This window comes from Methylobacterium sp. B4 (genome assembly GCF_003201865.1).
GTDB lineage: Bacteria > Pseudomonadota > Alphaproteobacteria > Rhizobiales > Beijerinckiaceae > Methylobacterium.
The window spans coordinates 1-52,037 of the sequence record NZ_QJJJ01000030.1; the positions used below are offsets into that span (position 1 = coordinate 1).

At 70.4% G+C, this 52,037-nt stretch carries 49 protein-coding genes and 1 pseudogene; 27 read left to right on the top strand and 23 right to left on the bottom strand.

All coding sequences use genetic code 11. From position 1 onward, the window contains the following. The first annotated feature begins 156 nt into the window (after positions 1-156). Positions 157-1,208: pseudogene (locus BY998_RS21830) on the top strand (aliphatic amidase). A 71-nt stretch (positions 1,209-1,279) separates the two neighbouring features. On the opposite strand, the gene BY998_RS21835 reads toward BY998_RS21830, so the two are convergent. Continuing rightward, complete coding sequence (locus tag BY998_RS21835) at positions 1,280-1,846, bottom strand: L,D-transpeptidase (protein ID WP_110353847.1); 567 nt, start codon at positions 1,844-1,846, stop codon at positions 1,280-1,282. Positions 1,847-2,109: 263 nt separating this feature from the next. Here BY998_RS21835 and BY998_RS21840 point away from each other — a divergent pair, with 263 nt between their 5' ends. The 4 genes from BY998_RS21840 to BY998_RS21855 all read left to right on the top strand — a co-directional run bounded on the left by BY998_RS21840 (position 2,110) and on the right by BY998_RS21855 (position 7,907). Continuing rightward, complete coding sequence (locus tag BY998_RS21840) at positions 2,110-2,592, top strand: hypothetical protein (RefSeq protein WP_245421696.1); 483 nt, start codon at positions 2,110-2,112, stop codon at positions 2,590-2,592. A 306-nt stretch (positions 2,593-2,898) separates the two neighbouring features. After that, positions 2,899-4,221 (top strand): efflux RND transporter periplasmic adaptor subunit, encoded by a 1,323-nt coding sequence (locus BY998_RS21845; RefSeq protein ID WP_110353804.1) that lies wholly within the window; start codon positions 2,899-2,901, stop codon positions 4,219-4,221. 96 nt (positions 4,222-4,317) lie between these two features. Further along, positions 4,318-7,488 carry a multidrug efflux RND transporter permease subunit gene (locus tag BY998_RS21850; protein WP_110353805.1) on the top strand — a complete coding sequence of 1,057 codons (3,171 nt, stop codon included), beginning with the start codon at positions 4,318-4,320 and terminating at the stop codon, positions 7,486-7,488. Positions 7,489-7,583: 95 nt separating this feature from the next. Further along, the gene (locus BY998_RS21855) at positions 7,584-7,907 is read left to right on the top strand and encodes a GIY-YIG nuclease family protein (RefSeq protein WP_181425590.1); all 324 of its coding nucleotides are present in this window, start codon (positions 7,584-7,586) and stop codon (positions 7,905-7,907) included. A 64-nt stretch (positions 7,908-7,971) separates the two neighbouring features. On the opposite strand, the gene BY998_RS21860 is transcribed toward BY998_RS21855, so the two are convergent. The 4 genes from BY998_RS21860 to BY998_RS21875 all read right to left on the bottom strand — a co-directional run bounded on the left by BY998_RS21860 (position 7,972) and on the right by BY998_RS21875 (position 10,429). Beyond that, positions 7,972-8,277, bottom strand: a complete 306-nt coding sequence (locus BY998_RS21860; RefSeq protein ID WP_096487907.1) for a hypothetical protein — start codon at positions 8,275-8,277, stop codon at positions 7,972-7,974. Further along, positions 8,274-9,767 (bottom strand): Asp-tRNA(Asn)/Glu-tRNA(Gln) amidotransferase subunit GatA, encoded by a 1,494-nt coding sequence (gene gatA, locus BY998_RS21865; protein ID WP_110353806.1) that lies wholly within the window; start codon positions 9,765-9,767, stop codon positions 8,274-8,276. The genes BY998_RS21860 and gatA overlap by 4 nt, the downstream gene beginning before the upstream one ends. A gap of 87 nt (positions 9,768-9,854) precedes the next feature. Then, a complete protein-coding gene (gatC, locus tag BY998_RS21870; protein WP_110353807.1) occupies positions 9,855-10,142 on the bottom strand; it encodes an Asp-tRNA(Asn)/Glu-tRNA(Gln) amidotransferase subunit GatC in 288 nt (95 codons plus the stop codon). Between the two features lie 104 nt (positions 10,143-10,246). Continuing rightward, complete coding sequence (locus BY998_RS21875; RefSeq protein WP_110353808.1) at positions 10,247-10,429, bottom strand: hypothetical protein; 183 nt, start codon at positions 10,427-10,429, stop codon at positions 10,247-10,249. A gap of 158 nt (positions 10,430-10,587) precedes the next feature. Here BY998_RS21875 and BY998_RS21880 point away from each other — a divergent pair, with 158 nt between their 5' ends. Together BY998_RS21880 and ruvX are read left to right on the top strand one after the other, a co-directional pair. After that, positions 10,588-11,166, top strand: coding sequence for an SMI1/KNR4 family protein (locus BY998_RS21880; protein WP_110353809.1), 579 nt, complete (start codon positions 10,588-10,590; stop codon positions 11,164-11,166). Beyond that, positions 11,163-11,660 carry a Holliday junction resolvase RuvX gene (ruvX, locus tag BY998_RS21885; RefSeq protein ID WP_110353810.1) on the top strand — a complete coding sequence of 166 codons (498 nt, stop codon included), beginning with the start codon at positions 11,163-11,165 and terminating at the stop codon, positions 11,658-11,660. Before BY998_RS21880 ends, ruvX begins: the two co-directional genes overlap by 4 nt. A gap of 127 nt (positions 11,661-11,787) precedes the next feature. On the opposite strand, the gene BY998_RS21890 is transcribed toward ruvX, so the two are convergent. The 7 genes from BY998_RS21890 to BY998_RS21920 all read right to left on the bottom strand — a co-directional run bounded on the left by BY998_RS21890 (position 11,788) and on the right by BY998_RS21920 (position 18,812). Then, positions 11,788-12,468 carry a DJ-1/PfpI family protein gene (locus BY998_RS21890; RefSeq protein ID WP_110353811.1) on the bottom strand — a complete coding sequence of 227 codons (681 nt, stop codon included), beginning with the start codon at positions 12,466-12,468 and terminating at the stop codon, positions 11,788-11,790. A 61-nt stretch (positions 12,469-12,529) separates the two neighbouring features. Beyond that, positions 12,530-13,672 (bottom strand): hypothetical protein, encoded by a 1,143-nt coding sequence (locus BY998_RS21895; protein WP_110353812.1) that lies wholly within the window; start codon positions 13,670-13,672, stop codon positions 12,530-12,532. A gap of 17 nt (positions 13,673-13,689) precedes the next feature. Beyond that, positions 13,690-14,505, bottom strand: a complete 816-nt coding sequence (locus BY998_RS21900) for an SGNH/GDSL hydrolase family protein (RefSeq protein WP_110353813.1) — start codon at positions 14,503-14,505, stop codon at positions 13,690-13,692. Between the two features lie 215 nt (positions 14,506-14,720). Then, positions 14,721-15,917, bottom strand: coding sequence for a DNA-processing protein DprA (gene dprA, locus BY998_RS21905; protein ID WP_110353814.1), 1,197 nt, complete (start codon positions 15,915-15,917; stop codon positions 14,721-14,723). Positions 15,918-15,949: 32 nt separating this feature from the next. Beyond that, positions 15,950-16,558 (bottom strand): glycerol-3-phosphate 1-O-acyltransferase PlsY, encoded by a 609-nt coding sequence (plsY, locus tag BY998_RS21910; protein WP_110353815.1) that lies wholly within the window; start codon positions 16,556-16,558, stop codon positions 15,950-15,952. Then, positions 16,555-17,859, bottom strand: coding sequence for a dihydroorotase (locus BY998_RS21915; protein WP_110353816.1), 1,305 nt, complete (start codon positions 17,857-17,859; stop codon positions 16,555-16,557). The genes plsY and BY998_RS21915 overlap by 4 nt, the downstream gene beginning before the upstream one ends. A gap of 5 nt (positions 17,860-17,864) precedes the next feature. After that, the gene (locus tag BY998_RS21920; protein ID WP_110353817.1) at positions 17,865-18,812 is read right to left on the bottom strand and encodes an aspartate carbamoyltransferase catalytic subunit; all 948 of its coding nucleotides are present in this window, start codon (positions 18,810-18,812) and stop codon (positions 17,865-17,867) included. A gap of 164 nt (positions 18,813-18,976) precedes the next feature. On the opposite strand from BY998_RS21920, the gene BY998_RS21925 reads away from it, so the two are divergent. The 4 genes from BY998_RS21925 to topA all read left to right on the top strand — a co-directional run bounded on the left by BY998_RS21925 (position 18,977) and on the right by topA (position 24,196). After that, the gene (locus tag BY998_RS21925; protein ID WP_245421697.1) at positions 18,977-19,369 is read left to right on the top strand and encodes a hypothetical protein; all 393 of its coding nucleotides are present in this window, start codon (positions 18,977-18,979) and stop codon (positions 19,367-19,369) included. 162 nt (positions 19,370-19,531) lie between these two features. After that, complete coding sequence (locus BY998_RS21930) at positions 19,532-20,404, top strand: cytochrome b/b6 domain-containing protein (RefSeq protein ID WP_110353818.1); 873 nt, start codon at positions 19,532-19,534, stop codon at positions 20,402-20,404. Further along, complete coding sequence (locus tag BY998_RS21935; RefSeq protein WP_110353819.1) at positions 20,401-21,342, top strand: molybdopterin-binding protein; 942 nt, start codon at positions 20,401-20,403, stop codon at positions 21,340-21,342. Before BY998_RS21930 ends, BY998_RS21935 begins: the two co-directional genes overlap by 4 nt. Before the next feature lie 148 nt (positions 21,343-21,490). Next, positions 21,491-24,196: a type I DNA topoisomerase gene (topA, locus tag BY998_RS21940; protein ID WP_110353820.1), complete on the top strand. Its 2,706-nt coding sequence runs from the start codon at positions 21,491-21,493 to the stop codon at positions 24,194-24,196. Between the two features lie 195 nt (positions 24,197-24,391). Here the strand turns inward: topA and BY998_RS21945 are convergent, their stop codons facing one another. The 3 genes from BY998_RS21945 to BY998_RS21955 form a co-directional block, all read right to left on the bottom strand. After that, positions 24,392-25,129 carry a tRNA (guanine(46)-N(7))-methyltransferase TrmB gene (locus tag BY998_RS21945; RefSeq protein ID WP_110353821.1) on the bottom strand — a complete coding sequence of 246 codons (738 nt, stop codon included), beginning with the start codon at positions 25,127-25,129 and terminating at the stop codon, positions 24,392-24,394. A gap of 9 nt (positions 25,130-25,138) precedes the next feature. Then, complete coding sequence (metK, locus tag BY998_RS21950) at positions 25,139-26,314, bottom strand: methionine adenosyltransferase (RefSeq protein ID WP_110353822.1); 1,176 nt, start codon at positions 26,312-26,314, stop codon at positions 25,139-25,141. Between the two features lie 188 nt (positions 26,315-26,502). After that, positions 26,503-26,910: a helix-turn-helix transcriptional regulator gene (locus BY998_RS21955; RefSeq protein WP_110353823.1), complete on the bottom strand. Its 408-nt coding sequence runs from the start codon at positions 26,908-26,910 to the stop codon at positions 26,503-26,505. Positions 26,911-27,694: 784 nt separating this feature from the next. On the opposite strand from BY998_RS21955, the gene BY998_RS21960 reads away from it, so the two are divergent. The 5 genes from BY998_RS21960 to BY998_RS21980 all read left to right on the top strand — a co-directional run bounded on the left by BY998_RS21960 (position 27,695) and on the right by BY998_RS21980 (position 33,744). Beyond that, complete coding sequence (locus BY998_RS21960) at positions 27,695-28,447, top strand: DNA-binding protein (RefSeq protein ID WP_348629227.1); 753 nt, start codon at positions 27,695-27,697, stop codon at positions 28,445-28,447. 6 nt (positions 28,448-28,453) lie between these two features. Further along, on the top strand, positions 28,454-29,965 hold the full coding sequence (locus BY998_RS21965) for a M48 family metalloprotease (protein ID WP_110353824.1): 1,512 nt from the start codon (positions 28,454-28,456) through the stop codon (positions 29,963-29,965). A 121-nt stretch (positions 29,966-30,086) separates the two neighbouring features. Continuing rightward, positions 30,087-30,950, top strand: coding sequence for a rhamnosyltransferase (locus BY998_RS21970; protein WP_245421699.1), 864 nt, complete (start codon positions 30,087-30,089; stop codon positions 30,948-30,950). Continuing rightward, entirely contained in the window at positions 30,947-31,879 is a 933-nt protein-coding gene (locus tag BY998_RS21975) for a glycosyltransferase family 2 protein (protein WP_110353826.1), read from the top strand. The genes BY998_RS21970 and BY998_RS21975 overlap by 4 nt, the downstream gene beginning before the upstream one ends. A gap of 107 nt (positions 31,880-31,986) precedes the next feature. Beyond that, complete coding sequence (locus BY998_RS21980) at positions 31,987-33,744, top strand: HWE histidine kinase domain-containing protein (protein ID WP_110353827.1); 1,758 nt, start codon at positions 31,987-31,989, stop codon at positions 33,742-33,744. 164 nt (positions 33,745-33,908) lie between these two features. On the opposite strand, the gene BY998_RS21985 is transcribed toward BY998_RS21980, so the two are convergent. Further along, positions 33,909-34,940 carry a hypothetical protein gene (locus BY998_RS21985; RefSeq protein WP_110353828.1) on the bottom strand — a complete coding sequence of 344 codons (1,032 nt, stop codon included), beginning with the start codon at positions 34,938-34,940 and terminating at the stop codon, positions 33,909-33,911. Between the two features lie 368 nt (positions 34,941-35,308). Between BY998_RS21985 and BY998_RS21990 the strand changes: the two genes are divergently transcribed. The 4 genes from BY998_RS21990 to BY998_RS22005 all read left to right on the top strand — a co-directional run bounded on the left by BY998_RS21990 (position 35,309) and on the right by BY998_RS22005 (position 38,987). Next, positions 35,309-35,908, top strand: a complete 600-nt coding sequence (locus BY998_RS21990) for a superoxide dismutase (protein ID WP_110353829.1) — start codon at positions 35,309-35,311, stop codon at positions 35,906-35,908. Between the two features lie 402 nt (positions 35,909-36,310). Beyond that, positions 36,311-37,840, top strand: coding sequence for a murein biosynthesis integral membrane protein MurJ (murJ, locus tag BY998_RS21995; protein WP_110353830.1), 1,530 nt, complete (start codon positions 36,311-36,313; stop codon positions 37,838-37,840). A 30-nt stretch (positions 37,841-37,870) separates the two neighbouring features. After that, the gene (locus tag BY998_RS22000) at positions 37,871-38,545 is read left to right on the top strand and encodes a haloacid dehalogenase type II (protein WP_110353831.1); all 675 of its coding nucleotides are present in this window, start codon (positions 37,871-37,873) and stop codon (positions 38,543-38,545) included. Positions 38,546-38,642: 97 nt separating this feature from the next. Then, positions 38,643-38,987 (top strand): hypothetical protein, encoded by a 345-nt coding sequence (locus BY998_RS22005; RefSeq protein ID WP_110353832.1) that lies wholly within the window; start codon positions 38,643-38,645, stop codon positions 38,985-38,987. Positions 38,988-39,029: 42 nt separating this feature from the next. Here BY998_RS22005 and BY998_RS22010 read toward each other — a convergent pair whose 3' ends face one another. Continuing rightward, positions 39,030-40,799: a carbamoyltransferase C-terminal domain-containing protein gene (locus BY998_RS22010; protein ID WP_110353833.1), complete on the bottom strand. Its 1,770-nt coding sequence runs from the start codon at positions 40,797-40,799 to the stop codon at positions 39,030-39,032. Between the two features lie 77 nt (positions 40,800-40,876). On the opposite strand from BY998_RS22010, the gene BY998_RS22015 reads away from it, so the two are divergent. Both BY998_RS22015 and BY998_RS22020 read left to right on the top strand, forming a co-directional pair. Continuing rightward, on the top strand, positions 40,877-41,563 hold the full coding sequence (locus tag BY998_RS22015) for an HAD family hydrolase (protein WP_110353834.1): 687 nt from the start codon (positions 40,877-40,879) through the stop codon (positions 41,561-41,563). 402 nt (positions 41,564-41,965) lie between these two features. Further along, positions 41,966-42,205 (top strand): hypothetical protein, encoded by a 240-nt coding sequence (locus BY998_RS22020; RefSeq protein WP_110353835.1) that lies wholly within the window; start codon positions 41,966-41,968, stop codon positions 42,203-42,205. Positions 42,206-42,456: 251 nt separating this feature from the next. Here the strand turns inward: BY998_RS22020 and BY998_RS22025 are convergent, their stop codons facing one another. The 3 genes from BY998_RS22025 to argH form a co-directional block, all read right to left on the bottom strand. Beyond that, on the bottom strand, positions 42,457-43,149 hold the full coding sequence (locus tag BY998_RS22025; protein WP_110353836.1) for an invasion associated locus b family protein: 693 nt from the start codon (positions 43,147-43,149) through the stop codon (positions 42,457-42,459). 164 nt (positions 43,150-43,313) lie between these two features. Next, complete coding sequence (locus tag BY998_RS22030; RefSeq protein WP_110353837.1) at positions 43,314-43,637, bottom strand: hypothetical protein; 324 nt, start codon at positions 43,635-43,637, stop codon at positions 43,314-43,316. A gap of 260 nt (positions 43,638-43,897) precedes the next feature. Then, entirely contained in the window at positions 43,898-45,289 is a 1,392-nt protein-coding gene (argH, locus tag BY998_RS22035; protein WP_110353838.1) for an argininosuccinate lyase, read from the bottom strand. 42 nt (positions 45,290-45,331) lie between these two features. On the opposite strand from argH, the gene BY998_RS22040 reads away from it, so the two are divergent. From BY998_RS22040 to BY998_RS22050, 3 genes are all read left to right on the top strand, one after another. Further along, positions 45,332-45,973: a TlpA disulfide reductase family protein gene (locus BY998_RS22040; protein ID WP_110353839.1), complete on the top strand. Its 642-nt coding sequence runs from the start codon at positions 45,332-45,334 to the stop codon at positions 45,971-45,973. Between the two features lie 55 nt (positions 45,974-46,028). Then, positions 46,029-47,264 (top strand): Na+/H+ antiporter NhaA, encoded by a 1,236-nt coding sequence (gene nhaA, locus BY998_RS22045; protein WP_110353840.1) that lies wholly within the window; start codon positions 46,029-46,031, stop codon positions 47,262-47,264. 85 nt (positions 47,265-47,349) lie between these two features. Beyond that, positions 47,350-47,697, top strand: a complete 348-nt coding sequence (locus tag BY998_RS22050) for a PetM family of cytochrome b6f complex subunit 7 (protein WP_110353841.1) — start codon at positions 47,350-47,352, stop codon at positions 47,695-47,697. A gap of 56 nt (positions 47,698-47,753) precedes the next feature. Here the strand turns inward: BY998_RS22050 and BY998_RS22055 are convergent, their stop codons facing one another. Further along, a complete protein-coding gene (locus BY998_RS22055; RefSeq protein ID WP_110353842.1) occupies positions 47,754-48,158 on the bottom strand; it encodes a PRC-barrel domain-containing protein in 405 nt (134 codons plus the stop codon). Between the two features lie 114 nt (positions 48,159-48,272). On the opposite strand from BY998_RS22055, the gene mepA reads away from it, so the two are divergent. After that, positions 48,273-49,214, top strand: coding sequence for a penicillin-insensitive murein endopeptidase (gene mepA / locus BY998_RS22060; RefSeq protein ID WP_110353843.1), 942 nt, complete (start codon positions 48,273-48,275; stop codon positions 49,212-49,214). 20 nt (positions 49,215-49,234) lie between these two features. Here the strand turns inward: mepA and BY998_RS22065 are convergent, their stop codons facing one another. Next, the gene (locus BY998_RS22065) at positions 49,235-49,738 is read right to left on the bottom strand and encodes a TIGR00645 family protein (RefSeq protein ID WP_110353844.1); all 504 of its coding nucleotides are present in this window, start codon (positions 49,736-49,738) and stop codon (positions 49,235-49,237) included. A 278-nt stretch (positions 49,739-50,016) separates the two neighbouring features. Continuing rightward, positions 50,017-50,676: a peptide-methionine (S)-S-oxide reductase MsrA gene (gene msrA, locus BY998_RS22070; protein WP_110353845.1), complete on the bottom strand. Its 660-nt coding sequence runs from the start codon at positions 50,674-50,676 to the stop codon at positions 50,017-50,019. Between the two features lie 155 nt (positions 50,677-50,831). Here msrA and BY998_RS25115 point away from each other — a divergent pair, with 155 nt between their 5' ends. Beyond that, positions 50,832-51,890 (top strand): PAS domain-containing protein, encoded by a 1,059-nt coding sequence (locus tag BY998_RS25115; RefSeq protein ID WP_110353846.1) that lies wholly within the window; start codon positions 50,832-50,834, stop codon positions 51,888-51,890. Positions 51,891-52,037: the final 147 nt, after the last annotated feature.

Sequence of the window (52,037 nt, forward strand, 5' to 3'; positions counted from 1 at the left end):
GCCGCGCCAAGGACGGCTTCTACGGCGGCTTCACCCTCGTCGTGCCGCTCGGAACCCTCCTCGGCCTCGCCCCAGGCTGAGGCTGTCGGCCCCGCGAAACGGGCCGCGCGGGGAACGCGCGGCCCCTCCCCACCTCAGAACCGGAGGAACGACGCCATGATGCACGGCGACATTTCATCGAGCCACGACAGCGTCGGCGTGGCCGTGGTGAACTACAAGATGCCCCGCCTGCACACCAAGGCCGAGGTGATCGAGAACGCCAGGAAGATCGGCGACATGATCGTCGGGATGAAGGCCGGCCTGCCGGGCCTCGATCTCGTGATCTTCCCCGAATACTCGACCCACGGGATCATGTACGACGCGGGCGAGATGTACGAGACGGCCTCGACCGTTCCCGGAGCCGAGACCGAGATCTTCGCCGAGGCCTGCCGCAAGGCCAGGGTCTGGGGCGTGTTCTCGCTGACCGGCGAGCGCCACGAGGAGCATCCGCGCAAAGCCCCTACAACACGCTCATCCTGATGAACGACCAGGGCGAGATCGTGCAGAAATACCGCAAGATCATGCCCTGGACCCCGATCGAGGGCTGGTATCCGGGCGACCGCACCTACGTCTCGGACGGCCCCAAGGGCCTCAAGATCAGTCTCATCATCTGCGACGACGGCAATTATCCCGAGATCTGGCGCGACTGCGCCATGCGCGGCGCCGAGCTCATCATCCGCTGCCAGGGCTATATGTATCCGGCCAAGGAACAGCAGGTGCTGATCTCGAAGGCGATGGCGTTCGCCAACAACACCTACGTCGCGGTGGCCAACGCCGCCGGCTTCGACGGCGTCTACAGCTACTTCGGCCACTCGGCGATCATCGGCTTCGACGGCCGGACGCTCGGCGAGTGCGGCGAGGAGGAGATGGGCATCCAGTACGCCGCACTCTCGAAGTTCCTGATCCGCGACTTCCGCGCCCACGCCCAGTCGGAGAACCACCTCTTCAAGCTGCTGCATCGCGGCTACACGGGCATGATCAACTCGAAGGAGAACCGGCACGGGCTCTCCGAATGCCCCTACGACTTCTACCGCCGCTGGATCGAGGACCCCGACGCCACCCGCGACGCGGTGCGCGCCATCACCCGCCCCAGTGTCGGCACCGAGGAATGCCCGATCGAGGGCATTCCCTTCGTCGGCAAGGGCGAGGGCCCACCCGACCCGCGCTGAGCCTTTCGCCAGCCCGAGCGGAACCCGAGCCTCCAGCCTCCTCGCCCTTCGAGGGCGAGGAGGTCTTACGTTCAGTTCTTCACGATCACCTTCGTGCCGACCTTCACCCGGTCGTAGAGATCGACCACGTCCTTGTTGGTCATGCGGATGCAGCCGGAGGAGACCGCCGCGCCCATCGTCTCGGGCTCGTTCGAGCCGTGGATGCGGTAGAGCGAGGAGCCGAGATACATGGCGCGTGCCCCCAGCGGGTTGTCCTGGCCGCCGGCCATGTAGCGCGGCAGGTCGGGGCGGCGGGCGAGCATCTGCGCCGGCGGGCGCCAAGCCGGCCATTCCTTCTTACCCGTGACCGTCTTCACGCCCGACCACGAGAAGCCCTGGCGTCCGACGCCGACGCCGTAGCGGATCGCCGCGCCGCCGCCGAGCACGTAGTAGAGCCGGCGCTGGCTCGTGGAGATCACGATGGTGCCGGGCTTCTCCTTGCCGGCATAGGCCACCGTCTCGCGCGGGATGGCCTGCGTCTTGAAGACGTTGATGAAGTCGGCGAGCGGCCCGCTGTCGAGCGGATTGGCGCGGACCGGAGCCAGGGCCGCGGACGCGAGCGCGCCACCGAGGGCGAGAACTGAGACGAAGCGCGCCAGCGCCGGGCGGCGCGAGGGCGACAGGGAACGGCTCGACACGATGGGATTCCTCCATCCTCGAAGGGGCAGGCTCTACGCACAGGGCTCGAGCATCGCTCGAGCCCTGTGCGTAGGACCGATCGGGAGGGTTAGGACGACCCGTCGCGGCAGGAGGAAGGCAGGGCTGTGCGCTTCCTGCAACAGGCACGGCGAAACAATGGGGAGAAATCCGGTCGCGGTGCGGCTCGGCACATCGGCGGCGGCGAGGAACGTGCTCCGCACGGGTGCGCGCCGGCGTTCGTCTTCCCAAAACGCTCGGCGACGCTCCGCTTGTCAGAATGTCGCAGTCGATTGCGCGGGAACGCTTCGTCCACCACAATGTACGCATCGTGACACGCATGTTTGACCCAGCCCCGTCAGGCCGCACCAGGACCGGCCTCCCGGCCCGGATCGTCCTGTCCACCCTGGCCGGACTGCTGAGCCTCCTCGTCGTCATCGGCCTTCCGGCCGACGGGGCCGCGCTCGGCGGAATCCCGCAGGCCCGTGGCAGCATCGCTTTCGAGCAGCGTCCCGACACCGACCCGCTCGTCAGCGTGCGGACCGATCGCACGATGATCGACCTCGACGAGATCGCGAGCCACGGCCGCATCGCCGCCGCCGCATCTGGCCCGGATCGCGTGGAAACCGGGTCGCCCTGCCGTCCGGTCTCCGATCCGAACCCGGCGGCTGCCGACCGCACCCTCCCCGAGCGTCCGCCCAGGGCCTGAGCGATCCCTCGCCCCGGTCGCCCGGGACATCCCGTCGAATCGACCGGCGTCATCCGTCGTCGGATTGACAAAGTTCGACCCCAGGATGTCTCCCGACCGTGCCCGGTCGCAGTTCGCGACCGCCTGCCGATGCTTGGCGGCATCTTCCGTCCGAGGCCTCTCGATTCTCGATCGCCACGAGGCCCGGCGATTGCAACGGCGCGTGAGCCCCCATCGAGGGCTCCGGCCGGATCCGTGATGCGAGGCCGCTTCCCGTCGTGGAAAGTGCGCCGTTCGCGTCCAGCGTATCGTAGGAGCGACCCCATCGTGACGCCGTCCCCCCAGTCGTCCGGCCATGCGCCCGCCCGAGTCTCCTCGGGACGCGGTTGCTCCCGCTGGACGCTGCCGGCTTCCTTCCTCGTCGGTGCCGTCCTCGTCGCCGTCTCCGCCTGCAACGAGCGCAAGGCCGCCGCGCCCGTGCCGCTGCCGCCGCCGGAGGTCAGCGTCGTCACCGTCCGTCCGCAGCCCATCCCCTATGTCCGCGACCTGCCCGGCCGCGTCGCGCCGATGCGCATCGCCGAGGTGCGCTCGCGGGTCTCCGGCCTCGTGGTCAAGCGCCTGTTCGAGCAGGGCAGCTACGTCAACGAGGGCGACGTCCTCTACAAGATCGACCCGGCCCCGTATCAGGTGGATCTGGCGAGCGCCGAGGCGACCCTGGCCAACCGGGAGGCCGCGCTGGTGCTGGCCAACCAGCAGGCCGAGCGCCTCGAGACCCTGCTCGCCCGCAACACCGCGAGCCAGGCGCAGTACGACACCGCCTTCGCCGCCAAGAAGCAGGCCGAGGCCGAGGTCGCCGGCGCCAAGGCGGCCCGCGACCGGGCCCGGCTCAACCTGTCCTGGACCGACGTGCGCGCGCCGATCTCCGGCCGCATCGGCCGGGCGCTGCTCACCGAGGGCACCTTGATCGAGTCCGGTGCGACCGGCGTGCTGGCCACGATCCAGCAGCTCGACCCGATCTACGTCGACATCACCCAGTCGGTGGGCGAGCTGAACAAGCTGCGCCGCGACATCGCCTCGGGCGAACTCTCCAAGCTCGCCGCCGACACCGCCAACGTCCATCTCATCATGGATGACGGTTCGCTCTACGGTTCGGCCGGGCGCCTGCTCTTCTCCGACGTCACCGCCGACCCGAGCACGGGGCAGGTGACGCTGCGCGTGCAGTTCCCCAACCCGCACAACGAGCTGTTCCCCGGCATGTATGTCCGCGCCCGCATCAAGCAGGGCATCGACGCGGACGCCATCGCCGTGCCGCAGCAGGCGATCCAGCGCACCAGCGACGGCAAGCCCGAGGTCTGGGTGGTCAAGCCCGACGGCAAGGCCATGCTCCAGCCGGTCGAGGTCGGCCCCGTGGTCGGCGGAAACTGGCTGATCCGCGAGGGTCTGGAGGGCGGCGAGAAGGTCGTCGTCGAGGGCTTCCAGAAGATCGTGGCCGGCACGGAGGTGAAGACGATTCCCTGGAGGACCGAGTCGGCGTCCGAGGACGGCAAGCCCGTCGATACCGACAGCCACGACACCGACGGCACGGAGAACGGCAAGGACTCGGCGGCGACCGGATCGACCGCCCAGCCCGTCGCCCAGTACCAGGACTGATCGTCGGCCGAACCCCGACGACATTCTCCCGAACCGTGCCGCCGGCGGGTGCCCGATCCCGCCGGCCCGAACCCGACACGACGCTACGAGCCCCTCATGGCCCGCTTCTTCATCGACCGGCCGGTCTTCGCCTGGGTGGTCGCCCTGTTCATCATCCTCGGGGGCGCCCTCTCGCTCCCGATGCTGCCGGTCGCGCAGTACCCGGTGATCGCGCCGCCCTCGATCGCGCTCTCGACCGCCTTCCCCGGCGCCTCCGTGGAGAGCCTCTACACGGGCACGACGCGCCTCATCGAGGACGAGCTGAACGGCGCGGCCAACATCATGAGCTTCGAGTCGACCACCGACTCCTTCGGCTCGATCAACATCACGGCGACCTTCCAGCCCGGCACGGACCCGGCGCTGGCCTCGGTCGAGGTGCAGAACCGCCTCAAGCGCGTCGAGGCCCGCCTGCCCGCGGAGGTGCGCCAGAACGGCATCCTCGTGGAGGAGGCCTCCGCCGCCACCCTCAACATCATCACCCTGGTCTCGACCGACGGGAAGATGGACGAGATCGGGCTCGGCGACTTCCTGATGCGCAACGTGATCAACGAGATCCGCCGCATCCCGGGGGTCGGCCGCGCCACCCTCTACTCGACCGAGCGCTCGCTTCGCGTCTGGGTCGATCCGGACAAGCTGCGCGGCCTCTCCCTGACGCCGGGCGACGTGACCGACGCGATCCGCAACCAGAACATCCAGATCGCCTCCGGCGCCGTCGGCGCGCAGCCGAGCCCGGTCGATCACGCGGTGTTCGCGCCCATCATCGTCAAGGGCCAGCTCAGCACCGTGGACGATTTCGGCGCGATCGTGCTGCGGGCCAATCCCGACGGCTCGAACGTGCGCCTGCGCGACGTGGCCCGGATCGAACTCGGCGGCGACGCCTACCAGTTCTCGACCCGGCTCAACGGCGGCGAGGCGGCCGGCATCTCGGTGACGCTCGCCCCCGACGGCAACGCCCTGGAGACCGCCAACGCCATCCGCGCCAAGATGGAGGAGTTGTCGCAGTTCTTTCCGCCGGGCCTGAAGTGGGACATCCCCTACGACATCACGCCCGCCGTTAAGGCCTCGATCAAGAAGGTCATGATGACCCTCGTCGAGGCGGTGGCGCTGGTCTTCGTCGTGATGTTCCTGTTCCTGCAGAACATCCGCTACACCCTGATCCCCACCATCGTCGTGCCGATCGCCCTGATGGGCACCGTGATGGTGATGCTGCTGGCCGGCTTCTCGGTGAACGTGCTGACCATGTTCGGCATGGTGCTGGCCATCGGCATCCTCGTCGACGATGCCATCGTCGTGGTCGAGAACGTCGAGCGCATCATGAACGAGGAGGGTCTGCCGCCGAAGGAGGCGACCGCCAAGGCCATGGAGCAGATCACCGGCGCGATCATCGGCATCACCCTGGTGCTGGTCGCCGTGTTCATTCCGATGGCCTTCTTCCCCGGCTCGGTCGGCATCATCTACCGCCAGTTCTCGATCGCGATGGTGACCTCGATCGCCTTCTCGGCGCTGCTGGCGCTGATCCTGACGCCGGCGCTCTGCGCCACCCTGCTCAAACCCGTCGAGGCCGGCCACGGCCATGCCAAGGGCGGCTTCTTCGGCTGGTTCAACCGGATCGTCGATCGTGAGACCGCCCGCTACGGCCGCGGCACGGCGTGGTGCATCAAGAAGTCCGGCCGGATGATGGTGATCTACCTGATCCTGGTGGCGGGCACCGCCTTCGCCTTCATGCGCCTGCCCGAGGGCTTCCTGCCGATCGAGGACCAGGGCTTCTTCACCGTCGACATCCAGACCCCGCCCGGCGCCTCGTTCAACCGGACGCAGGCGGCCGTGCGCAAGGTCGAGGAGCACCTGCTGGCCCAGCCGGGCGTCGCCACGGTGACCATGCTCAACGGCTTCTCGTTCTCGGGCCAGGGGCCGAACCTGAGCCAGGCCTTCGTCACCCTGAAGCCCTGGTCCGAGCGCGACGCGGCGAACTCGGCCGCCGCCCTGGTGGCCGGCACCAACGCGGCGATGGCGGGCTACCGCGACGCCATCGTCGATGCCCAGGAGCCGCCGCCGGTGGACAATCTCGGCAACGCGGCCGGCTTCTCGTTCCGCCTTCAGGACCGGGGACAGAAGGGCTACTCGGCGCTCGCGGCGGCGGAAGCCCAGCTGTTGGCGCTGGCCCGGCAGAGCCCGATCCTTCAGAAGGTCAAGGTCGAGGGTCTTCCGCCCACGCCCCAGGCCGAGCTCATCATCGACCGCGAGAAGGCGGCGGCGCTCGGCGTGAAGTTCGAGGACATCAACGACGCGATCCAGGTCAATCTCGGCTCGGTCTACACCAACGACTTCCCGAACCTCGGAAAGATGCAGCGCGTCTACGTCCAGGCCGAGCAGCTGCAGCGCATGCAGGCGGCCGACATCCTCAACTACGCGGTGAAGAACAGCCAGGGCACGATGGTGCCGATGTCGTCCTTCGCCGACCTCAAATGGAGCATGGGCCCGAGCCAGATCGTCGGCTTCAACGGCTACCAGTCGGTCCGCTTCACCGGCGAGCCGGCGGCGGGCTACACCTCGGGCGACGCCATCGCCGAGATGGAGCGGCTGATGACCCGGATGCCGAAGGGCTTCGGCTACACCTGGACCGGCCAGTCCGAGCAGGAGAAGAAGGCGGGCTCCCAGGCCTCGCTGCTGCTCGCCCTCTCGGTGCTGATCGTGTTCCTGTGTCTCGCCGCGCTCTACGAGAGCTGGGCGATCCCGATCTCGGTGCTGCTCGTTATCCCGCTCGGCGTGATCGGCTCGGTGGCGGCGGTGTACCTGCGCGGCCTGCCCAACGACGTCTACTTCAAGATCGGGCTCATCACGATCATCGGCCTCTCGGCCAAGAACGCGATCCTGATCGTGGAGTTCGCCAAGGACCTCTGGAAGCCGGGCACCAACATCGTCCAGGCGACGATCGAGGCGGCGACCCTACGCTTCCGGCCGATCGTGATGACCTCGCTCGCCTTCATCTTCGGCGTGGTGCCGCTGGCCATCGCCACGGGTGCCTCCTCGAAGAGCCAGCAGGCCATCGGCACGGGCGTGATGGGCGGCATGATCTCGGCCACCGTGCTTGCGGTCTTCTTCGTTCCGGTCTTCTTCGTGGTGGTGATGCGCCTGTTCAAGCGCAAGCAAGTCGCCGCCGGCGAGAACGCGGAGGCCGCGCCGAAGGCGCATGTCTCCGGTCACGGGCACTCGGTGCCGGCGGAGTAGCGGGTGGGAGGGGCGGCGCGCGTGCTTTGAGGCGCGCGTCCCGCGCGCACCTCGGCATGAGGAGCGGAGTGGATTCCGTTTCCGTCGAGGCCGCCTTGACCGCCTTCGTCTACATGCTGCGCTGCGCCGACGGCAGTTACTATATCGGCTCAGCCCGAGGCGAGTCGCTCGACAAGCGGCTGGCTGAGCATCAGGCCGGGACGCGTGTCGGCTACACGTTTCACCGCCGGCCGGTGAGGCTGGTCTATGCCGCGTGGTTTGATCGCATCACTGATGCGATTGCAGCAGAGCGCCAGATCAAGGGTTGGGGCCGCGCCAAGAAAGAAGCGCTGATCGCAGAGGATTGGGATAGGGTGCAGTTCTTGGCGAAGCGTCCTTCCGCCAGAACCGGCTCGTCCAACCCAATCACCTCATCCTGAGGTGCCGCGAAGCGGCCTCGAAGGGTCTTCCAGCATTCGCCGCGGAACTGGAAACCGCGCTGACTCAGCGCTTCAGCACCCGCCGCGCCCCGTAGCCCAGCGCCGCCCAGAGAAACGCAGACACCGTCCGCACGGGGAAGAACGTCGGCAGGTCGGCCGCCACCGGGGCCGGCCACGGCAGGCCGATGCGGGTGACGAGCCACGCGAACAGCACCGAAATCGCCAGCGCGGCGATGGCCGCGATGAAGACCTTGCCGAACTGGTCCGCCTTCCAGCCCAGGAAGACGGCGACCGCGATCAGCAGCGGGTCGAACCCGGCCTGTATCCAGACCGAGAAGGAATAGACCGGGACGACGGGAGCCGCGTTCACGCCCACCACGCCTTCGGCAGGCTGATCCGCCCGGCCGCGTTCTCGACCACCTGCGCCGCGGCGAACAGCGTCTCCTCGTCGAAGGGGCGCCCGATCAGCTGAAGCCCGAGCGGCAGGCCCTGCGCGTCGAGGCCGGCCGGCACCGCGATGCCCGGCAGGCCGGCCATGTTCACCGTTACCGTGAACACGTCGTTGAGGTACATCTCGACCGGATCGGCGCTCGCCATCTCGCCGACGCCGAAAGCGGCCGACGGGGTGGCGGGGGTGAGGATCGCGTCGATGCCGGAGGCGTAGGCTGCCTCGAAGTCGCGCTTGATCAGCGTGCGGATCTTCTGGGCCCGCACGTAGTAGGCGTCGTAATAGCCCGCCGAGAGCACGTAGGTGCCGATCATGATGCGCCGCTTCACCTCGCGGCCGAAGCCGGCGGCGCGGGTGTTCTCGTACATCCCGGCGATGTCACGCCCGGGCACCCGCAGGCCGTAGCGTACGCCGTCGTAGCGGGCGAGGTTCGACGAGGCCTCGGCCGGGGCGACGATGTAGTAGGCCGGCAGCGCGTACTGCGTGTGCGGCAGCGAGATCTCCCGGACCGTCGCGCCGGCCTCTTTCAGCCATTCCGCGCCCTGGTCCCAGAGCCGCTGGATCTCGGCGGGCATGCCCTCGACCCGGTACTCCCGCGGGATGCCGATGGTGAGACCCTTCACCCCGCGGGAGATCGCGGCCTCGAAGTCGGGCACCGGCATGTCGACCGACGTCGTATCGCGTGGGTCGTGCCCGGCCATAGAGCCGAGCAGGATCGCGCAATCCTGCACCGTGCGGGCGATCGGGCCGGCCTGGTCGAGCGAGGAGGCGAAGGCGATGATGCCCCAGCGCGAGCAGCGCCCGTAGGTCGGCTTGATGCCGACCGTGCCGGTGAAGGCCGCCGGCTGGCGGATCGAGCCGCCGGTATCGGTGGCGGTGGCGCCCAGGCACAGATGCGCGGCAACCGCCGCCGCCGAGCCGCCGGACGAGCCGCCGGGGACGAGCGGAGCGTCCGAGAAGGTTCCGTTTTCTTGGCGCCGCCAGGGGGAGATCGTCTTGCCGTAGGCGCTGGTCTCGTTGGACGAGCCCATGGCGAACTCGTCGAGGTTGAGCTTGCCCAGCATCACCGCGCCGTCGCGCCAGAGCTGGGTCGAGACGTTCGACTCGTAGTGCGGCTCGAAGCCTTCGAGGATCTTCGAGCCCGCGGTGGTGTGCACGCCCTGCGTGGCGAACAGGTCCTTGATACCGAGCGGCAGGCCCTCGAGGGGGCGCGCCTCGCCCTTGGCGATCTTCTCGTCGGAGACCTCCGCCATCTTCAGGGCGCGGTCGGGCGTCGCGACGATATAGGCGTTGAGCGCCTGCGCCTTCTCGATCGCGTCGAGATGCGCCTGCGCGATCTCGCGGGCCGAGAAATCTTTGGCCTTCAGCCCGTCGCGGGCTTCGGCCAGGGTGAGTTCGTTGAGTGCCGTCATGCCCGTCCCAGACCTGCGCGCCGACCCCGCGAGCGTGTGAAGGCTCAGCGAGGGGCCGGCGAAGCCATTCCGCCGATGCCGAAGAACCTACTCGACGACCTTCGGCACGAGAAAATAGTTGTCCTCGGTCTCCGGCGCGTTGGCGACGATGTCCGCCGCCCGGCCGCCCGCGGTCACCACGTCCTCGCGCTTCTTCATGCGCATCGGCGTGACCGAGGTCATCGGCTCGACGCCGGCGACATCGACCGCGCCGAGCTGCTCCACGAAGGCGAGGATCGCGTTCAGCTCGCCCTGGAGCGGGCCGACCTCCTCGTCGGTCACCGCGATGCGGGCCAGATGCGCGATGCGCCGTACCGTTGTCTCGTCGACCGACATGCCGTCCGTGTCGCCTCGCCTCTCGCGGGAAACGGCCCCGCCCGGAATCGGCCGGGCTATAGCACCCGCCTTCGCGCGGGAGCAACGGCGGGACTGCGGGGCGTTCAGGTGATGACGTGGCCCCGGGTGAGCGGCACGTCCACGGTGATGCCGGGCCGGCGGTAGCGATCGGCGTGGACCGTGCCGACGATCAGGATCTCGACGGCCAGCGCCAGCATGATCACGTGCCGACGGGACAGGCGGTGCCGTGGGGCGGCGGCGGGCTGCGGCGTCGGTGGTAGGAACACGGGGCGGCTCCATTATCGTTAACGGAACCTTAACACTGCCGGCCCCTCTCGGCTCCCCTCCCCACCGCGGAACCCGCTGCCATGGTTAATCTGCGCGGTGGACAAGTCCGCGCGGCCGGGCGTAAGCCGGGCTCGTGGCGGCGTCGGGGAGACGGACCATGTGGGAGAGCGTCTTCCGGGACCTGCGGCCGGGTCTCGCTTCGAGCGAGGCGGATCTGGCCCGCGCCGAGGCGGAGCTGGGCTTTGCCCTGCCCGCCAGCTACCGCAGCTTCGCGACGACCTGCGGCGCCGGGCGGATCGGCGGGCATGTGCGCGTTTTCACCCCCGTGCCGGTGGAGCCCGCCGACCTCGTCGCCCGCTCCCACCTGATCGCCCACGGCGTGGCGCTCGCCCTCGACGGCTTGCGGGACGGGGACAGCGACGAGCCGCACCGCTTCACCGTGGAGGGCGATGCCGACGCGGAGCTGATGGATCGAGCCTGCTTCTTCGGACAGACCGAGCGGGGCGACTTCCTGTTCTTCGACGTCACGCCGGGCTTCCCCGAATACGACATCTGGGTGCTCTGCGCCGATCTCGAGACGGTGCATTTCGGCGGCACCGATCTGCCCACCTTCGTGCGCGGGCTCCAGGGCCTGGAGATCCTCCACATCCTCGGCGAGGGCGAGGGGCCGCTGCCCCAGACCTTCGAGGGCGACGATGCGGCGACCCTGGCGCAGCTGGGGGCGGCCGCGGCGTGAACCGGGACGAGATCGCGGCCTTCGCCGAGGCTTCCGCCGGGGCGCCGCGCCTGATGGGGCTCGACCTCGGCACCAAGACGATCGGGCTGGCGCTCTCCGATGTCGGACGGCAGATCGCCTCGCCGCTGGAGACGATCCGCCGGGTGAAGTTCACGCCCGATGCGGGGCGGATCGTGACGCTGTGCGCGACCCACGCGGTCGGCGGCCTCGTGATCGGCCTGCCGCTCAACATGGACGGCTCGGAAGGCCCCCGGGCGCAATCGAGCCGCAGCTTCGCGCGCAATCTCAAGCCGCTCTTGCCCCTGCCGGTGCTGTTCTTCGACGAGCGCCTCTCCACCGCCGCGGTGACCCGCACGCTGATCGCGGCGGATGCTTCCCGGGCGCGCCGCGGCGAACTCGTGGACAAGCTCGCCGCCGCCTACATCCTGCAGAGCTGCCTCGACGTCATGGGCGGGCTTCTGGGTGTCGTGGACAGGGCGGCGGACGGATTCTAGGCGCGGCTGCCTCGCCCGCCCTCGCCAGGCGATCCTGCCGCGCGACTTAGTAAGATCGAGCGGAGCCCTGGACTGCTTCGGTTTCGCCTCGCCGTGACGGCGCGGGAACCGCGCCCGGACTGCGATCTCAATCCTGTTCCCGCGTCACCCGCGCCACGATCGCCTCCCGCTCGCTGCGCGTCGCCGCCAGCCGCTGGCGGGCGGCCGCGAGGATTTCGGGACCAGCGCTCTCGGGGCGCCCGGCGTCGAAGGGCGGCGCCGGGGCGTATTCCAGATGAAGCTGGATCGCCTTGGCGGTCGCCTCGTCCGTCAGCTCCGCGGCGAGGGTCAGTCCGAAATCGATGCCCGCGGTCACGCCGCCGCCGGTGAGGAGGTTGCCGTCGCGCACCACGCGACCTTCGATCGGGATCGCCCCGAAGGCGGCGAGCAGATCGTGCGCCGCCCAGTGCGTCGTGGCGCGCTTCCCCCGCAGGAGCCCCGCCGCGCCGAGCACCAGGGCGCCGGTGCAGACGGAGGTGACGTAGCGCGCCCCGGCTGCCTGCCGGCGCAGGAAGTCGAGGGTCTCGGCATCCTCCATCAGCGGGTTCACGCCCGCGCCGCCGGGCACGCAGATCACGTCGAGGGCCGGGCAGGCGGCGAAGTCGAGCGTCGGCGTCAGAACGAGCCCCGTGGCGCTCGAGAGCGGGGCTAGGCTCTTGGCGACGAGATGGACGCGGCTGCCCGGCACCATGGCCAGCACCTCGTAGGGCCCGGTCAGGTCGAGTTGCTGCACGCGGGGGAAGACGAGGAAGCCGATCTCGATCGCCATGGTCCCGAACCCTCCCTTCGGTCGAATGCTCCGCTCGGCCGAATACTTCGCTCGACAAAGCCTATCGCAGATAGATTACGCTGTAGAGCGAGCGGCGCAGTTCCTCCTCGTCGAGCCAGACTCGGCCGAGTTCGCAGCGTTCGCGGATGCCCGGCCGCATCCGGGCGCAGTACTCGCCGGTATTGTCCTGCAGGTGGTACTGGCAGCGGCCCGCGGCTTTCCGCCGGGCGATGATCGGGCTCGAATGGTCGGCGGCGATGTCCGGGTCCTTCGGATCGCGCTCCTCCAGGACGTACCAGGAATAGCCGATCACCGGCATCCGGCCCCGGTCGAGCGCGTAGTCGATCATCGCCATCAGCCGCTCGGTGCCCGCAGCCAGCCCGGGCTCCCGGCGCGCGGCCTTGTCCATGAAGTCGAGCTGGTTGTCGGCGATCGAATCCGAGACCGGGATCAGCGGCACCGGCAGGGGCTTGCGCCGGCAGCGGCGCTCGACATGGGCGATCCAGCCCGCGTTGAAGGCGTCGGTCGCCGGATCGCGCAGCCGCGGCACCGTTCCGCCGAGGCTGCGCCAGCACAGTTTGGGTGCCGCGACCCGGCTGCGCCAGCGCAGGGCCCCGAGGGTGCGGCCGTGCTGGCCGTAGCCGTCGAAGGAGGGCAGATCCCGGTCCTCGCACAGGCCGCCGAGATTGTAGAGGAGAGTGGCCGCTTCCTCCTGCCCGTCCTCCAGCTTGTCGAAATAGGGTTTGCGGCCCGGGTTGCGCTCGCGGCTGGCCTCGGTGTCGTTGCGGCTTTCGGCGATCTCCTCCGCGAGGTCCGGGCGCCCGCGCAGGAAATGCCGGAGCGCGCGGTCGCGGCTTCGGTCGAGGCCCGCCGGGTCGGCGAAGTAGTAGCGGGTCGCCACGTCGAGTGCGGAGACCGTGACGCCGACCCGCTGCGAGATCATGTCGGCGGTGGCGTAGGCAAAGCAGATCGCGCTGTCGCCCTGGCTCATCGGCGAGAGGGCCGGGTTGGGGCTGATCCGGTCGTCGAGCGGATGGGTGCGGGGGCGCCGCAGGGGCGCGGCGACGCTTACCTCCGTGCAGGCCTTGCTGCGGGCGTAGCGCGGGCTCTCGGGCAGCAGGCGCCGGTCGACCGCCTCGGCGGGCACCGCCGCGAGGAGGAGTCCGGCTGCGAGACAGCCGGCGAGCCATGGGGCGGGACGCACGACCCCGAAGGACCGCCTCAATCCGTCCCCGCCGCGGCGAGCGCGAGCGGCGCCGCCTCGGCACCGTCGAGCACGGTGTCCTGCGCGGCCTCGGCGAGCAGGGCGTAGCCGCCATCGGCCATGTGCAGGCCGTCGCTGGCGAAGAGCTGGGTCCGGGTCAGGCGCCCCTGACCGATCCAGTCGCGCATCAGGTCCGAGCGGCGGATCACCGGGACGCCGAGATCGATCCCGAGCGCCCGCACGGCGTCGCGGAAGCGGTCGGCGCCGGGGGTGGCGTCGAGCGCCGGGCACCATTGCGGCTCCATCAGCACCACGTCGATGCCCGCCTCGCGGATGCGCTCCAGCGCCGCCTCGGTCGCCTCGCGGAAATGGTCGAGGGAGATGCCGCGCAGGGCGTCGTTGCTGCCGGTCTGCCAGATCACGAGGTCGGGCCGCGGGGCGATCACGTCCCGGTCGAGCCGAATCAGCATCTCGTCCACCGCCTCGCCGCCGATGCCGCGGTTGGTCACCGTGATCCGGCCGCCGAGTCGCGGCAGGGCGCGCCGCAGGCCGTCTTCGAGCCGGGCGGGATAGGCGGCGGCGGGCGTGCTGGCGCCGACCCCTTCCGTCGAGGAGGAGCCGAAGGCGACGATGCTGAGCGGCCCGCCGAGCGCGATCTTTCGGGCGACGTGCGGGAGACCGGCGGGCGCTTCGCTCTCGAACAGATCGAGGTCGAGACCCTGCGGCAGCAGGTCGGCATAGGCGAGCACGGCGGTGGAGGACAGGCTCAGGCCCAGCGTCAGCGCCGCCGCGCGCAGCCATCGCCGCGGGCTCCCGGTCAGGAAGGACCGCATCCGAGCGTGATGGAGAAGCCGCGCCACCGTGTCCGAGCCCCCGCCCGCGCCACCCTTCTCGGGGCTGATCGCGGAATTGCCAGCACCGGCGACAGTAATCGAGCCGAGGCCGGATAGCGCCCGATAATCGTGATTCGAGACGTCGGCAATGAGAATTGTTTGATGAAATCTTAATGGCGCCCGGGCTTTGAAAGGATTCGAACGCCACGCGGGGCTCAGAGCCGCGGGACCAGGGACACCGTTCCGCTGCCGTGCCGCTCGACGCGGCCGTCGAGCTCGAGCTCGAGCAGCGTCGTCTGCACGATCCGCACCGGCAGGCCGGAGGAGCGGGCGAGTTCGTCGGTCCCGACCGGCGTCGGGCTCAGGAGCGCGATCAGCCGGGCACGGTCGTCGCGGGGCGCGGCGGGATCGGACTCGCCGGGCTCGGGCGCGTCGAACGCCGCGGCCGGTGCCGCGGACGCCGTGCCGTCGAGATCGATCTCGTCCCAATAGTCGCGCGATTCGGGCAATTCCGGGCGGTCGTTCAAGCCCTCCACGGGAGGTGCCTCACCGGCGATCAGCGGTTCGAGGACGCTCAGGACGTGCTCGACCTCCGAGACCAGCGTCGCACCCTGGCGGATCAGGTCGTTGGTACCCTCCGCCCGTGGGTCGAGCGGCGAGCCGGGCACGGCGAAGACCTCGCGGCCCTGTTCGAGGGCGAAGCGGGCGGTGATGAGCGAGCCGGAGCGGCGCGCCGCCTCGACCACCACCGTGCCGAGGCTGAGCCCGGAGATGATGCGGTTGCGCCGGGGGAAGTCGCGCCCGCGGGGCACCCAGCCCATCGGCATCTCGGCCACCACCGCGCCCCCCGCGCCGACGATGTCCTCGATGAGACCGGCATGGTTCTCCGGGTAGATCCGGTCCTGCCCGCCCGCGAGCACCGCCACGGTGCCGCCGTCGAGCGTGGCCTTATGGGCGCGGGCGTCGATGCCGCGGGCGAGCCCCGAGACCACCACGAGGCCGGCCTCGCTCAAACCCCGGGCGAGCCGCTCGGTGAAGGCGAGGCCGGCGGTCGAGGCGTTGCGCGAGCCCACCATCGCCACCGAAGCCTTCAGGAGCAGGGCCGGGTCGCCGCGGACAGCGATCAGCGGCGGTGCGGTCTCGGTGGCGTGCAGCGCCTTCGGGTAGGCCGCTTCTCCCATGGCGAGGAAGCGCACACCGAGGCGGGCGGCGGCCGCCATCTCGCGTTCGGCCTCCGTCTTCGAGGGCGGCACGGCGCGCTTGCCCGCCCGCTTGGTCAGGTCCGGCAGGGCGTCGAGCGCGGCCGCCGCGCTGCCGAAGCGGTTGATCAGGCCGCGGAAGGTGCGTGGGCCGACACCCTCGGTGCGGATCAGGCGCAGCCAGTCGCGGCGCTGCGCGTCGGTGAGCTGCATCGGGTTCCCCTCCTGTCGGGAGGGGGCCGCGCTCAGCCCTTCTGCCCGATCCGGCCCTCGGTGCCGGCAGCGAGTCGGCGGATGTTGGGCGCGTGCTTCCACCATAGCAGCGCCGCGAGCACGAGGAAGAGGATTGCAACCGCTCCGTGTCCGAGCGCCCACAGAACCAGGGGCGTGGCGGCCGAGGCCGCGAGCGCGGCGAGGGAGGAGTATTTCAGGGCGAAGGCCAGCCCGAGCCAGATCGCGGCGAAGGCGAGAAGCGTCAGCGGGCTCAGGCCCAGCAGCACGCCGATGAAGGTCGCCACGCCCTTGCCGCCCTTGAAGCCGAGCCAGACCGGGAAGAGGTGGCCGAGGAAGGCGCCGAGCCCGGCGGCCAGGGCCGGCCCCTCTCCCCAGAGGCCGGCGACGAGCACCGGCAGCGTGCCTTTCAGCGCGTCGCAGAGAAGGGTCGCGGCGGCCAGCCCCTTGCGGCCGGTGCGCAGCACGTTGGTCGCGCCGATATTGCCCGAGCCGATCGCCCGCACGTCGCCGAGGCCGGCGAACTTCGTGAGGATCAGCCCGAAGGGAATCGCGCCGCAGGCGTAGCCGAGGACGAGCGCGGCGATGAGGGCCGGCCAGCTGGCCGCGAGAAGCGTGGTCATGCGGCGATGGCCGAGAGATCGGAGCGGTGGACGATCCGGCCGCCCACCAGCGTCAGCACCGCCGCGCCCTGGAGCCGCGCCTCGTCGAAGGGCGAGTTCTTGGAGCGCGACTTCAGCTGCCGCTTGTCGAGCAGGTAGGGCAGATCGGGGTCGATCAGCACGAGGTCGGCGGGCGCGCCCTTCTCGAGCCGGCCCGCCTCGCGGCCGAGCAGCGCGGCGGGATTGGCCGAGAGGGCCTTGAGGAGCATTCCCAGCGTCACGTCGCCGGTATGCAGCAGGCGCAAGGACGCGCCGAGCAGCGTCTCGATGCCGAGCGCGCCGTCCGCGGCCTCGGCGAACGGCAAGCGCTTGGTCTCCACGTCCTGCGGGTTGTGGTCGGAGACGATGACGTCGATCACGCCCTCGTTCAGCGCGGCGATCACCGCTTGCCGGTCGTCCTCGCGGCGCAGGGGCGGCGAGAGCTTGCAGAAGGTGCGGTAGTGCCCGATGTCGCCCTCGTTGAGCACGAGATTGTTGACCGAGACGCCGCAGGTGACGGGCAGCCCCGCCTCCTTGGCCCGCCGCACGATCTCGACGGAATCGGCGGTCGAGATCATCGCCGCGTGGTAGCGCGCGCCGGTGAGGCGCACGAGGCGGATGTCGCGCTCCAGCATCACCGTCTCGGCCTCGCGGGGGATGCCGAGCAGGCCGAGGCGGGAGGCCATCTCGCCCTCGTTCATCACGCCGTCGCCGACGAGGTCCGGCTCCTCGACATGCTGCATCAGCAGCGCGCCGAAATCGCGGGCATAGGTCAGCGCGCGGCGCATCACCTGCGCGTTGGTGACCGCCTTGAGTCCGTCGGTAAAGGCGACCGCGCCGGCCTCCGCCAGCAGGCCGAACTCGGTCATCTCGCGCCCCGCCAGCCCCTTGGTGATGGCGGCGGCCGGCAGGACATTGACGCTCGCCGTGTCGCGGGCGCGGCGCAGGACGAAATCGACGATGGCCGGCCCGTCGATGACGGGGTTGGTGTCGGGCATGCAGACCAGCGTCGTGACGCCGCCCGCGGCCGCTGCGGCACTCGCCGAGGCCAGGGTCTCGCGGTGCTCGGCGCCGGGCTCGCCGACGAAGGCGCGCAGGTCGATCAGGCCGGGGCTGAGGGTGAGCCCGCCGCAGTCGATCTGTTGGACGTCCTCCGGTGGACCGGGCGCGGCGCCCCAGGCGACATCGGCGATGCGGCCCTCGCGCAGGAGCACCGCGCCGGGCCCCTCGCGGCCGGTCGCCGGGTCGAGGAGATGGGCGTTGGAGAGGAGGAGCGCGCTCATTCGGGTCACCCGTTCGGCAGGTGGGTCGCCAGCGCTTCCAGCACGGCCATGCGCACGGCGACGCCCATTTCGACCTGCTCGCGGATCAGCGACTGCGCCCCGTCGGCGATGTCGGAGGCGATCTCGACGCCGCGGTTCATGGGACCCGGATGCATCACCAGCGCGCCTGGCTTGGCCAGCGCCAGCTTGTCGCCGTCGAGGCCGTAATAGCGGAAATACTCCTTCACCGAAGGGACGAAGGAGCCGTTCATGCGCTCGCGCTGGAGGCGCAGCATCATCACGATGTCGCTGCCCTTCAGCCCCTCGCGCATGTTCGTGAACACCTCGACACCGAATCGCTCGATGCCGGTGGGCAGCAGCGTCGAGGGGCCGATCACCCGGACCCGGGCGCCGAGCGCCTGGAGCAGGATGATGTTGGAGCGCGCCACCCGCGAGTGCAGGACGTCGCCGCAGATCGCGACCTGAAGCCCTTCGATGCCGCCCTTGTTGCGGCGGATGGTGAGGGCGTCGAGCAGCGCCTGGGTCGGGTGCTCGTGGGCGCCGTCGCCCGCGTTGACCACGGCGCAATCGACCTTGCGGGCGAGCAGGTGCACGGCGCCCGCCGCATGGTGGCGCACCACGATGATGTCGGGCCGCATGGCGTTCAGGGTCGCGGCGGTGTCAATCAGGGTCTCGCCCTTCTTCACCGAGGACGAGGCGACCGACATGTTCATCACGTCGGCGCCGAGGCGCTTGCCCGCGAGCTCGAACGAGGATTGCGTGCGCGTCGAGGGTTCGAAGAACAGGTTGATCTGGGTGCGACCGCGCAAGGTCGTGCGCTTCTTCTCGACCTGACGCGACAGGGCGACGGCGGCGTCGGCGCGCTCCAGGAGCGATTCGATGTCCGGCCGGCTCAAGCCTTCGATGCCGAGCAGGTGCCGGTGCGGGAAGGCGGGTGCGGTCTGAGCGGTCATGCGGCGGTTCTGGCCTCGGCCCCGCGCTATAGGTGCCGGCGCCCGGCCCGGCAAGGCGTGAGGCTTGCCGACGGCGATCCCGCTCGGCTCGCGCGAAGAACCGTCTCGTCCGGTCGCGGCGAAGAGATTTTCCTTGTGCTCGCGGGGCCGTGAACGAGAAAAGTTTGAACGATCCCCTCCGGCATCCGTTGGCTGCACATCGTTCGGGCTTGTGCGTGCCGGGGGTCTTCGGCCTGCGGCGCTTGCCTGGAAACACCGAAAGGATGTCCATGAACGCGCGACTTCTCCTTACGGCCGGTGCCCTCTCGCTCGGTCTCGCCCTGTCCTCAGGCGCCTATGCTCAGGGCATGCAGCGGGGCGGAATGGAGCCCGGCATGGGCGGGCAGATGGGCGGCCAAATGCAGCAGGGCGCCATGGGTGACGACATGGGCCAGGAGCAGCGCCCGATGAAGCGCAGCTCCAAGAAAATGAAAAAGCCCATGAAGAGCAAGAAGATGATGCGTTCCAAGCGCATGAACTCCGGCTCGGGCATGGAGTCCGGCGCGGGCGGCATGTAATCACCCCGTCACCAGACTGTTATCGGCGCGCCGTCTAGGCGGTGCGCGGCCCGCTCGGTTACACCGGGCGGGCTTTTTCGTGTGAAACGAAGGCTTACGTTTCCCGGCGCCGGCCGGTCCACCGATCCGGCGAGGAACGCGACACTCAAGGAACAGCGCGCCGTGGCCGCAGGATCGACGCTCTCGGGGCCCGACATCGTGGAGACGGTGCGGCGGCGCTGGATGTTCCGCCATCCGCTGGTGATCCGGCTGGCGCACTGGACCAACGTGGCCTGTCTCGCCATCCTGCTGATGAGCGGGTTGCAGATCTTCAACGCCCATCCGGCCCTCTATTGGGGCTCGGCCTCGACCTTCGACAAGCCGTTCGTCGCCATCACCGACGACCAGAAGGACGACGGCACGGCCCGCGGCATCGTCTATGTCGCCGGCCAGACCTTCGACACCACGGGCGTGCTCGGCCTGTCGAACCTCAACGGCCGGCCGGCGGGGCGCGCCTTTCCCTCCTGGGCGACCCTGCCGGCGCATCAGGATCTCGCCACCGGGCGGCGCTGGCACTTCCTGTTCGCCTGGGCCTTCGTCATCAACGGGCTGATCTACCTCCTCTACGGGCTCGGTACGGGCCAGCTTCGCCGCCGCCTCGTCCCCGACGCCGACCAGATGCGCGGCTTCGGTTCCTCGATCCGCGAGCACCTGACCCTGCACTTCCCGGAAGGCGACGAGGCCAAGCGCTACAACGTGTTGCAGAAGCTCACTTACCTCGTGGTGGTGGCGGTGCTGCTGCCGCTGATGGTGCTCACGGGGCTGGCCATGTCGCCGGGCGTCAACGCGGTGGTGCCCCTGCCCGACCTGTTCGGCGGTCGGCAATCGGCCCGCACGATCCACTTCATCGTCACGAACCTGCTGGTGCTGTTCGTGATCGTCCACGTCCTGCTCGTGTTGCTCTCCGGCGTGGTCAACAACATGCGCAGCATGGTGACCGGCTGGTTCGTGATCGAGCGCAAGAAGCTTCCCGCCGGACCGGGAGAGAGCCGATGAGACCCCGCCTGACCCTCCCCCGTTCGATCGCCCTGCCCCACCGCCGCGGCTTCCTCACCGCGGCGGCCGGGCTTCTCGGCGTGTCGGCGCTCGGCGGCTGCGACCGTTTCGCCGCGAGCGCCACCGGCCAGCGCGCCCTCAAGACGGGTGAGGATGCCAACCTGTTCGTCCAGCGCCTGCTGCTGACACCGGCCTCGCTCGCCAAAGAATTTCCGGATTCCGAGATCTCGCCCTGGTTCAAGCCCAACGGCACCATCGATCCGCCGGACCGGGCCTACAAGACGCTCGCCGCCAAGAGCTTCGAGGGGTTCAAACTTCGGGTCGACGGCCTCGTGGAGCGACCCCAGGAACTGAGCCTCGCCGAGCTTCGGGCGCTGCCCGCCCGGACCCAGACGACCCGACACGACTGCGTCGAGGGCTGGAGCGCCATCGGCAAGTGGACCGGCGTGCCGCTCGCGGAGGTACTTCAGCGCGCCGGCCTGAAGCCGAACGCCCGCTACGTCGTGTTCCACTGCGCCGACACGATGGAATACACCGCGAGCGAGGAGACGGAGGAGGCCGAGGAGAAGACCGCCAATCCCGGGATGGAGCAGCGGCCTGAGGGGGCGGAGAACCAAGCGAGTGATTCGAAGGCTGCGGGCAACGAGGCTCCGGCGGACGAGGGCGAGGCGGCGCAGGGCACGCCGGTGCGCTACTACGAAAGCATCGACCTCACCGATGCCTACCACCCGCAGACGATCCTCGCCTACGACCTCAACGGCAAGGCGTTGCCGGTCGCGAACGGCGCGCCCTTGCGCCTGCGGGTTGAGCGCCAGCTCGGCTACAAGCAGGCGAAATACATCATGCGCATCGAGCTGACCGAGGGCCTGACCGGCATCGGCGACGGCAACGGCGGCTACTGGGAAGACCGCGGCTACGAGTGGTACGCGGGAATCTAATCCGCTCGCCGGCACGTTCACCCGATTTGACAACGCCGCGCGGCTCACCCACTTCTGCGCGGCGCGAGAGCCGGCCTCCGACCGGTACGCATCCGCGCCATTCCCAAAACCGTATCTGCGGTGAGGCTCTGGCGAGAGGCAGAGGTTCATGAAAGTCGTCGTCGTCGAGTCGCCGGCCAAGGCCAAGACGATCAACAAATACCTGGGGCGCGATTACGAGGTTCTGGCCTCTTTCGGCCACATCCGCGACCTGCCGGCCAAGGACGGCTCGGTCGATCCGGAGGCCGACTTCGCCATGATCTGGGAGGTGGAGGATCGCGGCGCCAAGCGCGTGTCCGAGATCGCCCGCGCCGTGAAGGGAGCCGAGAAGCTCATCCTCGCGACCGACCCGGATCGCGAGGGCGAGGCGATCTCCTGGCACGTCATCGAGGCGCTCACCGCCCGCAAGGCGCTGAAGGGCATTCCCGTCGAGCGCGTGACCTTCAACGCCATCACCAAGGCGTCGGTCGACGCGGCGATGAAGAAGCCGCGCCAGATCGATCAGGCGCTGGTCGATGCCTATCTCGCGCGCCGGGCGCTGGATTATCTCGTCGGCTTCAACCTCTCGCCGGTGCTGTGGCGCAAGCTCCCCGGCGCCCGTTCGGCGGGCCGGGTGCAGTCGGTGGCGCTGCGTCTCGTGGTCGAGCGCGAGATGGAGATCGAGCGCTTCAAGCCCCGCGAGTACTGGTCGATCGTGGCCACCCTGGTGACGGAAGCCGGCGGCGTGTTCGAGGCCCGGCTCGTCGGCGCCGACGGCAAGCGCATCCAGCGCCTCGATGTCGGCAATGCCGAGGAGGCCGCCGCCTTCAAGCGCGACCTCGAACTCGCGACCTTCCAGGTGGCGAGCATCGAGGCCAAGCCCGCCAAGCGTCACCCGCAGCCGCCGTTCACGACCTCCACGCTGCAGCAGGAAGCCTCCCGCAAGCTCGGGATGGCGCCGGCGCAGACCATGCGCGTCGCCCAGCGGCTCTACGAGGGCGTCGATGTCGGCGGCGAGACCGTGGGGATCATCACCTATATGCGGACCGACGGCGTCGACATGGCGCCGGAGGCGATCCAGGACGCTCGCCGGGTGATCGGTCGCGAGTTCGGCGACGACTACGTTCCGGGCGCGCCGCGCAAATACTCCGTGAAGGCCAAGAACGCGCAGGAGGCCCACGAGGCCGTGCGCCCGACCGATATGGGCCGGTTGCCGAAGCAGATCGCCCGCTACCTCGAACCGGAGCAGGCCAAGCTCTACGAGCTGATCTGGACGCGCACCATCGCGAGCCAGATGGAATCGGCCGAGCTGGAACGTACCACCGTTGAGGTGACCGCGAGCGTCGGCCCGCGGCGGATCGACCTGCGCGCCACCGGTCAGGTCGTGAAGTTCGACGGCTTCCTCGCCCTCTATCAGGAAGGCAAGGACGACGAGGAGGACGAAGATTCCAAGCGCCTGCCGGCGATGAGGGCGGGCGACCCGCTCAAGCGCGAGCGCATCGCCTCGACCCAGCACTTCACCGAGCCGCCGCCACGCTACTCGGAGGCCAGCCTCGTCAAGCGGATGGAGGAACTCGGCATCGGCCGGCCCTCGACCTATGCCGCGGTGCTCCAAACCCTGCGCGACCGCGAATACGTCCGCATCGAGAAGAAGCGCCTGCAGCCGGAGGACAAGGGCCGCCTCGTCACCGGCTTCCTCGAAAGCTTCTTCAAGCGCTACGTCGAGTACGACTTCACCGCGAGCCTGGAAGAGCAGCTCGACCGGGTCTCGAATGCCGAGATCGACTGGCGCTCGGTGCTGCGCGACTTCTGGCGCGACTTCTCCGCCGCCATCGGCGGCACCAAGGAGCTGCGCGTCGCCGAGGTCCTGGAGGCTCTCAACGGCCTGCTCGGCCCCCACATCTTCCCCGAGAAGGCGGATGGCGGCGATCCGCGTGCCTGCCCGACCTGCGGCTCGGGCCAGCTCTCCCTCAAGCTCGGCAAGTTCGGCGCCTTCATCGGCTGCTCGAATTACCCTGAGTGCAAGTACACCCGCCAGCTCTCGGCCTCCGGGGTCGAGGGCGAGGGTGACGGCTCCTCGACCGAGGGCGGCCAGCCCGGCGTGCGGGTGCTCGGCGACGATCCGGCCACCGGCCTGCCCGTGACCCTGCGCGACGGCCGCTTCGGTCCGTTCGTTCAGCTCGGCGAGGCGAGTGCCGAGAAGGGCGCGGAGAAGCCCAAGCGCTCCTCGCTGCCCAAGGGCACGAGCCCGGGCAGCGTGACCCTGGAGATTGCGCTCCGCCTGCTTTCGCTGCCGCGCGAGGTGGCCAAGCATCCGGAGACCGGCGAGCCGATCCTGGCCAATCTCGGCCGCTTCGGCCCCTACGTGCAGCACGGGAAGACTTACGCCAATCTCGGCAAGGACGACGACGTGCTGGAGATCGGCGCCAACCGCGCCATCGATCTCATCGTCGCCAAGGAGCAGGGTGGCGGGCGCGGGCGTCCCTCCTCCGATCCCGGCCGCGCGCTGGGCCCGCATCCGGACGGTGCCGCCCTCGTGGTCAAGGCCGGCAAGTACGGCCCCTATGTCAGCGACGGCTCAGTCAACGCGACGCTGCCGAAGACGATGGCTGCCGAGGCGTTGACGCTGGAACAGGCGATCGAGCTCATCAACGCCAAGCGCGCCTCGGGCGGCGGCAAGAAGCCGGTCCGCAAGACGGCCACGCGTGCTCGCACGACGACGAAGAAGGCGGAGGGGGCCGAGGCGAAGAAGCCGGCCGCGCGCAAGACGGCGACGAAGACCGCGGCCAAGCCGGCGGCTGCCAAGAAGACCGCGGCGAAGACGAAGGCGAGCTGAGGCTCTCGCTTACGCCCCTCCCCCCTCCGCGGGGGAGGGTGTCCGCGAAGCGGACGGGAAAGCGGCAGCGCGACGGTGCCCGTCTCGGCCTGCGTCGGCCCAGCGGAAACGTCGCTCCCCTCACCCGACCCCCTTCGGGGCCTCCCTCTCCCGCGGAGGGGAGAGGGAGGTGCACGGCGGGGTCGTGCCTTGGAATCAGGCCGGTTCGACGCGCTCGAACGTCAGGTAGCTCGGCAGCCGGCCGGCTGCGAGGGCCTTGGCTTCGTAGCGGGTGCCCAGCCAGCCCTCGAACGGCCTGCGCCAGTCGTCGGCGGTCTGCGCGGTCCAGCGCAAGAGCGGGCAGCGGGCCGCGCGCACCAGGGTCCACCCCACATAGTCGTCGATGTCGCTGGCGAAGCGGAAATGGCCGCCGGGGCGCAGCACGCGGGCGATTTCGGAGAGCGAGGCATCCGAGACGAAGCGGCGCTTGCGCTGGCGGCGCTTGGGCCACGGGTCGGGATAAAGCAGGTAGACGCGGGCGAGGCTTGCATCCGGCAGGGCGGCCAGCAATGCGGTCGCGTCCTCGTCCCAGACGCGGACATTGCGCGAGCCGCGATCGTCCACCGCGCGCAGCAGCTTGACGACCCCGTTGACGAACGGCTCGCAGCCGATGATGCCGGCCCGCGGATGGGCTTCGGCCTGGGCGGCGAGATGCTCGCCGCCACCGAATCCGATTTCCAGCCAGACCTCATCGACCGCCACCGGGAAAAGGCTCGGCGGGTCGAGGAATTCGCCGCGCTCGGGGAGCGCGACGCGCAAAGCCGGAAGCAGCTCTTCGAGGCGCTGCTCCTGGCCCGGGCGAAGGCGCTTGCCCTTGCGGCGCCCGTAGAAGGCTCGCTCGGTCTCCGCCGTCCCACCCGTCTCGGGAGGGATGTCGTCATCCCTCCCCATCATGGTTCGGGCTCAGAAGGCCGACTTCAGCTTGTCGGCCAGATCGATCTTCTCCCAGGAGAAGCCGCCGTCGGCGTCGGGCTCGCGGCCGAAATGGCCGTAGGCCGACGTGCGGGCGTAGATCGGCTTGTTGAGCTGGAGCGCCGTGCGGATGCCGCGGGGCGAGAGGTCGAGGGCCTCCATCAGCACGCCTTCGAGCTTGGCCTCGTCCACCGTGCCGGTGCCGTGCAGATCGACGTAGATCGACAGGGGCTTGGCCACGCCGATGGCGTAGGAAAGCTGGATCGTGGCGCGGCGGGCGAGGCCGGCGGCGACGACGTTCTTGGCCAGATAGCGGGCAGCGTAGGCGGCCGAACGGTCGACCTTGGTCGGGTCCTTGCCGGAGAAGGCGCCGCCGCCGTGGGGGGCCGCGCCGCCGTAGGTGTCGACGATGATCTTGCGGCCGGTGAGGCCAGCGTCGCCGTCGGGGCCGCCGATCACGAACTTGCCGGTCGGGTTGACGTGCCAGACGGTGCCCTCGTTGACCCAGCCTTCCGGCAGGGCCTTGAGGATGTAGGGCTCGACGATGGCGCGCACGTCGGCCGAGTCGAGCGACTCGTCGAGGTGCTGGGTCGAGAGAACGATCTGGGTCACCTCGACCGGACGGCCGTCGGCGTAGCGTACGGTGACCTGGCTCTTGGCGTCGGGACCGAGCTTGGCCGCGTCACCCTGCTTGGCCTTGCGCGCGTCGGCAAGGTCCTTGAGGATCTTGTGGGCGTAGAAGATCGGGGCCGGCATCAGGGCCGGGGTCTCGTCGGCAGCATAGCCGAACATGATGCCCTGGTCGCCCGCGCCCTCGTCCTTGTTGCCCGCGGCGTCCACGCCCTGGGCGATGTCGGCCGACTGCGCGTGCAGGTGGATGGCGACGTCGTTGTTCTTCCAGTGGAAGCCCGACTGCTCGTAGCCGATGTCGCGCACCGCCTCGCGGGTCAGCTCTTCCAGATCCTTGAAGGTCACGGAATCGGGGCCGCGCACCTCGCCCGCGATCACGACGCGGTTCGTCGTGGTCAGCGTCTCGACGCCGAGGCGGGCCTCCGGCATTGCCGTCAGGTAGGCATCGACCACGGTGTCCGAGATGCGGTCGCTCACCTTGTCGGGGTGGCCCTCGGAGACGGATTCGCTGGTAAAGAGGTAGTCGGAACGAGGCATTGCATGCACCCCCGAATGTCGGGCGCGCCTCGTCGGCAACGGCGCTTGACCCGGTCTCTCGAAGGCGCGGCTTTTCGCATCGGAGATGGGAGTGGTCAAGCCGGAATGCCGAAATCGTCCGTTATATAGAACGCTTCAGTCGTGGCGTGCTGTTTTTGCCGAGAGGGTCTGCGGCCCCTTCGCACGGCCTAGTTTTTCAGCTCGCGGCTCAGCACATCGACGGCGGCCGAGAGTTCGCGCCGCTGCGCCTCGCTGAAGGTGCCGACCACCTGCCGGGCGAAGGCGCGGGCGAAATCCGACCACGGTTCGGCGCTGTAGCCCTGCTGCGTGCCCTCCGAAAAGCCGCGCTCGGTCGCCTCGTCAGGATGGGGAATGCCGTCGAGAAAGTCCGAGACCGGCGTATTCGTCAAGCGGCTCAGAATGGCGAGGTGGATCGCACTGATCCGGTTCACGCCCTTTTCGTACTTCTGGAGCTGGGCAGCCGACATGCCGAAGCTGTCGGCGACAGCCCTCTGGGTCAGCTTCGAGCGTTTGCGCTGCTCGGCGATGCGACGCCCGAGGAGGACGTCGCGGTCGTCAGTTTTCTGGCCCGCCATTTTCGCTCTGCCCAGCCCCAATCGGCCGATGCTTCGGTCGAAATCTTACGGTGTGCAAGACCGTGAAGCTTGGCGTGAGCAACGACCCACACATTATGTCATTTGTTAAAGTGCGACAGCGTACTGATGCGGGACCAGTGGGCGCAGGCAGGCGTCGACTGCAATCTTGAGTATGGCAAATGGCGTCCCCGGCAGGGCTCGAACCTGCGACCCCAGGTTTCATCCCACTTCGGCTTTCGCCGCCGCGCTCGTCGCGCGTTTGTGGTCTGGACTATCCCTTCACCCTGGACCTGTTGGGGCCTTTAGGTGCCGCCCGTCTAGTCTCTACACCTTCCCGGGAACCGCGACGGTGCCTCGGGCTTGGCTCGGGATCGGCAGGGCGTTTTGGCGCCGGAAGCTTTCCCCGAATTTGAGCGGATCCGCCGCGCGGTTTCCCGGCGCGACGCCCAATTGTGGAATTTAGGAAACCTGTGCTCTGTCCAGCTGAGCTACGGAGACGTCCAAACAAGGCTTAGCATCATCGTGCGGGACCGCCAACCGTGTCCGTCGCGCTCGGCGGCCCCCCTGTTGCCTCGCGGACTCACGGTCGGACAATCCGCTTCGCCACCTTCGGCAGCCGCGATCCGGGCCTTTTCCCGCGCCATCCTCGCGTGCTGGCAATGGGTGGACGAGGAGGCGAGCGCGAGCGGTGACGAAGCTGCCCGGTCATGACTCTGTATCCGGCCGTCCACGGACGGGGCGCTGCGCCCCTCCGGCGGCTCTGTGGCTGCTCGCCGCCTGCGGGATGCCGGCGGCAATACAGCCCGGCCTCGCCGCGCCCGCCGGCGAGGCTTGCCGGGCCGGTGCGTCGCGTGAAGACAGCCTCGCGGGGCTTGGGTCCCGGGGCGAACTGATCCTCGTCTCCGGCCGCCGCGCCGTCCTGTCGGGCCTGCGCTGGCCCGACGAGCCCGCCCCCGAAGAGGCGGCCCGCGCCTGGCTCCTGTCTTTTCGCGGACTGCCCCTCACCGTGACCGAGCGGGGACCGGAGGATCGATGGGGCCGCCGTCGGATCGACGGGCTCGCCGGCGCTGCCGAGCCGGTCGATCTCGCCGGAGGGCTGATCGCGGCCGGGCTCGCCAGCGCCGATGCCGGAGAGGCCGACACCCTCTGCCGCCCGACCCTGCGCGCGCTGGAGGGGGCGCCGCGGGAGGCGCGGCGCGGCGTCTGGGCCGCCGGCCCGGTCGCGGCGACCGACATGGCCGCGCTGACGGCCCGTGCCGGGCGCTTCTCCATGGTGGAGGGACGCATCCTGCATGTCGGCGAGCGCTCGGCCCGGACCTATCTCGACTTCGCCCGAAAGGGTGAATCGGGCCTGACCGTAACCGTGCAGAAACGCACTTGGCGGACTCTGTCCGAACATGGTTTGTCTGCGGCCGCGCTGAGGGGCCGCTTCGTGAGAATCCGCGGCATGGTCGAGATCGGGCGGGGCCCGCTCATCGACCTTGCAGGCGTTGAGGCCATCGAGGTCGTCGAGGGGGAGCGGGCGCTGCGGCGCTAGAACGGCATGACGGGGGATCGGCACAACGAATCGGCGCGGCGTGCAGGGGGACGTCGCCGGGGGGTGCGCGTGCGTGCCGGGCTGCGGCTCGGCGCGATGGCCGTGCTCGCGGCCGGGCTTTCCGCCTGCGCGGCCGACCAGACCGGCACGGTCCTGACGCCGGCGGTGATCAAGGTGCCGGAGCAGGCGCCCAGGACCACCGGGCGCAGCCGCTCCGACGAGGCGGACCACGCCAAGCTCGTGGCCTCCTTCGGCGGCGAGTACCGCTCGCCCGCCGCCCACCGGCTGCTCACCGAGATCACCGAGCGGCTGGTGCGCGCCAGCGACCGGCCGGAAGAAAGCTACGCGGTCACCCTGCTCGATTCGCCCGTGGTCAACGCCTTCGCCCTGCCGAGCGGCCGGCTCTACGTGACCCGCGGCCTGCTGGCGCTCGCCAGCGACAGCTCGGAGGCTGCCGCGGTGCTCGCGCACGAGATCGCCCACGTCACGCTGCGCCACGCCACCGCGCGCAGCGAGATGGCCCTGCGCTCGCAGCTCGTGAGCCGCGTGGTGGCCGACGTTCTGAACGATCCCGTCACCGGCGCGCAGCTCGAGAGCCAGTCCAAGTTCACCCTGGCCCGCTTCTCCCGCGAGCAGGAGCTGGAGGCCGACACGAACGGCGTGCGCGTGCTGGCGCAGGCCGGCTTCGATCCCTTCGGTGCCGGCCGCTTCCTCGAGGCGCTCAACCGCACCATGGCGCTCAAATCCGGCACCGGCAGCGCCTCCGAGCCCGACATGCTGGCGACCCACCCGGCCACGACCGAGCGCATCGCGCTGGTCACCCGCGCGGCCCGGCGCATCGGCGCCCCCGGCCTCGGCACGGACGAACGCGCCCGCTACCTCGCGGCGATCGACGGCGTGGCCTACGGCGACAATCCCGGCGAGGGGCTGGTGCGCGGGCGCCGCTTCCTGCATCCGGGCCTGCGGATCGCGTTCGAGGTTCCGGACGCCTTCGCCATCGAGAACACCCGCAACGCCGTGCTCGGCACCACGCCCGAGGGCAGCCGCCGCCTCTTGTTCGATCAGGTCGAGGCCAGCGGCGACCGCAGCCTCGAGGACGTGCTGCGCGCGACCTGGAACGACGCCATCGAGGCGGGCACGGTCGAGAACCGCATCATCAACGGGCGCTCCGCCGTGACCGCGATCTCGCGCGGCAAGGACTGGACCTTCCGGCTCGCGGCGATCCGCATGGGCGAGAGCACCTACCGCATGATCATGGCGGCCAAGGGCGCGACCGATCCCGAGCCGGCCTTCCGGCGCTGGCTGGAGAGCCTGCGCCCGATCGAGCCCGAGGAGGCCGCCTCCCTCAAGCCCGCCCACCTGCAGATCGTCACCGCCGGGCCGGGCGACAGCGTGGAGGGGCTGGCTCGGCGCATGAGCGTGCCCGACCGCGCCGTGGACCGCTTCCTCGTGCTCAACGGCCTGGAGCGCGGCGCGGCGCTCCGGCCGGGGCAGAGCTACAAGATCGTGGTGGAGTGAGCCGCCGGGCTCCGGGCTTGCGCCCCCGCGGCCCCGCGCCTAGGCCGGCAGCCTCACAGGCAGGTCCGTCGTGACGCCCCACGCTCCCTCTCGAGACGATACCCCGACCGCCGTCGCAGTCGTGTTCTTCCGCCCGTCGGCGGCGCAGGCGGCGCGGATCGTCGAGCGCTTCGCCGGGCGCGCGGCCGTGCTGGTCTTCGACAATGGCGGCATTCCGCCCGAGGCCCTGGCCGGATTGCGGGCGGCGGAGGGGCTGACCCTGCTCGGCGAGGGCCGCAATCTCGGCATCGCCGCGGCTCTCAACGCGCTCGCGGACGCCGCCCGCGCCGCGGGCTTCCGCCGCCTGTTCCTGCTCGATCAGGATGCCGACGCCACCCTGGAGACGCTCGCCGCCCTCGCTCAGGCCCTGGATCGCGCGGCCGGCGACGCGCCGCATCCGGCGCTGGTCGGGCCGGCGCCCGCTCGCAATCCCGGCCACAAGGCGCCGCATTATCCCGCCCGTCGGGGCCAGGCACCGCGGGGCGGGCTCCGACCGGTGGAGTTCCTCGCCACCTCCGGGTCGCTCATGGATCTCGACGCCTTCGCCTGGGTCGGCCCGTTCCGCGAGGACTTCTTCATCGACGCGGTCGATCTCGAATGGTGCTTTCGCGCCTGGTCGCGGGGTCTGAGCTGCTGGATGGACCCGGCCACGGCGATCCCCCACAGCGTCGGCCGGGGCACCATCCGCGCGCGCGTCCTGCCCGTGGCGATGCCCGACCAGCCGCTGTTCCGCATGGCGGTCTACGTGCGCAACACGGCCTACGGTTGGCGCCTGCCGCACGTGCCCCGCCGGTGGAAGCTGAAGCAGGCGGCCTACCTGCCGCTCCAGATCTGCCTCTACTGGGCTCGCCACCGCTTCTCGCCGCGCGTGCTCGCCCGCCTGCTCGGGGCGCTGGCCCGGGGCCTGGGCGGGCAGCTCGGACGGCCCGCGGACGCGCCGCCGTGAGGCCGCTCCTCGACGTCGTCATCGTCAACTGGAATGCCGGAGACCAGCTCCGGGACTGCCTCGCGAGCCTCGCCGCGAGCGGGGATGCGGCGCACCTGCGCGTCGTCGTGGTCGACAACGCCTCCACCGACGGCTCGGCCGAGGGACTCGAACGGCCGGATCTCGCGCTCACCGTGCTGCGCAACGCCGACAATCGCGGCTTCGCCCGGGCCTGCAATCAGGGGGCGGCCTTGGGCGAGGCGGAGGCGATCCTGTTCCTCAATCCCGACACACAGGCTAGCCGGGACGGCATCGGGGCGGCCCGCGCCGTGCTCGATGCGGACGAGGGCATCGGCATCGTCGGCGCCCGGCTGGTCGACGAGGCGGGGCGCACGCACCGCACCTGCGCCCGCCATCCGACGGCTTCGAGCCTGATCGCCCACACCCTGTTCCTCGACCGGCTGCTGCCGGGCCGGGTGCCCGCCCATTTCCTGCTCGACTGGGACCATGCCGAGACGCGGGCGGTGGACGCGGTGATGGGCGCCTTCCTGATGATCCGGCGTTCCCTGTTCACCCGGCTCGGCGGGTTCGACGAACGCTTCTTCGTCTACTGGGAGGATGCCGACCTCTGCGCCCGCGCGGGCACGGCGGGCTTCGCCGTGTGCCACGCCGCACGGGCCGAGATCCGCCACCGCGGCCAGGGCACCACCGAGGCGGTAAAGGACCGGCGCCTGTTCTACTTCCTGCGCGCCCAGTCACTCTACGCGAACAAGCATTTCGGCCGCCTGAATTTCCTCGGGGTTCTGGCCGCCGCGTTCGCGGTGAACCTGCCCGTACGCCTCGGGCGCGCCCTGCTCCGGGGCTCGGCGCGGGACGCGGCTGCGGTGATCCGCGCAGGCGGCATGCTGGTCGCGGCCTTGCCGGGCCTGTTGACCGCTCGCTCCCGATGAGGCTTGCCTCCACGCCCAGTCTTGTCGTCCGCGGCGGCCTCCGTCATGGTTCCGCCCTCCGGACGGTCCCGCTTGCACCCGCAGCGGGCGGCTGAACGGGGAACGGGGTGCACGACAGAGCGGATCAGGGCTCCCGACCGGCGGACGCGTCGCCCGGTCTGTACCGTGCCGCCTTCGACGGCGCGCCGGTGGGTCTCGCCGTGCTCTCGCCGGACGGACGCACGATCCGCGCGGCCAACCCCTGCCTCTGCCGCTGGCTCGGCTACGCGCCCGGCGCCCTCGACGGACGCCCCACCGATCAGGTGATCGGCCGGGACGAGTTCGGCGGAGATGCCCTCGGCCTCAAGGCCGGCATCCGGCGCTGGCAGCGGGCGGATGGCGGCGCCGTCGACCTGCGCCTGACCCTGTCCGGCGAGGCCGACCCGTTCGGGGACGCGGTGGCCGTCGTGAGCCTCGTCGATGCCGACGAATTGGTGCGGGCCGAGCAGAACCGCGATGCCCTGACAGCGGCGGGCCTCGGCGAGTGGCGCTGGGACCTCACCACCGGGCAGATGGTCTTTTCCCGCCGTGCCGCGCAGATCCTCGGCTACGCGCCGGGACGCTCCGTCACCTGGGCCGTAATGCGCGGGCAGATCGACCCGGCCGATGCCGACCGCATCCAGGCCTCGGTCGCGCAGGCGCTGGCCGAACGGCGCCCCTACGCCTTCCAGGCCCGCTTCCGCCGCGCCACCGACGGGGCCGAGATCTGGATCGGTGCCCGCGGGGAGGCCGTTCTGGCCGCCGACGGCGCTCCGGTCGGCGTCGTCGGCGTGGTGCAGGACATCACCACGCGGGTCGAGGCCCGCGAGGCGCTGGCCGAGCGCGAGGAGCGCCTGCGGGTCGCCACCACGGTGGCCGATCTCGGCATCTTCGAGTGGCACGTCCTCGACGACCGGGCGACCTGGGAGAACGAACGGATGTTCGCGATCTTCGGCCGCCGGCCGGAGGAGGGCAGCATCGGCAAGGCCACCTTCCTCAAGCAGATCCTACACCCCGAGGACCGGCCGCATTTCCGGCAGGCCATCCTGCGGGCCCTGCGCGAGGACACGATCCTGCACGCCACGGGACGCATCCGCCGCCACGACGATGGCACCTGGCGCACCATCGACATGGCGGGGCGCTTCGAGCGCGGCGCGACCGGCGGCCTGCCGCGGCGCCTGATCGGCGTCGTCGCCGACGTGACCGACCGACACCTCTCCGAGGAGCGCCGCAGCCTGCTGATCCGCGAGCTGCACCACCGGGTGAAGAACACGCTGGCCACGGTCCAGGCCATCGTCGGTTCGACGGCGCGCACCGCCACCAGCATCGACAATTTCCACGAGGCCTTCGTCGGCCGGATCAAGTCGCTCGCCCACACCCACAGCGTGCTCACCGAGGCGACGTGGCAGACGGCGAGCCTGCGCGACCTGCTCGCCTCCGAGCTGATGCCCTACGCCGAGAGCGAGACCGAGACTTCGCCGGACCTGCGCATCGTGCTGGACGGGCCGCCCGTGGATCTGCCCTCCGACATCGCTGTGCCGATCGGCATGGCGATCCACGAGCTGACCACCAACGCCGCCAAGTACGGCGCCCTCTCGTCCGGGCGCGGCCGGGTCGCGATCTCTTGGAGAGTCGAGGACGGCCTGCTGCATCTCGACTGGCGCGAGACCGGCGGCCCGCGCGTGGAACCGCCCACCCGCCAGGGCTTCGGCTCGCGCCTGCTGCAGCGGGTGCTGACCACGCAGGTCCAGGCCAGGATCACGACCGACTACGCGCCGGAGGGCTTCCACCTCACGCTCGCCGCGCCCCTGCCGGAGCGCAACCCGGCGCTCAACCCGCTGGCGTGAGGCGGCCGGCGGCTCGATCCGTTCGCCCGGTCTCAGCTCGACAGCATCGCAAGCGAGGCGATCCGGTCGCGCGACCGGCACGGACAAGGCATTGCGCTGGGTTGCTGACGCCAAGCCTCGCCATGACGGTGGGGAAGGGAACGCAATCCGCGCGAGGCGAGGCCTCAGGCCGCGCCCCGGGTCTCCTCGCCGCCGGCGTTGACGAAGCTCTTCAGCTCGTCGAGCGAGGCGAAGGTGAAGCGTCCCCGCGGGGTGTCCGCCTCGATCGAGCCGTCGGAGAACATCACGTAGGTGTTGGCGCCCGAGGCGTAGGAGCCCACCGCGTGCCGCTCCGGGTCGGGGGCAGCCTCTGTCGTCTCCGCATGGGAAGCGGCGGGCTCGGCCTCGTCCGAGGCGGCCGGCTCCGGAGCGGGCTCGTCGAGGGAGGAGCGCAGGCCGATCGTCTCGGGCGCGGTGGCCTCCTCGATATGTGACTCCTGGGGATGTGCCACCTGGGGGTGGGTCTCCTGCGGATGAGCCTCTTCGGGCTCGCTCCCGTATTCGGTCGCTTCGTGCGGCGCGACCGGCTCCGGCCCTGGGAAGGCGTGCGGAGCGGGTTCGGGCGCGGCGAACAGATCCTCCTCCGCGGCCGCTTCCAGCGTCGTGTGGCGTTCGGGCGCGGGAGCCGGAGCGGAGTCCGGCAGGAGATCGGGCAGAAGCGGCTCGGCGGCGGCCTCGGTCGGCGGCGTCGGGTCTTCGAAGAGCGGCTCCGAGCCGCGCGCGCCCGGGCGCAGCGCGCCGATCGACAGGCCCGCGAGCCCCGCCGCTCCCATGCCGGCGCCCATGGCCGCGAGCGAGGGGCGCTCCGGCGCCACCACCTCGGGCGCCGCGGCGGAAGCGGATGCCGCCGGGGCCTCGGGCTCCCAGGGAGCGGCGGCGAAAGAGGGCGTGGCGAAGGCGGGCGCGGCCGGCACGCTCTGCGGCACATCCTGGCCCGGGCTCGCATCGAGCTGCCGGTCGAGGCTGTCGCCGAGCTTGCGCAGCCGGTCGAGAACCGCCGTCAGGCCGAGCAGGATCACGCCGGCCGAGGCCGCGGTCGAGCCGCCGATCACCATGGCGAGCCCGCTCTCCAGGCGCACGTAGGGAAAGCCCTGGACCACAGCGGCGATGCCGCCGAGGATCATGACGAGACTGAGCGCGAGCAGCGCGACGACCATGGTACTCTCGACTGAACTGTCGCGGGCGGCGTGGAGGGGCAGGATAACCCCCGGAGCGCCCAATGCAAAATCGCATCGCGACGGGGTGTGTGGAATCCGGCCGTTCCCTCCTGCCATGCACAGCCGAATGCCCGCGGGGCGTGTGCGGCCCGGGCCATGAGCGCAATGGGGCCGGCGCGAACGGGCTCAAAATCGTGGATCTCGCGATCCGACGGGTGGCCATGCGCGCTGATACGGCCCCGGTGGCGTTGCCGAGCCCGGTCCACCGACTTACCTACCCGCCCGTCACCTCGCCGGCCGCGCGCGTCAAATCGCCCGCGCGCTTGGCCCACGCTCCCCGCGAGACCCGGACAACCCAGGAGACACGCATGACGTTCACCCTGCCCGAGCTGCCCTACGCCTACGACGCGCTGGGGCCCTACATGTCGAAGGAAACCCTCGAGTTCCACCACGACAAGCACCACAAGGCCTACGTCGACACCGGCAACAAGCTGCTCGAGGGCACGGATCTGGCCGGCAAGAGCGTCGAGGAGATCGTCAAGGCGAGCTACAACACCAATCAGGCGCTCTTCAACAACGCCGGCCAGCACTACAACCACCTGCATTTCTGGAACTGGATGAAGCCCAACGGCGGCGGTCAGCCCCCGGCTGCGCTCGCCCAGAAGATCGACGAGGACCTCGGCGGCTACGAGAAGTTCAAGGCCGACTTCATCCAGGCCGGCATCGGCCAGTTCGGCTCGGGCTGGGCCTGGCTTGCGGTCAAGGACGGCAAGCTCGCCATCCTCAAGACCCCGAACGGCGAGAACCCGCTCGTCCACGGCACCACCCCGATCCTCGGCGTCGACGTGTGGGAGCACTCCTACTACATCGACTACCGCAACCGCCGTCCCGACTACCTCAAGGCGTTCATCGAGAACCTCGTGAACTGGGAGTACGTCGAGAAGCTGTACGGCGAGGCCAAGGCCTGATCCGCCTTTAGAGCGCTTTCCGACGAAGTGGATGCCGGTTCGTCGAAGGAAAGCGCGGCACAGCAGAGACTCAGAGCCGTATCCGACCCGATGCAATCAGGCCGGATACGGCTCCAGCGTCCCGGATTGACGTGGCCGCCCCGTCGCCGACGGGGCGGCTTTTTCGTGCCCGCCGTGGCCCGGCGGCCCTTGTTGGCCCATCCCCGCCGGGCCTACTGGTCCGGATGAACGTCCGGCCTAGCATCCCATCCCTGCCCTCTTGCTGAGGTGCGAAGCGAAGCCTCGAAGATCCTCCGGATGACGCGCGGTCCCCGGAGGATCCTTCGAGGCCGCTGCGCGGCACCTTAGGACGAGGCGGTGGAGTGGAGCGGGCCGTCCGCACGGGACCGACTGCGAAACGACATGATCCGCTCGATCCTCTCCGTCGGCGGCTGGACGCTGGTCTCGCGGGTCACCGGGTTCGCCCGCGACGTGGTCACCGCCGCGGTGATGGGCGCGGGGCCGGTGGCGGATGCCTTCGTCGTCGCCTTCCGCCTGCCGAACCACTTTCGCGCGATCTTCGGCGAGGGCGCCCTCAACACCGCCTTCGTGCCGGCCTACACCCATCTGGAGCAGGCGGGGGCGCCGGGGGCCGCCGCGCGCTTTGCCGACCGCGTCTTCACCCTGATGCTGATCGTGCAGGTCGTGCTGCTGGCGCTCGCCCTCCCGGCGATGCCCTGGGTGGTGCGGGCGCTGGCGCCGGGCTTTTCCGAGGATGGGGAGCGGTTCGCGCTGGCCGTGAGCCTGACGCGGATCACCTTCCCCTACCTGCTGTTCATGACGCTGGTGACGTTGTTCTCCGGCATTCTCAACGCGCATCGCCGCTTCGCCGCCGCGGCCGGGGCGCCGGTTCTCCTCAACCTCGCCATGCTGGCCGCGCTCGCGCTGGCCTTCCTGTTTCCGAACGCGGCCTACGCGGCGGCCTGGGGCGTCTCGGTCTCCGGCGTGCTGCAATTCGCGCTCGTGTGGTGGGATGCGCGCGCCCGCGCCTACGCCCCGCGGCTGACGCGGCCCACCCTGCGCGACCCCGACCTGATCCGCTTCTTCAAGATCCTGGGGCCGGCGGTGATCGGTTCGGCCGGCTTCCAGATCGCGACCTTTGCCGACACCATCATCGCGAGCTTCCTGCCCACCGGCGCGGTCTCGGCGCTCTACTACGCCGACCGGCTCTACCAATTGCCCTTCGGCGTCATCGCCATCGCCGCCGGCACGGTGCTGCTGCCGGAGATGAGCCGTCGCCTCGCCGCGGGCGACGTCGCCGGGGCGCACGCGGCCCAGAACCGGGCCGCCGGCTTCACGCTCGCGCTCTCGGCCCCGTTCACCATCGCCTTCCTGACCCTGCCGGGGCTGATCATGGCGGCCCTGTTCCAGCGGGGCGCCTTCACCGCCGAGGATGCGGCCCGCGCGGCCTCCGTGCTCGCAGCCTACGGGATGGCGCTGCCGGCGGTGGTGCTGGTGCGCTCGGCGGTGGCAAGCTTCCACGCCCGGCAGGACACCACGACGCCGCTCTACGCCTCGCTCACGGCGATCGCCGTCAACGTCGCGCTCAAGCTCGTGCTCACCGGCCCCTACGGGGTGGCCGGCCTCGCGCTGGCCACCGCCATCGGCCAGTGGATCAACCTCGCCCTGCTCTACGGGCTGGCCCTGCACCGGGGCTGGACCGCGCCGGGGCGGGTGTTCGGCGTCACCGTCGGTGCGGTGATCGTGGCGAGCGCGGTGCTGGCGGGGTTCGCGGTCTACGGGCTGCCCTTCGCCGAGCGGATCGTGCCCGCCCTGCCCCATCTGCGCGAGATCGCGGTGCTGGCGCTCCTCGGGCTGGCCGGGGCGCTGGCCTATGCCGGCACCCTGATCGCGGTGATGGCCGTCTTCGGCGTGCGCTTGCGCCGCAGGTAGGTCTTTGGGCTCCGCCCCATCTCACGCCGCATGAGTGATCCCGACCTCCTCGCCGGCAAGAGCCACGCCGTGTTCGACGCCTACGGCACGCTGTTCGACGTGCATTCGGCGGTGGCGCGCCATGCCGGTGCGCTCGGGCCGCGGGCGGATAGCCTGTCGGAGCTGTGGCGCACCAAGCAACTCGAATATTCCTGGGTGCACGGCCTGATGGGCCGCTACGCCAGCTTCTGGGACCTGACCGAGCGGGCCCTCGATTTCGCACTGGCCAAGCACCCCGACATCGACCGGGGTCTGTGCGAGACGCTGCTCGACGCCTACCGGGATCTCGACGCCTACGGCGAAGTGCCGGAGGTGCTCGCCCGGCTGAGGGCGCGGGGTGTGCGGACCGCGCTCTTCTCCAACGGCAACACCGCCATGCTGGAGCGGGCGGTGACCTCGGCGGGGCTCGGCGAGCGGCTCGATGCGGTGCTCTCGGTCGATCCGGTCCAGACCTTCAAGACGGCGCCCGCCGCCTACCAACGGGTTCTCGATCGGCTCGACGTGGCCCGGCGGAGCGTGCTGTTCTTCTCCTCGAACCGCTGGGACATCGCCGGGGCGAGCGCCTTCGGCTTCGACGCGGTGTGGGTGAACCGCAAGGGTCAGCCCGACGAATACCCGGACCAGCCGCCGCGCGCCGTCGTGAACAGCCTCGATGCGGTGATCTGAACGGCCGGCAACGCCGCGTTCGCCAATCCTTAAGCTTGGCCGGATTAAGTCCGACGCACGTGCCTGACGTCTCGGATTGTCCAGAGGATCGGTTCCCGTGCCCGCTTCGTCCTTTTCCGCCCTCGCCCGGAAGGGCGTCTGCGCGACGCTTCTCGGCGCCGCCCTCCTCTCCGCTGCCGCGCCGGCCTCCGCCCGCGACGGCCGCAACGGCGCGCTGATCGGTGGCGCGGCCGCGGGTGTCATCGGCGGCCTGGCCGTCGGCGCGCTCCTCAACGGCGCCGCACCTCCGCCCCCGCCGCCCGCGCGCCGGGTCTATGTCGAGGAGGAGCCGGTCTACGTCGCGCCCCCGCCCCGGCGCGGCCCGATCTGCCACTACGAGCGCCGCAAGGTCTGGCTCGACGAGGTCGAGTTCACCTATCGCCGGGTCGAGGTCTGCGAGTAAGTCTTGCGGGTTCGCCTCGAGCGAGGATGAGAGGCGTCCGCTTCAGGCGGGCGCCTTTTTCGTCAGGATCCAGTCCTCCACCACGATGGCGTCGAGACCGGTGGTGTAGAACATCAGGATCGCGTCCTCCGCCGTGTGGAGGATCGGCTTGCCCATCACGTTGAAGCTCGTGTTGAGCAGGATCGGCACGCCGGTGAGTTCGGCGAAAGCGTCGATCAGCGCCGCGTAGGCCGGGTTGCGCTCCCGCGTCACGCTCTGGAGCCGGCCGGTGCCGTCGGCGTGGACCACCGCCGGCACGCGGTCGCGCACCGCCTCGCGCCAGACCAGGGTGCGCTCCATGTAGGGACTGTCGGCATAGTCCTCGAACCAGTCGGGCCCGGCCTCGGCCAGGATCGAGGGCGCGAAGGGGCGGAACGCCTCGCGGTACTTCACCTTGGCGTTGAGCGATTCCTTGGCATGGGCCGGGCGCGGATCGGCCAGGATCGAGCGGTTGCCGAGCGCCCGGGGCCCGAACTCCGCCCTGCCCTGCACCCAGCCGACGAGGCCGCCCTCGGCGAGGATCTTCGCGGCCTCCCGCGTCACGCCTTCGTGGCCGAGGCGGCGGGCCCGGGGCTCCCACTCGGCCATGCGCTCCAGCGGCTCGGTGGAAACGGTCGAGCCGAGATAGGGCGTGAGCGGACGCGCCGCGCGCGTCGGACCCTTCCAGTCGGGGTCGTCCTCGGCCAGCGCCAGCCACGCGGCGCCGATGGCGTTGCCGTCGTCGGCCGGCGCGGAGGGAACGTGCAGGCGCTGGAAGCCGGAGCGCCCGAGCACCCGGCCGTTGTAGGAGGAGTTCAGCCCGCAGCCCCCGGCGATCACGAGGTTCTCGCTCGGCGCCAGCCGCCAGGCCTCGGCCACCAGCACGTCCATGAGTTCGGAAAAGATGTCCTGGCCGCAGCGGGCGAGATCGGCCCAGCCCTGCTCGCCGACATCCTTCGGGCGCCGCGACAGGATCTCGGCGGCGACCGTCTGCACCGTCGCCTCGTCGGCGAATTTCAGCCGCCCCTCCTCGACCGAGAAGAGCCGGCGCAGCAGCGTCATCAGCGCGGGGTCGGTCGTCCCATAGGGCGCGAGCCCCATGATCTTCCATTCCTCGCCCTTGATCTGGTCGAAGCCGGCGAGGTCCGTCACCAGCCCGTAGAGGAAGCCGACCGATCCGCGCCCGCGCTGGCGCCGCACCTCCTCGATGCGCCCGTCCCTCAGACGGTAGATCGCCGCCGCGCCGGTCTCGCCCATGCCGTCGACGATGAGTGCGGTCGCCTCCTCGAACGGGCTGCCCCAGAGCGCGTAGGCCGCATGCGCGCGGTGATGAGCGTAGCGGCGGCGCCCCGCGATGGTCGCCCGCGACCTGCCACCGAGTCCGCGCGTCTCGTTGTCGAGCGCCAGCACCGTGCCGTTGCCGGCCCGCGCCTGCATGGCGTGGAGGTCGGCGATGAAGACCCGCTCGGCCCGCTCCGGCACGAAGGAGCGGTTGAGGGTCGAAGGGTGAGCGGCGAGCGCCGGCAGGTCGAAGGCGCCGGCCGCCGCCTGACCCTGCAGGAATTCCGAGAACTGCTCGCCCCAGGAGGTGGCGACGACGATCTCCGTCCCCTCGGGGACGTGACGCTTGAGGAGCCCGGCCATGCGGGTGCCGGGATCGGGCTCGCAGTTCGGCGCGCGCTTGTATTGCAGGTAGCGCTCGGCGGCCTCGGCGAAGAGCACGGCACCGTCCGGCCCGACGAGGGCGAGCGCCGGATCGTGGAAGGTCGTGGCGAGGCCGAGATAGGTGCGCATGCTGCCGGGCTACACGCCGGCACGCGAGGCGACAACCGCGTTGCGATGCTCCGGCAGCCGTGCGAGACGGGCCGCCGATGACGGATGCCTTCCCCGCCGCGCCTCCCCTCGCCCTCGTGATCTTCGACTGCGACGGCGTGCTGATCGACAGCGAACCGATCAGTCTCGCGACCCTGACGCGCGGGCTCAACGGCATCGGGCTCGCGATCGACCTCGACAGCGTCCGGACGCGGTTTGCCGGCACCTCCATGACCTCGATCATGGAGCGCGTCGCCCGCGAGGACGGCGTGAGCGCTCCCGAAGGCTTCGTGGAGCGGGTCAAGGCGGAGACGCTTGCCGCCTTCGAGGCGGAACTGACCGCCATGGCCGGGATCGCGGACGCCCTGGGCCTCCTGCACCTGCCGTTCTGCGTCGCCTCCAGCAGCGATCCGGTGCGCCTGCGCCGTTCGCTGGGGCTCACCGGCCTGCTGCCGCTGTTCGAGGGCCGCGTCTACTCCTCGGCGCAGGTGGCGCGCGGAAAGCCGTTCCCGGACCTGTTCCTGTTCGCGGCCGAGCGGATGGGGGTCGCGCCCGAGCGTTGCCTCGTGATCGAGGACAGCGTGCCGGGGGTGCAGGCGGCACGCGACGCGGGGATGCGCGTCGTCGGCTTCACCGGCGGCGGCCATTGGGGCCACGACCGGGACGGGCAGGATCTCCTCGCGGCCGGCGCCGAAACGGTCTTTTCCGCACATGCCGATCTCGGGCGGATCGTCGCCGGGGGGTAAGCCCCTCCGGCAAAAGGCGAGACTCACCGGGAGTGCCGCAAAACCCGGCGCGATCTTTCCCTGTCAAGCTAATCTTCGAAAGAACATTCCGTTGACGGTCGGGGTCCGAGCGCTCATCTTTATGGAGCGCGAACGACTTCGCGCCGCGGTGATTTGTAGTGGCACGCTTGCGCCGCGTTATCAAACGCTAATGCATCACGGCGCACTTGCGCCGTGGTCCTCGAGACAGAGGAGGACTTGCCTTGATCGATGTTTTTCTTTGGAGGACTTCGAAACTGGCCGGCGGACGGGATCGCCGGGAGCAGGGCTGTTGTCGACGGGCAGTCACATCCGTGCGCTAGGAGCGCCCGCGAACGCCTTGCCGATAACCGGCCGATGAAGGCCGCAGGAGTTCACCCTGTTATGACCCGTGTCCAGTTCGCCTACGACGACCCCGGCCTCGCTCCGGACGAACCGCTCGCTCGCGTGATCGAGGTCGGCGACATCACCGCCGGCATCGCCGTCCCCGAGCATGGCGGCGTCCGCTTCTTCTCCTCCGAGCGCCGCTTCGACGGCCTCGAGGGCACCCTGTTCCGCACCGTGGAGCAGGCCGCCCGCGCCGCGCGGGAGAAGAGCCGCCAGCCGCGGCTTCGTGCGGTCTGACGTTTCGCCGTCAGCGCATTCTTGCCGCCAGAATAATCTGTGAGCCGGCGGTCCCTCGGGGCCGCCGGCTTCGTTTCGGCGGGTGGCGGGCAGAGGTGTTGTCGCGGCGATGCTCGTCGGATCGCCTCAGCCTCCGCGCATCCTCGCGGAGCGGAGCCGAAGCAATCCAGCCGCGCGACACGATCCAGCGATGTCGTGTCGTCGATCCCTTCGCCGGGGCTGGCGGTGACGGCCTGGACGGGGCGTCCGGCCTACTTGCACTCCTCGCGGGCGCGCTTGAGCGCCTCCGCGAAACCTCCCAGGGCATAGTCGTCCTGGGTCGGCTTGCCGCGCTGGGAGATCGTGCGGACCGTGGCGGTCTGCGCCCGGCTCATCTCGGCGACGATGCGCGGCTCGTCGGCCTGGTTCTGGATCCAGGCGTTCTCGTCCTTCACCACGAGGCCGTAGCGGGTGTTGCCGACCGTCAGGTAGGGATCGCTCGGCGCGGCTGCCGCGCCCGGCTTGGCCTGGGCCGCGGCGGGCTTGGGCTTGAAGCCGAGCATCACCGCGATCTCGCCCTGGCCGCCGCCCTTGGGGAAGGTGACGAACAGGTAGCCGGTGTCGCGGGCCAGGGATTTCGGGCTGCGCGTCGTCGGCTGGGCGATGACGTAGCAGAGCTTGTCCCGGGCCTGAGCCCCGTTGGTGAAGACGTTCCAATCGCCGAACACGGCGAGCGGCACCGCCTGCTGCATTCCCGGCGGCAGGCCCGAACTCTCCGGCTTGCGCTCCCGCCGCCCGCTCGATCGGGCGAGGATCAACTCCGCGCCCTGCACGCCGTCCAGGGCGTGAGCCGGCCGCGGCGGCAGGGTCGCGGCGAGGGTGCCCGCCGCGATCAGGGCGAGGACCGCGGCGGGGCGATGAGGGGATCGGTTCGACGAAAGGTTCGGAAGGCGGGGCCGCTGCATCTCAACTCGGTTTCCCGACGGTCGGACCGGCCCGACCGCCTTCACGCATCTCAGGATGACGGGGCCAGGATGCCGGGCACAAGCGCGACAGGAAAGCCCCACCCGCCCCGATCAACCGAAAACGGCAATTGGCCGCGCCTTTTCTCGTCGCTCGCCCTCGGTGTTCAGGCGGCGCGCATCTCTCCGGCCAGGGCGGCCGAGGCGAGAGCCGCCGCCGGCAGATCGAGCGCGGGGTCGATCTCGGGAAGGCGGATCTCGACCGCATTCGGGGCCGGCTCGACGGGCTTGGGCTGGGCCGGCTTGCCGGGCTGCTTGCCGGAGTCCTTGGCGGGATCGTTGTAGGGAGTGTTGTAGGCCTTGCGGATCGAGGCCCAGAAGGCGAGGCGCTCGGCCTCGGTGAAGCGGGCGAGGCGAGCGTCGATGACCGCCATCGCGGCCTCGGCCAGGGCGGGCGTTTCCTCGACGCTGATCCAGCTCTCTACGTTCATCGACGGTACTCCGCAGGTTCGGGCGGCCGGCCCACGCACCGGCCCGAGAAGCGGCCTTCGGCTTGTCGGAAGGAGACGATGCCGGGCGGAGGACCTGGGCGTCGGTCCAGCCATAAGCCGACCGGACGCCGTGCTCGTCCCTGCGCATCGGCCGTTTTTCCGAAAGCCGCCAACCACCTTTCGGGCCGATGCCCTAGCCACGCATGCCTAGCTGAATGCTGAACGCGGCATATTCCGTGCCTGTTCCCGCCAAGCTGAACCTACTTCTCCACAGATGCGAGCTTTTCCAGCCAGGCTTGAGCCTGCCGGCGCACGTTGTCCGGCGCCGTGCCGCCGTAGCTCGTGCGGCTCGCCACCGAGTTCTCGACGCCGAGAACAGCGAAGACGGCCCCCGTGATTCCGGGCTCGACCGCCTGCATCTCGTCCAGGGACAGATCGTCCAGGCCGATCCCGCGCTCGGAGGCCAGGGCCACGACCCGGCCCGTCACGTGGTGGGCCTGCCGGAAGGGCATGTTTAATTCGCGCACCAGCCAGTCGGCGAGATCGGTCGCGGTGGCGTAGCCGGAGCCCGCCGCGCGCTTCAGGGTCTCGGCCACGGGCTCCAGGTCGCGCACCATCCCGGCCATGGCGGCGAGGCACAGGGAGAGCGATTGCAGGGCGTCGAAGGTGCCCTCCTTGTCCTCCTGCATGTCCTTCGAATAGGCCAGCGGCAGGCCCTTCATGACGATGAGCAGGCCCGTGAGCGCGCCGACGATCCGGCCGGCCTTGGCGCGCACGAGTTCGGCGGCGTCGGGGTTGCGCTTCTGCGGCATGATCGACGAGCCGGTGGTGAAGCGGTCCGACAGCTTGACGAAGCCGAACTGCGCCGAGGTCCACACCACAAGCTCCTCGGCGAAGCGCGAGAGGTGCACCGCGCAGATCGAGGCCGCTGCGAGCGATTCGAGGGCGAAGTCGCGGTCGGCGACCGAATCGAGCGAGTTCGCCGTCGGCCGGTCGAAGCCGAGCGCCGCCGCGGTGGCGTGGCGGTCGATCGGGAAGGAGGTGCCGGCGAGCGCTGCCGCGCCCAGCGGGCATTCGTTGAGGCGGGCCCGCGCGTCGCGGAAGCGGCCGCGGTCGCGCGCCAGCATCTCGACATAGGCGAGGCAGTGATGGCCGAAGGTGACGGGCTGGGCCGATTGCAGGTGGGTGAAGCCCGGCATCACCGTGGCGGCGTGTTTCTCCGCCGTCTCGGCCAGCGCGCGCTGCAGGTCGGCCATCTGCGCGTCGAGGGCGTCGAGGGTGTCGCGCACCCACAGCCGCATGTCGGTGGCGACCTGATCGTTGCGCGAGCGGGCGGTGTGCAGGCGCCCCGCGGCGGGGCCGACGATCTCGGTCAGGCGGCTCTCCACCGCCATGTGGATGTCCTCCAGATCGCGCCGGAAGACGAATTCGCCGCGCTCGATCTCCGCCTCGACGGACTTGAGCCCGGCCGAAATCGCGGCCACATCGTCGGCAGGCAGGATGCCCTGGGCGCCCAGCATCGCGACATGTGCCAGCGAGCCGCGGATGTCCTGGGATGCCAGCCGCCTGTCGAACCCGATGGAGGCGTTGATCTCCTCCATGATCTCGGCGGGGCCGCTCGCGAAGCGCCCGCCCCACATCCGGTTGCTCATGGCTGATCTCACCTTCCCGCGCACGCGAAACGAGGCCCGGCCGTGAAGGCGACCCCGAAAACCCTGGCCGCCTGCGGCGCGCTCGCCGCCATCCTCGTCGGCGGCCTCGCCCTATACGGGACGGGCTCGAACCTCGGCAACCTCACCGCCTCCGGCCCCTGTGCCGAGGCGGCACCCGCGGCGGCCCGGCTCGCACCGCTCGCCCGCGGCGAGGTCGCGGCCTTCGATGCCGCCGGCCCGCCCCGGCCCGCCCCGGCCGTCGCCTTCCGGGGGCCGGACGGCGCGCCCACCGATCTCGCGGCCCTGCGCGGAAAACTTCTGCTCGTGAATCTCTGGGCGACGTGGTGCGCCCCCTGCAAGGCCGAGATGCCGGCCCTCGATCGCCTGGAGGCGGATCTCGGCGGCGAGGACTTCCAGGTGGTGGCGATCAACGTCGAGACGCGCAACCTCGACAAGCCGCCCGCCTGGTACAAGGCCAACGGCATCACGCGCCTGGCCTATTACGGCGATCCCGAGGGCAAGGTGCTGCCCGCGATCCAGACCGCCGTCGGCTCGACCGGCCTGCCGACCACGATGCTGGTCGATGCCCGGGGCTGCACCCTGGGCGTGATGAAGGGGCCGGCCGAGTGGTCGAGCGAGGACGGCAAGCGGCTGATCCGCGCGGCTCTGGCGAAATCCTCCTGATTCTTCGGCCTCCGCGGGTTGCGGTCGCGGCCCGGGCTGGGCAACGGGTGGGCGCATGAAGTCACCGCCTCCCTCCGTCCGCGCGCTTCCGCGCCGCTTGCGGCGTCCGTACTCGGCGGCGCGCCGCTTCCTCACCAACGAGGCGGCCGGCGGCATCGTGCTCATGGTCGCCGCGGGCCTCGCGCTCGCGGTCGCCAACTCGCCCCTGGCACAGACCTACCACGCCGTCCTTCACGTCCATCTCGGGCCCTTGAGCCTGATGCATTGGATCAACGACGGGCTGATGGTCGTGTTCTTCCTGCTCGTCGGCCTGGAGATCAAGCGCGAGGCCCTGGACGGGCGCCTGCGCACCTGGCCCGACCGGGTGCTGCCGGGGCTGGCCGCCGCGGCCGGCATGGCCGTGCCGGCCCTGGTCTACCTCGCCTTCAACGCCGGGCAGTCCACCGCCCGGGGCTGGGCGATCCCGGCGGCCACCGACATCGCCTTCGCGCTGGGCGTCCTGGCGCTGCTGGGCTCGCGCGTGCCCGTCTCGCTCAAGATCTTCCTCTCGGCGGTGGCCATCGTCGACGATCTGGGCGCCGTCGTCGTCATCGCGCTGTTCTACACGGGGCAACTCGATGCGACGATGCTGGCGGCCTCCGCCGGGATGCTGGCCCTGCTGTTCGCGCTCAACCGCCTCGGGGTGCGCGCGCTCCTGCCCTACCTTCTCGCGGGCCTCGTGCTCTGGGTCTTCGTGCTGCGCTCCGGCGTCCACGCCACGGTGGCGGGCGTGCTGCTCGCCCTGTTCGTGCCGATCCGCCCGAGCCCGGGCCGGCCGGAGGACGAAACCTCGCCCCTGCACCGGCTGGAGCACGCGCTGACCCCCTGGGTCTCGTTTCTGATCGTGCCGGTCTTCGGCTTCGCCAATGCCGGGGTGACGCTCCTCGGCCTGCCGGCGCGCGCGTTGATCGAGCCCGTGACGCTCGGCGTCGCGCTCGGCCTGTTCCTCGGCAAGCAGATCGGCATCTTCGCCAGCGTGCGGCTCGCCGCCGCCCTGGGCCTCGTCTCCCGCCCGGCGGGGGCGACCTGGCTTCAGGTCTACGGCGTGGCGCTCCTGTGCGGGATCGGCTTCACCATGAGCCTTTTCATCGGCGCACTCGCCTTCACCGACGGGCTGCACGAGACCGAGACCAAGCTCGGCGTACTCGGCGGTTCGCTGCTCTCGGCGCTGTTCGGGGCCGTGCTGCTCGCCCGCGCCGATCCGCGCAAGGCGAGCCCGCGACGGAGGCCCGGAGCCGCCGACTTGCCTTGACCTCCGGCCTCGGCCTAGTCAGGCCGGAAGCGTCGCGGTGGCAGGGGGATCGTCATCGGGTCCGTTACCCCGCGCGAGGGCGAACATGCTGCGAACCGTCTCCCGCTTTCTCGGACTGCCGTTCCTCAGCCGGGCGCTCGGGCTCATCGTGATGGCGGCGGGCTTCGTGCAGCTCTGCTACGACGGCGCCCGCTCCATCGCCAACAACGGCCTGCGCGTCACCAGTCTGGCCGACCTGATCCGCTCCCTGCCCCAGGAGCGGATCACGGCCATCGGCCGCAGCATCGAGGGCGTCGCGCCCTGGGCCGACAACCTGCTGCTCGCGCCGCTGGGCCTCGTACCCGCGGCCCTGTTCGGGCTCGCGCTGGGTGCGGCGCTGGTCTGGCTCGGCCAGCCGCCCCGCGAGCCGATCGGGTTCCTGACGCGACCGTAGAGCGTCGTCCCGAACCGTGCTCGCCGCTTTCGGAGGGGACGACGCTCCGGGCGTCCTCAGATCCCCCAGTACGGCGCCGCGTTGTAGTAGCGGTGGACGTGCTCCTCCCAGGCGCGCTCGTCCTCCGGGTCGCCGCCCTCCGGCGAGCGCGCGGGGGCGTCGCGCAGCTGCTCCTCGGTGATGTCGACCACGTAGGCGTCGCGTTCGGTGTCGTAGCGCAGCATCGCCCAGGGCAGCGTATAGTATTCCTCGCCCATGCCGAGGAAGCCGCCGAAGCTCATCACCGCGTAGGCGACCCGGCCCGAGCGCTTGTCGAGCATCAGACGCTCGATGCGCCCGACCTTGGCGCCGTCCGGCCGGCGCACCTCGGTGCCGATCACGCGGTCGCTGGCGATCAGGCTGCGCGGAAGGTCCGCACCATCGTCGGACGAAGCGGGATTTTCGGGTGAGACGGGATTCATGGCGTTTCCCCCTGCAACGTTGTTACAGCTTGCCATAAAAAACGCCCAGGCGTCCGGGCACGTTCCGGCCGCTCCCGCCCTTCTCCCACCTCTCTTCCGGACGAGCCGACGCGCATGCCGCTGACCCGCCTGACTCTCCGCTCCTCCCTGACCGCCCTGGCGCTCGCCCTCCCCGCGCTGACGAGCCCGGCCGCGGCGCAGGACCGGGGCAGCGTCAACCCGAAACCGCTGCCGCCGCTCGCCAACCCCGACGATCCCTCGACGCCGGCCAAGGCCCTGTTCGGCCGCGTCACCGGACCGACCGGCGGCTCGGCGCGCTCCTTCGGCTCCTACGCGAAGGGCTGCTTCTCCGGCGGCGAGGCGCTGGCGATGGACGGCGCGACCTGGCAGGTGATGCGGCCCTCGCGCAACCGGATGTGGGGCACGCCCCATCTCGTGGACTTCATGGAGCGGCTGGCCGCCCGGGCGCCGCAGGCCGGCTGGCCGGGGCTGCTCGTCGGAGACATGTCGCAGCCCCGGGGCGGGCCGATGCTGACGGGGCACGCCTCGCATCAGCTCGGCCTCGACGCCGATGTCTGGCTCACGCCGATGCCGGACCACCGCATGAGCCGGGCCGAGCGCGAGGAGACCTCGGCCACCAACGTGGTGCGCTCCGACCGGCTCGACATCGATCCCGAGGTCTGGACCCGCCAGCACACGGCGCTGATCCGCCTGACGGCCAAGCAGCCGGAGGTGGCGCGGATCTTCGTGAACGCGGCGATCAAGAAGGCCCTGTGCCGCGAGGCGGGCGGGGATCGGAGCTGGCTCAACAAGGTGCGCCCGATGTACGGGCACAACTACCACTACCATATCCGCCTCGCCTGCCCCGGCGGCGAGGCCTCCTGCGACGACCAGGCGCCCCCTCCCCCCGGCGACGGCTGCGGCTCGGAGCTCGACTACTGGTTCAGCGCCGCGGTGCTGAACCCGCCCAAGCCGAAGACCCCCCCGAGGCCCCGCCCGCCGATGACGCTCGCCGGCCTGCCGGATGCCTGCCGGGCGGTGCTGCACGCGCGGTAGGAGCGACTGCTTCTCATCCCCTATTTCTCGTGGTGTCCGGCCGAGAGCCGGTCGGTCAGGGCCATCAGCAGGCCGGACACCACGAAGACCATGTGGATGCCCACCAGCCAGCTCAGGTCGCGGTCGCTGTAGTTCTTCACGTCGAGGAACGACTTCAGCAGCTGGATCGCCGAGATCGCCACGATGGAGGAGATCAGCTTCAGCTTCAGGCCGCTGAAGTCGATCGTGCCCATCCAGGTGGGCCAGTCCTTGTGGTCGGTGTGATCGAACTTCGAGACGAAGTTCTCGTAGCCCGAGAAGATCACGATGATCAGCAGCGAGGCGGTGAAGGTCAGGTCGACCAGGGCGAGGACGCCGAGAATGGTCTGCGACTCGGTCGATTCCAGCGTGTGGGTGACGACGTGGCCCAGTTCGATCAGGAGCCGGACCAGCAGAACGACGAGCGCGAGCGTCAGCGCCGCGTAGAACGGGGCGAGCAGCCACCGACAGGCGAAGAGAAAGCGTTCGAAACCACGTTCCAGCATTGTCTCTCGAGTTCCCGGCCATCCGAGGGCGGCCGGGATGTGGCACGGGGCTCGCGCCCTCGCAAGACGCTCAAGCTTGCGCCCGCCGCAGGGCACCGGAGCGGAGACTCACACGGCTTCCGCTCGATCGCCTCGGTCTCTTCCTTCGACATTGCGAGGCGAAGCCGTGGCAATCCAGGGCGCTGCATCCTCCGGACCGGTCGCGCTCCGGGTCGCTTCGGCTCCGCCTCGCGATGACGGAGCGGGGCGAAGGCCGAGGCGATCAAACGGAGGCGATATCACTCCGCCGCGACGCCGACCCCGACCGGGCAGGTCACGCCGGTGCCGCCGAGACCGCAATAGCCGCCGGGGTTCTTGGCGAGGTATTGCTGGTGGTAATCCTCGGCGAAGTAGAACGTCTCGAGCGGCACGATCTCCGTCGTCACCGGTCCGTAGCCCCGTGCCTGAAGCGCCCCCGCATAGGCGTCGCGCACCGCCCGCGCCGTCTCGGCCTGGGCCTCGCTGGCGGTGTAGATGCCGGAGCGGTACTGCGTGCCGACATCGTTGCCCTGGCGGTAGCCCTGGGTCGGGTCGTGGCTCTCGAAGAAGGTCTTGAGCACGGATTCCAGCGGCAGCACCGCCGGATCGAAGGCCACGAGCACGACCTCGTTATGCCCGGTGAGGCCGCTGCAAACCTCCTCGTAGGTCGGATTCGGCGTAAAGCCACCGGCATAGCCCACGGCCGTGACGTGGATGCCGTGCGGCAACTGCCAGAACTTGCGCTCGGCGCCCCAGAAGCAGCCGAACCCGAGCACGATCGTCTCGATGCCCTCCGGGTAGGGACCTTTGAGAGGCTGGCCGTTGACGAAATGGCGCTCGGCCGTCGGCAGGGGGTGGGGCCGGCCGGGCAGCGCCTCGGACGGGGTCGGCATTTCGGGCCGCTTGCGGAACAGAAGCATCACCGTTGTCCTCGGATGTCCGTCGGGCGGGATGCCGCGGCGGGTATGCCGCCCCGGCACGGCTTGATATGGTCATTCCCGCCAGCTTTGGCGACGGGGGCCGCTGGGCTCGGCGGCGTTCGCGGCGACGCACCACCAAGGAGCGATCGGAAGCGATGGACCCCGACGACTGGCAGTTGACGGAACGGGTCTGGGCTCGTGCCCGATCCGGCAAGGGCGACCCCTTCGCGGCGGCCGTGCGGGCTACCCGGATGGCGATGATCATCACCGACCCGCGTCGGCTCGACAATCCGATCGTCTTCGCCAACGACGCCTTCCTGCGGCTGACGGGCTATACGCGGCTGGACGTGACGGGCCGCAACTGCCGCTTCCTCCAGGGTCCCGACACCGACCTCGACGAGGTGGCCCGAATCCGTGAGGCGATCGCCGCGGAGCGCGACGTGAAGTCGGAGCTGCTCAACTACCGCAAGGACGGCTCCACCTTCCACAACGCCGTGTTCATCAGCCCCGTCCACGACGAGGACGGCACGCTGCTGTTCTTCTTCGCCTCGCAACTCGATGTCAGCGAGCGCTACGCGCTGGCGCAGGAGCGCGACCGGACGCGGGCCGCCCTCGAAACCAACGATCTGCTCCTGCGCGAGGTCGGGCACCGCGCGCGCAACGACCTGCAGATGATCGCCGCGATGCTGGCGCTCCAGAGCAGCAACAGCGGCGATCCGGCGGTGCGCGCGGCGCTCGGCGAGGCCATCGGCCGGATCGAAGCCCTCGGTGCCCTCTACCGCGAGCCTGTCCACCCGCAGGAAGGCGCCGGCCACGACCTCGCCGACCTGCTGCGCGAGATCGCCGATACGCTGGTCGCGGCCTCGGGCCGCGCCCATGTCACCCTCGCCTTCGATCTCGCCCCGCTGCGCATCCGCCCGGACGCGGCGGCCCCCTTGGCGCTGATCCTCAACGAGGTTCTCAGCGCGATCCTCAAGCATGCCGACCCGTCCCAGGCCCTTCGTCTGACGCTGCGCGTCACTCGGGAGGGAGAGGCGGTGCTGGTCGAGGTCGAGGAGGATGGCAGCGGCACCGCCCTGGAGGCGGACGGCTTTGCAACGACGCTGGTCGATGCGCTGACCCGTCAGGTCGACGGCACGCGCCAGCTGCGGGAGCGCCAGCCGTCGGGACATGTGATCGCGTTCCGCTTCAAGGCCGCGCGCGTCGCGGCCTGACTTTGCAGGCGACCGCGCCGGGCGGAGGCGGAGCCTAGGTGTTTGATCCCGCGGTGTGGTGGTACGGTTGACCACCATGCTGCGAGGGATGCGCTATGGGCCAGGTTCTCCATGGAAGCGCCACCACGACGGAGGCAGTCCGTCGCG

Bases quoted from the DNA above. Each gene is read 5' to 3' on its own strand.
- BY998_RS21850 (WP_110353805.1), top strand. From the start codon at position 4,318: ATGGCCCGCTTCTTCATCGACCGGCCGGTCTTCGCCTGGGTGGTCGCC.
- gatA (WP_110353806.1), bottom strand. From the start codon at position 9,767: ATGACGGCACTCAACGAACTCACCCTGGCCGAAGCCCGCGACGGGCTG.
- gatC (WP_110353807.1), bottom strand. From the start codon at position 10,142: ATGTCGGTCGACGAGACAACGGTACGGCGCATCGCGCATCTGGCCCGC.
- BY998_RS21880 (WP_110353809.1), top strand. From the start codon at position 10,588: ATGTGGGAGAGCGTCTTCCGGGACCTGCGGCCGGGTCTCGCTTCGAGC.
- BY998_RS21890 (WP_110353811.1), bottom strand. From the start codon at position 12,468: ATGGCGATCGAGATCGGCTTCCTCGTCTTCCCCCGCGTGCAGCAACTC.
- BY998_RS21900 (WP_110353813.1), bottom strand. From the start codon at position 14,505: ATGCGGTCCTTCCTGACCGGGAGCCCGCGGCGATGGCTGCGCGCGGCG.
- dprA (WP_110353814.1), bottom strand. From the start codon at position 15,917: ATGCAGCTCACCGACGCGCAGCGCCGCGACTGGCTGCGCCTGATCCGC.
- plsY (WP_110353815.1), bottom strand. From the start codon at position 16,558: ATGACCACGCTTCTCGCGGCCAGCTGGCCGGCCCTCATCGCCGCGCTC.
- BY998_RS21915 (WP_110353816.1), bottom strand. From the start codon at position 17,859: ATGAGCGCGCTCCTCCTCTCCAACGCCCATCTCCTCGACCCGGCGACC.
- BY998_RS21920 (WP_110353817.1), bottom strand. From the start codon at position 18,812: ATGACCGCTCAGACCGCACCCGCCTTCCCGCACCGGCACCTGCTCGGC.
- BY998_RS21935 (WP_110353819.1), top strand. From the start codon at position 20,401: ATGAGACCCCGCCTGACCCTCCCCCGTTCGATCGCCCTGCCCCACCGC.
- topA (WP_110353820.1), top strand. From the start codon at position 21,491: ATGAAAGTCGTCGTCGTCGAGTCGCCGGCCAAGGCCAAGACGATCAAC.
- BY998_RS21945 (WP_110353821.1), bottom strand. From the start codon at position 25,129: ATGATGGGGAGGGATGACGACATCCCTCCCGAGACGGGTGGGACGGCG.
- metK (WP_110353822.1), bottom strand. From the start codon at position 26,314: ATGCCTCGTTCCGACTACCTCTTTACCAGCGAATCCGTCTCCGAGGGC.
- BY998_RS21955 (WP_110353823.1), bottom strand. From the start codon at position 26,910: ATGGCGGGCCAGAAAACTGACGACCGCGACGTCCTCCTCGGGCGTCGC.
- BY998_RS21960 (WP_348629227.1), top strand. From the start codon at position 27,695: ATGCCGGCGGCAATACAGCCCGGCCTCGCCGCGCCCGCCGGCGAGGCT.
- BY998_RS21965 (WP_110353824.1), top strand. From the start codon at position 28,454: ATGACGGGGGATCGGCACAACGAATCGGCGCGGCGTGCAGGGGGACGT.
- BY998_RS21985 (WP_110353828.1), bottom strand. From the start codon at position 34,940: ATGGTCGTCGCGCTGCTCGCGCTCAGTCTCGTCATGATCCTCGGCGGC.
- BY998_RS21990 (WP_110353829.1), top strand. From the start codon at position 35,309: ATGACGTTCACCCTGCCCGAGCTGCCCTACGCCTACGACGCGCTGGGG.
- murJ (WP_110353830.1), top strand. From the start codon at position 36,311: ATGATCCGCTCGATCCTCTCCGTCGGCGGCTGGACGCTGGTCTCGCGG.
- BY998_RS22000 (WP_110353831.1), top strand. From the start codon at position 37,871: ATGAGTGATCCCGACCTCCTCGCCGGCAAGAGCCACGCCGTGTTCGAC.
- BY998_RS22010 (WP_110353833.1), bottom strand. From the start codon at position 40,799: ATGCGCACCTATCTCGGCCTCGCCACGACCTTCCACGATCCGGCGCTC.
- BY998_RS22015 (WP_110353834.1), top strand. From the start codon at position 40,877: ATGACGGATGCCTTCCCCGCCGCGCCTCCCCTCGCCCTCGTGATCTTC.
- BY998_RS22020 (WP_110353835.1), top strand. From the start codon at position 41,966: ATGACCCGTGTCCAGTTCGCCTACGACGACCCCGGCCTCGCTCCGGAC.
- BY998_RS22025 (WP_110353836.1), bottom strand. From the start codon at position 43,149: ATGCAGCGGCCCCGCCTTCCGAACCTTTCGTCGAACCGATCCCCTCAT.
- BY998_RS22030 (WP_110353837.1), bottom strand. From the start codon at position 43,637: ATGAACGTAGAGAGCTGGATCAGCGTCGAGGAAACGCCCGCCCTGGCC.
- argH (WP_110353838.1), bottom strand. From the start codon at position 45,289: ATGAGCAACCGGATGTGGGGCGGGCGCTTCGCGAGCGGCCCCGCCGAG.
- nhaA (WP_110353840.1), top strand. From the start codon at position 46,029: ATGAAGTCACCGCCTCCCTCCGTCCGCGCGCTTCCGCGCCGCTTGCGG.
- BY998_RS22050 (WP_110353841.1), top strand. From the start codon at position 47,350: ATGCTGCGAACCGTCTCCCGCTTTCTCGGACTGCCGTTCCTCAGCCGG.
- BY998_RS22055 (WP_110353842.1), bottom strand. From the start codon at position 48,158: ATGAATCCCGTCTCACCCGAAAATCCCGCTTCGTCCGACGATGGTGCG.
- mepA (WP_110353843.1), top strand. From the start codon at position 48,273: ATGCCGCTGACCCGCCTGACTCTCCGCTCCTCCCTGACCGCCCTGGCG.
- BY998_RS22065 (WP_110353844.1), bottom strand. From the start codon at position 49,738: ATGCTGGAACGTGGTTTCGAACGCTTTCTCTTCGCCTGTCGGTGGCTG.
- msrA (WP_110353845.1), bottom strand. From the start codon at position 50,676: ATGCTTCTGTTCCGCAAGCGGCCCGAAATGCCGACCCCGTCCGAGGCG.
- BY998_RS25115 (WP_110353846.1), top strand. From the start codon at position 50,832: ATGGACCCCGACGACTGGCAGTTGACGGAACGGGTCTGGGCTCGTGCC.